The following is a 43553-nucleotide window of genomic DNA, read 5'->3' on the forward strand; positions in this document are numbered from 1 at the left end:
GGGATGGTCGGATGCTTACATTGCAAGTCGAAGCCTTTTTGATGATTATCCATTAATGTAGGCTGCGATGATTGCAGACGAGCAATAAATACATCGTTCTCTGAGTGTGGCATACAAGCCCAGACGGTTGGTTGTCTTGGACAAAAATAGGATGATAAAAATAGGTAGGCGATATAAAAAACGCACTTCATAATCCTTCTTTCATAAGTCAGCTAACTAGAAGTTCATTTAGTACGCACAACAAGTCGGTAAACATAGCGACATAAGGACCAAACAAACCAAACTAATACAGCAGCACACAAGCAGAACCCAATAACAATAGTACTGATTCGAATGGTTTTATCTAATCCGCCATTCCAGATATGAGGTGCAATGGGTGGTCCCATCGTGGCAGCAAAAGCCAGTAAATAGCCTAATATCATGGTAAAGCCTGCAATCATAAAACGTATCGCTGTTATTATTGCCGTATCAACCCAGGTATCACCCCTTTTATGTTTTAGAAACTTAAACATGATCATCCTTATAGTTAGCTACTTAACTCTCTACCTATTGCCTCCAACTAAGGCTTATTTACTTGCCCTAAAAACAATATCGCATCCGTTTTATTATTTTTAATCACAAACATAAACGGATGATCGGCTTTAAATTCCACAGGATAAGACATACCAACGTACATACCTACAGCACCCGCTGCTGCCGCCGCTTCCGTCCCTTTTTCATCGACGGTGACTACTGCTTGATGATAAACCTCATCGAGCTTTATCGGTGGGCCATCAGCATATAAGTTAAATTCAGCCCTATTATTAAACGCTCTTGGCATACCCATATCAGCGAGCAATGTTTTCATCTGATAACGCGCATCTAATTTAAACTTTGGCAGTTGAAGGTCCACCTCTTGTCTTACTAAGCCTGCATTCCATTGCTTAATCTTAGTTGCATTTAAACTCTTAGCTAATTGCTGCATAGCAAGTTTATGATTGAGTTTGGGTAATACTACGAGCATAGACAAGTAATCGCCTTTATAAGGCAATTGCACGACCTGTATATGTTTGTCCTCATAATAACTAAAATAAGACTGTTGCTGCATCATCTGGACGGTAGAGGCTCTGCCTATAGCATTATAAAAAGGCTGGGCACTGGTTCTTTCAGCTGTAAAAGGCATGGTCCAATCCCCCTTAAAATAGATGGCATTGGTTAGCACCACGGCAGTATCAGATTTAATACTACCCTTAGGTAGTAATTCAGGAATCATTTGCTTGGTTTTCTCAGCAATTCTTTTATTAATGGTCTGACGCGCAGGATCAGGACTGCCTTCAAAATCAAGGGCGGTCACTTGGCCGCTGTAATAACGTTGCACGGTGTCTATGTAAGATTTAGTGGGTGTTAACCCTTGTTGCATCCATAAGTCATTGACCGTAGCAAGCTTGTAGTCGGGATTGGGTTTATTAAATTGATTATAAAGCGCGGCGCTATTAGGGTTGAGGGTAGTCGGCGTCGGATAATGAAACGTCTTTTGGATTTGCGCTTTCGTTTCCCCTTCCGCTGCGGTATAGAGCATGGCCATCGCAGTAGATAAGCTGTACGGTGAGAAAAATACATTTTTATCTGCTTGGTCAGGTTGCCCATTTATCTGCTGGTACATATCAAAGGCGAATTGGTTATTGGCAGTGATGACTTCTTTTATACCTTCAGGCGTTGCGACAGTAGTCATTACCTCAATAGGAGGCGCTTGATGGTTAATAGCTGACTGATTAGGAGTAACCATGCCTGTAACAGCACCCGTTCTATTATTTTTTATGGCGTTGTCACAGCCACTAACACCCAACACTAAGCTGGTAATAGCTAAGGCACTGATAACACGATTATGGGCTGCATATCTAAAATAGCGAAGTGGGTCATTTTGCATATCAGGCTCAACAATAAATTATAATTATAAGAATATCCAAGGCTCAGTAGTGACTGTAATAGCCACACTTTCAGCTGCTGTATAGGGAGCCGCACATATATATTTGGCGGTTTTAGAATAACTGATTTACTCTGTATTCATCATCCCAGTTGTTTTGTATTAACGTTTTTAGCTCCTTTTTACTTTGTAATTTGCTGAAATCTTCCCCGTACCACTCTATTAGAGCGTCCTTTGTTATCTTGTATTCTTGATGATCAAAATTAAACGTTATCCATTCTACATTCTGAATCAACGCAAATAAGTAAGTGGCGTTGTATACCACTGTCTTTTTATGACTCTTTTCTGACTCTGACCCATTATAATTTAAGATAATCCCATAGGGTTTCTCTTTCGTTTTGAGCTCGAGGCCCTTGAAGTTATCTGATTGCATAGAGTGGTTGACAATATTTATGACTGCACTATTATCACCAACATAGGCATTCTTGTATTGAAACACATCTTCTTCATTGGTCTTCGTATTACATCCACTAGCGACTGAAATCACCAACAGTGAACACGATAATAATTTAAGCCTTTTTTTCATAATGTCTCATCAACAGTCAGTTAAGTCTTAGTGCCGTCATTCGCTATTTTAAGGTTTGTTCACTTGCCCTAAAAACAATATCGCATCGGTTTTATTGTCTTTAATTATAAACATAAACGGATGATCGGCTGTAAACTCAACTGGCTGATCTATAGGAGCAGAAGCTTCCCTTGCTACAATGGCTGTTGCTGCTGCCGCCTCTGTGCCTTTTTCATCGACGATGACCACTGCCTGATGATAGACATCATCAATTTCCATCTGTAAAGGTTCATCAAATAATTTAAAGGTAGCTTTGCTTTGAAAGGCGCTTGGCATACCCATATCTGAAAGCAAACCTTTCATATCATAACGCTCTGCAAGCTTAAACTTTGGTAAGGAAAGATTCACTTCTTGAGCGACTAAATCTTTATTCCACTTTTTAATCTTATCAGCGCTCAAATCACGCACCAGCTGCTGCATTGCAGCTTTGCCTTTTGATTTGGGTAATACCACTAACATGGATAAGTCATCGCCCTTGTAAGGCAATTGCACAACCTGCACTTGCTTGTCCTCGATATAACCGAAATCAGTCTGCATATTCATCATTTTGACATCAGAGGGTTCGCCTGTGAGGGGATAAAAAGGCTGCTCAGAGGTGCTATTTGCCTCAAAAGGCATTTTCCAGTCGCCCTTAAAGTAAACCGCGTTGGTTAATACTGCGACAACGCTAGATGGAATGCTTCCCTTTGGTAGTAACTCAAGAATCATCTGATTGGTATGCTGAGCAATTTTTTTATTAATAATGAGCCGCGAAGGCTCAGGACTGCCGTTAAAATCAAGATTGGTCACTTGACCACCATAATAACGTTGTACAGTATCTACGTATGCCTTGTTAGGCGTTAGTCCTTGTTGCATCCATAAGTCATTGACCGTGGCGAGCTTATAATCGGGATTGGGTTTGTTAAATTGATTATAGAGCGCGGCGCTATTGGGATTGAGAATATCCATTGAGGGATAGTAAAAAGTCTTCTGAATCTGCTGTTTTGTTTCCCCTTCCGCTGCGGCATACAGCATTGCCATTGCCGTAGACAGGCTATATGGCGAGAAAAATACGTTTTTATCTGCTTGGTCAGGTTGACCATTTATCTGCTGATACATAGCAACGGCAAATTGATTGTTGGCAGTAATGACTTTTTCGATGCCGTCTGAAGTAGAAGCGTCATCATCAGCAGCAATAAAATCAACCGGACTATCTGCTTGAGCGTCAGCGTTGCTTTTAGCTTTATCTGGTAAGGATAATTTGCCTGTAGTTGATGCGGTATTGGCTACACTGTCATTAGACTTAGAATCTTTCATAGTACTGTCACAGCCACTGACCACAAATAATAGACTACTGATAGCCAATGCACTTATGATACGGTTACCATGTGCTTTTTTAAGATAACAATACTGATTATTCTTCATATCTGCTTCACTAATAATGTAGAGTTAAGATGATGCCATTCTAGTATCATCTCTATACAATCGTTTAGTGTAGTTTGGTAAGCGCGCTGTACTGAACCTAAGAATGCCTAAAAATAATTAGCGAATAGCTACATTATTGATTTTGCATGATTTCTAATGAAGTAGCAGTGGTGTTAGTCAATCGTAAAAGCGAGAGAAATATGGTTTTTAATAAGAATGTTCTAATAGGATTGATGAGCATGCTTTTAATATCTTGCTCATATTTTGAGAAGGATAAAGGTAAAATTATCATAAATAACGAAAGCCCTTATCTCATATCTGACGTACGCGTCAAGTATACCAGCTCCAAGAGAATGGACTTAATCGGAGATTTGCCGCCTAACTCCTCCTATCGCTATGCTATCCAATACACAAGCTATGAAGATTCAATATCTATTGACTATACTGATCAGGATAAGAAGACCTATTCTAGAGATGCAGTGCCCTATGCCGCTTCATACGATAAAGAACGATATACATTTACTATAAGATAAAAATGGTCTATACAGCAGACAGTTAAATGGTTGTATAGCTGATAAATCATGATTTAATACAGATCATTAGAGATTGAGCACTCGCAAAGCTTAACGAGTACTTGCACTTGAATACACCCATTCTATTTCTTGTTTTTAGTATTTTTTCTTGTGTTAAACAAGGTTATAGCAAATAGAATAATTGCCAAGGTATTAACTACAGCATAATTGTATTGATTAATTTTTTGAATGAATAAAAGATACCAAAACAACGCCACACAAATTATAGTAAAAGCAGGTAAGATATATTTTTTCATTTTGAAACTCCTTTTTTCCTTAAAATAATAGATATCAGAGTGATTTCACCATCCTAATATCGATTATTTTGGTATCCTCGTATGGCTCTTCACTATGCTTACCGTCAGATTTAAAACCAATTTTTTCATAGAAGCTAATCGCAGTCAGATTGGTTTTTAGCACCCATAACGACAAGCTAATACATCTATTGTGCTGAGAAATATCATCTATTGCTGAATTCATTAGTGTGGTGCCAAGCCCCAGACTTTGATATTGAGGCAGAATGTATAGGGTCGTTATTTCACATTCACTGTCTGAACCGCCCCGACTATATCGGAGAGTGATTTACTTGAGTCAGGCAGCAATGCCTGACAGGGTTAAATTATCATAATACCGCTTTTCAAATTCAAAAGGTGACACATATCCAATCGTGCTATGTAGACGCTTCTTGTTGAACCAATCGACCCATTCTAGGGTTGCCAGTTCAACATCGTTCACGCCATGCCATTGTTCTTTTAGATATTCAATCACCTCAGACTTATAAAGCCCGTTAACTGTCTCAGCCAATGCGTTGTCATAAGAGTCGCCTGTTGTACCAACAGAAGCAATCACTCCAGAGTCCGTCATCTTATCGGTATAGCGAATAGATAAGTACTGAACCCCTCGATCACTGTGATGAATCACATCTTTGGGATAGTTTCTATCTGCTATTGCTTGATTTAACGCCGCCATCACCATATCGGTATTCATGCGATTAGATACTTTCCAGCCAACGATAGCGCGAGCAAACACATCAATAATAAAAGCGGTATACACCCAGCCGCTTGTCGTCTTGATATAGGTAAAATCTGCAACCCATAGTTGGTTAGGACGATGAGCATTAAAGTTACGATTGACTAAGTCATCAGCGCGCTTTTGGTCGTCACGGCTGTTGGTGGTAATCTTGCCTTTGCCACGCCAAACGCCTTGTAGGCCATACTGCTTCATTAATCGCTCTACGGTACACCGAGCAATACATAATCCTTCTGCTTTCATCTGCTGCCAGACTTTACGCGCACCGTAACGGCATTTGCTATCCTGCCAAATACGTTTAATCTCNNAGTGAACGCTTGTGTGGGTTGTCGCTTAAGTCTTGAGCACGATAATAAGTTGACGGGGCAATCGGTAGGACTCTACAGATCAGCTCGACCCCATAAAGGTGTTTATTGTCGTCGATGAAGTGAATCATGATTTTAGTCAGCGGTCGAGCTCCGCCTGGGCGAAAAAAGCAGCAGCCTTACGTATAATCTCATTGGCTTGCTTAAGCTCTTTATTCTCGCGTTCAAGCTCTTTAATACGTTGCTCTTGGCTTTGAGCTTGCACTGAAGCAGGAATGGTTTGATCGATGTGCTTTTTATGCCAAGACCGCAGAGTTTCAGGCGTGCAGCCAATCTTAGGGGCAATGGCTTGAATGGCTGACCATGTAGAGGGATAGTCGACTGCTGCTTCAATCAGCATGCGAACGGCGCGTTCTTTAATCTCAGGAGTGTAGTTTCGTGTTTTCATTGTCGTATTCTCTCAGAATGTTGAGTCTCCAACAATCCCGGGACGGTTCAGTCCTTCGTAAAGTAAGAAATAAACCCGACATTATTATTCTCAGCATCGTAGGCTATCCATGTGCTCACACCAGAGCTAAGGATTACTTTTCCCCACATCTCTACCTTTTGAGATAACTTATTCTCTTTATCATGATAGGTTTTGGGCAAAAGGTCTACATAGGTAGCATGCCAACTTGTGAAATGTATATGAGCAATATCTGAGACGTCATTTTGATTGGCCTTACGTATAAAAAACATGCTGCACTCCATAAGCTGGTTCTTTTGGTGATAACAATAAGTCTGACTCATTTATGGCTGATATTGAAAAAGCTCTAAAAGATAGCAAGAGTATTATATGTTAGCAGAGTTGATACCAGTAAGAAGGCGTTACTTGCTGGATAATTTTGTCTCGATTTTAAAGGATATTAAAAGTCTTGATCTATAAAATTATCTCAAACAAGCATTTGCGTATAGCATTAGTATTTTTACTGATTCAGCAAATTATTGTGGCGTCATCAACGTATTTTATTGCTCGCCTTGCACAAAGTCTGACCGAGGACACTATTTCAATTTTATATATGGTGCTATTTGCCGTCTCTTTAGTAGCGGTTTATGTGCCTGCATATTTTTGTGTTACCAATACAGAGCGCGCCAAGTATGACGCTCATAAACTGTATAACGATCGCTTTCATACTATATTTTTAGGCAAGACATATTTGTTATCCAGCGACGAGTTACAGAGTACAGCAACGACAACACTCGCTCAAGAAAGCAACTACACCCTTGAGACAGTCATTGATAGTATTTTTGATATTTCAGCTTTGGTACTCAATGTCTTATTTAACGTGTTGGTCATTGCTTGGTTATGCAGTAGGTATTATTTCTGCCTCCATGTTTGTGCATTTCAGACGACACACCCTAAAAATGGCTGCCAAAACAGACCAGCAATCACGGCTGAGTTTAACCACCAAACTTTTTGACAGTTGGGATAACGTCGTTATTTTTAATAAGCATAATTACACGCTCTATAATAATATTGTTCAAAAAAGCTTTGCAACAGCCAAGAATAATAGCGTTAAATCCACCTCGATCCAGCACATCAATTCAAGCTTAGGCATGATCATATTGATGCTGCCTGTCTTTGTGGTCACTGCTTTTATTTTTAATAAAAATTGGCATGATGCTGCGACGATGGCTGTGCTAATTGCCACGCTGCCAAGACAAATTCAGCTATTGCAAATGTGCTATGCCTTGATTGGCTACCATACCAGTATTGGCGTTATCAAAACGATGCTAGATGGTATTTTAGAGGTTTTACAACCTGCCACTGTGGATTTAGATACCTACATTCAGGCAGACCAAATACGTGTGAAGCAAACAGGGGATATTTTTGATTCAACACAATTACCCAAGCAAGGTAGAGTAACGTTGGTTGGTAATAATGGCGTTGGTAAATCTTGTATGTTGCTTAAGCTCAAAGACCACTACCAAGAACGGGCGTATTATTTACCTGCCAAGCACAATTTGTATTTCAATTACAAAACAGACAAAGCCCATAGAGGTTCAACAGGCCAACAACTGATCAAGCAAATTCAAGAAATTAGAGAGGATGACCGAAGTACAATTGTCATGCTTGATGAATGGGATGCACACTTGGATAAGGATAATACCCAAATCATAGATCAATATCTTGATGAGCTTGCTCAAACAAAAATTGTTATAGAGATTAGGCATTGAGTTAAAAAGCGCTTAGATAGGATTGATAGATACACTGCTGTTATCTCAATAATCTAAGACCCATCACCTTTAAAAACTAAACCCCTTATTTGGATAGTTTCTGCAAATAATCGCAACTCGCTTGGTAATCGTTATCGCAAGATACTTCTAACCACTCTCTTGCCATGGCTTTGTCTTTATTAACACCTAAGCCCTTATAATACATCAGTGCTATAAGATACTGAGCGCGCTCACTACCTTTGCTCCATGACCCATCAACCGTATTACGATATCTATTTCTGGCCGCTTGTTCATACCACCTAAAAGCTTGAGTATAATCCTGAGTGACGCCAATCCCGTTATAATACATATCACCCAACTGATATTGTGTCAGTAAATGCCCTTTACTCATCTCTCCACGACCCAAAAAATAGTGATTATTAGCCGCTTTTTTGAACCAGCTTAAGGCTGCATCATAGTCTTGTACAACATCTATTCCCTCAAAGTACATTTTCCCTAGACGGTATTCGGCATGAGTCTTTCCAAGACCAGTATAACTCTCCCGACTAGCCGCTATCTCAAACCATTCTTTTGCTTTGATCTTATCCTGAGTAACCCCTAAGCCGCGATCGTACATGACTCCCAAGTTATATTCAGCATCAGTATCACCTTGAGCAGCAAGCTTTTCAAAGATATGAAAGGCCTTTTTATAATCTTGGGCAACACCTAAACCGCTATAATACATAAGCCCCAAGCTATACTCAGCATACATTTTTGTGTATTGAGCCTCCATTTTTTCATTATCAGCGGCCTTCTGATAATAGGTAAAAGCCTGACTGTAGCTTTGAGGCGTACCTGCACCATGATAGTACATCTCTCCAAGTCGATACTGAGCCTGCATGTCATCAGTATCGGCTAAGGTCTTATATAATTTAAAAGCCTTGGCGTAATCCTGAGGTACGCCATACTTACCCGCATAATAGATATAGGCAAGATTGGCTATTGCAGAGGTATGCCCGTTATCAGCAGCTATCTGATACCATTTGATCTTGTTTATAGGATCATAAGCTTGGAGACCCAGCATGAATTGAGCAGGAGCATATCCTCGAATGGCAAACCATTCATACGGTTTCCTGCTATCTTCGGGCAAGTCTAAATTCTCTAAATATAGCTTGGCAAGCTGTTGCTGAGTATAGTTGCCTTCTAGCTGTTCAGTTGCTTCTTCTGCTATATAATCAGCTGCTATAGCGGATACAGACAGCCCGAACGATAATACCGAGATTGTTATATTCCTCATTAAATTCTGTTTGAATCTTTGCATATTAAATCGCTCCAAAATACACATTGCTATAGTTTATTCACCTGACCTAAGAACAATATGGCATCGGTTTTATTGTCTTTAATCATAAACATAAAGGGATGGTCGGCTGTAATTTCGGCTTTATGAGTCGCCATAACAAGTTGTACACCAATACCCGTTGCTGCTGCCGCCACCGTACCTTTTTCATCAACCTCAACCACCGCTTTATGGACAACAGAATCTACTTTTAACGGTAGCTTGTCATTGAACAAACTGTAGTTAGCACGACTACCAAAAGCGATGGGCATTCCCATATTGGCCAGTATCGGCTTCATCGAATAGCTTTCTTCTAACTTAAACTTAGGCATCACCAAAAAAATTTCTTGGTTTTCAAGCTGTTCAGTCCACTGACTGACTTGATTACTACTCAAATCAGCCACCAGCTTTTGCATAGCAGCAGCCTCTTTTGACTTAGGTAGGATGATTAGCATCGATAGATCATTGCTTTTATAAGGCAGCTCTACCACTTGTACGTGCTCATTTTCCATATAATCAAAATAAGCTGTTTTATACATCATTTCTTTTGAAGATGTGGTGCCGTCTAAATTATGAAAGGGTCGAGTGCCCCCTTGTAGCCCAAACGGCTTTGCCCATTCGCTTTTAAAATAAACCGCATTCGTTAGTACAGCAGCGGTAGATGACTTGATACTCCCTTCTGGCAGTAGTTCAGGAATCATCTGCTTGGTATGATTAGAAATAGTCTTATTGATAGCCTGGCGTGATGGCTCGGGACGGCTCGCAAAATCAAGATTGGTGACTTGACCACCATAGTAGCGCTGTACGGTATCTAGATAAGCTTGATTAGGACTCAAGCCTTGACGCATCCATAAGTCATTAACTGTGCTTAGGTCATAATTTGGATTGGGCTTATTGAATTGATTGTATAGTGCTGCACTATTGGGATTAAGGATAGCTGGCATTGGATAATGAAAAGTCTTTTGAATCTGCTGTTTGGTTTCTCCCTCTGCTGCGGCATAGAGCATGGCCATCGCCGTAGACAAGCTGTAAGGCGAGAAAAATACATTGTTCTCTGCTTGTTCTGGTTGCTTACTTATCTGCTGATATAGATCTATAGCGAATTGATTATTGGCGTTAACCACTTGTTTGACACCTTCAGGCGTTGAAGCAGAGTCGTCAGCAGCCGTATAACTCTTATCAGTCTTTGTGGTCGAAGGGGTGTCAGTCTTGCTGACTATAGGTTTTTCAGCTACCTGTTTTATCGGTTGAGTATCAACCAAACTATTATTACAACCAGCAATTGCCAGTAAACTGACTAAAGCAAGCGTACGGACGCTGAGCTTCATTATTGGCTTTTTATAAATGTATTGGTTACGATTTTTCACGGCGTTGTACCCTCTTATAATTCGAATGATGTCCTGATTATATACAAGGGTTTAGACTGATTTAGTAAACATATGCTAATAAATTGATGGCTCGGGTTAGATTAAACTCGCACATAGCAATAGCCGTTGCTTTGGACATGGTGGTTTAAGTGCAGGCTTATAAAACCAAACCATGGTGAAAAAATAGGCTTTACTAATAGCCTAGTTGGTTTTCTTGCTACACTCTTATAAAACCCTGTTACTAACAAATATTCCAAACAGTGGATAGACCTCATGAAAGAGACTGAGTTAATAAACCATTTATTTATTAGAACATATAACAGCCAGCTGGAAGGTCATACTCATGATTACCATCAAGTTCTCATGCCATTAATGGGTGACATTAGAATGGTCATTAGCAATCAAAGCATCAATGTTTCTTATGGAGAGGCTTTAGTTATTAGAAAAGGTATTTATCATCAATTTCAGGCAAAAGAAGACTTTCGTTTTTTAGTAGCAAATATAGAGGACATTGAATTTTTACACCTGCCACTGAGTGATACCCATTTTGCAATGGATGAAAAGACATTGTTATATATATCTTTTGTTGAAAAGCAATTGATCTCTGCTCACAACCAAAAGATAGAAGGGATGATGTTTGAGTTATTAAAAGAGCTTCTTGGAACCATTAAAATGAGTAAGCGACTGGATACTCGTTTAACTGCGGTCATTCATACTTTAAAAAGTAATATTGCCATCAACCACACCGTAAAATCACTAGCTGAGATCGCTTGTCTGAGCGAAAGTCAGTTCAAAGTCTTATTTAAAAAACATCTTGGTTGTACCCCTAATGCTTATATTACCGACCTTCGTATGCAAGCTGCTCTTGGTCTCATTCTAAATACTGATACACCGATTACGATAGTAGCTGAGAGGTGTGGTTACGATAACGTGTCCGCCTTTATACGTCGTTTTTCTAGCTTTTACCATCAGACCCCGCATAAACTTCGCTGTAATAATCAGAATATGAAGCAGCCAACAATCAGCTGATCAGCACATATTTTAATCTATTTTGGCAAACCTTTGAACGTCAACTTTATTATCATAGCCAGATGATATAAATATACGCTAGGTAAGGAATTGCCATTGAATATTCACACCCAGTCAAAGCAAGATATTGTAAATTTTGCTGCACCTATAGGATTCTTAGCAATATGGAGTGGCGGCGCCATTTTCGCAAAAGTTGGTTTGCAATATACAGATTCTTGGAGTTTCTTATTTTTAAGATCAGCAATCGCTTTATCACTACTTCTAGCCATATATCTAAAATCTACCCATAAAAAAACAGCTATCACTGAGATTAATAAAGATCAGCTCAAAGTCATTATATTTTCAGGTCTATTGCTGCAAGTCTTCTATTTAACGTTTTATTTTTCAGCTATTAACACAGGGCTATCCCTTGGCATCATTATACTTGTGCTTGGCTTACAGCCGATTATAACGTCACTATTAAGTGCAAACACGGTTAGCGTTAAAAACGTCATACTATTAGCGATTTGTTTTTCAGGCTTGGTATTGTCTACATTAGGCTATCATAGCGTCGATAAAATCAATGTATCAGGTATCGTCCTTTCTGTACTGGCGTTGCTATCCATCACGTTTGGTACTATAGCTCAAGCTAAGGTTGAAACGCCGCCTATTTTAACCCTATTGATCCAGACTATTTTTTCATTCTTGATATTCTCGGCTGTGATTGTTTATCAAGGATTGTTTTTTGAGGTCACTGCTTACTCTTTGCTGTCATTGGTATGGATGGGTGCAGTCGTTTCTGTAGGTGCTTATTTGCTATTAATGCTTATGCTCAAATATAGCTCCGCAGATAAAGTAAGCACGTTATTCTTTTTATTGCCTTTACTGACAATGATCTTGGAGAGTCTGATTTTTGATACTACTTTGAGTGTATTAACTATTTTTGGTGTCATATTGGTCTGTGCAAGTTTGTTCATTTATCAGACTCAAAAACCCACTGAAATTAGCAAGTTATAGTTTAATCTGATCAGGTATTGCAGCCTGATTCAAGCAAATCAGCCTTTGATAAAGTCGCGGTGGAGATTTGGTGTTGCTTTAGATATTTGGTTTAAAAAAGTAAAAGATATTTCCATATCAACAGCAAGTCCATCATATTTTAAACGTGATTTAGTACTCATCGGCATTAAATAAGTCAGATTAACACTTTTAATCGTTTTTGATTTTGTTATGATTATTTATAGTACCTCGAGTCTTATCGATAAGCATTGAAAAGTCTTTTTGACTCAAATAATTTATTGGCAACTCGTCTTCATTGCCAAATATTTCGTTCCAAACAGCGCTACTATATTCGCTTTTAGTGTGTGATAGCTCTCTAATTTCTGAATACATGAGACCGGGTTTTGAAAGTGAAAGAATAGAAATCGCCCTAATATAATCCATATATATAAAGTCTATTACGTCTTGGTCAAACTTATCTTGAATTCTTTTTTTTACTCTTTTTACCTGTTCATCAGTTTTATTCTTTGTATCATGGCCTTGAGATGTTGTATAACTTAGAATCACAGTATTCTCATTAGAAATGTCATTTAGATCAAATATAGGAGAAAAACAGCCCCCGATGATTTCATATGATCTGTCTTTAAATATGACAGAAATATTATGAATAGGTATCTCAACTATGTCACCGAAATAGTTATGTACGTTTTTGAGGTAAGTACCCTTATCGCTACTAATATAGGCTTTTATCAGTACTTGATGAAGCCTTCTGGCTAAAGGATGGAGTTTTACGGTTGAGTTGCTATTCAAACTAGGGCGTGTCCTCATTTTGAAAATGGTGATAAAAATGCGATAAATTGAAGCCAAACAAGGAAAATAACGCAGATAGTATCAGGATATTGGCCAGTTATTTGACGCCGTTTGGCAAAATTTAGCCACTTTTAATCCATTTAGATGCAATCGTTCAGATTGAGGACACGCCCTAGATTATTAGTTAATTATGAAGTTTTAAAAGCCCCAAACAAGCTAATGTTTGAGGCGAAAGAGCTTAACTTACTTTATCACTACTCTCTAAATTTAAATGCTTGTCTATGACCTCCAGCACATTGTCAGCCTTAAAATACTTACAGATTTTCTCATAGCCAACAGCTTGACCATCTCTACGATCTCTATATACCGTATTGATGATGTCATCTTTTGAGCCTTCAGTAGCGTTGTCTAGCATATGAGAGACCAGTTCAGCTTCATTTATCTCGCAGGCTAGTAAGAATGGAATGTACCCATCGATGCCACGTGACAGTGATCACAAATAAGTTTGAAATACCTCTGGAATGTTTTTGTTTATCAGAAAAATTGAGATTATGGGCTATACCATTTTGCATCGAGACTGACAAATTAATTACAGGTAAATGGACAGAAAGCTTTCCATCTTTATTTCGAGCTTAGTTTAAATTTTAAATTACTGAGCTTGTTAATAAATATAGAATGTAGTGTGCAGTTGCCACATCCCAATTTTAATAACCTTGGTCACTAAATGGTCACCGTTTGGTCACCGAGTACTTGGTCACCGATTTTCAAGAAGCAGAGTGCATGTATGTAGACTTATAGAAAATACATTATTAAAGAGTGGACTACTTCTTAAGGGTTGATAAAGAAAGAATAACCAACCCTTACAGATAAAGGCTTTAAGGGGATTTTCAGACACAAAAAAACCTCAAACAATCTAATGTTTGAGGCGAAACTTGCTTAAACTTTACAGTTCAAATTCGTTTTAAATATGGCGCAGCGGACGGGACTCGAACCCGCGACCCCCGGCGTGACAGGCCGGTATTCTAACCAACTGAACTACCGCTGCTTAGGTCGTCTTTAGCATGTCGTCTTCTAAAAGACCCACTCGCTAAATGAGTGGTGGGTGATGACGGATTCGAACCGCCGACATTCTGCGTGTAAGGCAGACGCTCTACCAACTGAGCTAATCACCCTGAGAAGCGTTAAAAAATTGCACTGCAATTTTAGCTTTGCAAGGGAAATCCTTTAAATAGGATTTCCTGAAAGCTTTAACAATCAAAGCTGTCACCCTTTGAATAACTTTCAACAGAAGAGAACTAACTAAAGCCTCGCTCTGTGGGTGTGTATTATATAGATTTACACATGGCTGTCAAACCCTATTTGCCTTTTTCTTGCGTATTTTTTCCTAATTTAGCGGCAATTTATGCAAACCTATGTTTTTATTGGCTTTATATTTTATATAAAACCAATAATTTCTCTAGCTTATTATTTATTTGGCCGCCAATGCTTGTTCGATATCTGCTTTTAAGGCATCAGGCTTGGTGGTTGGCGCATAACGGTCAATCACTTGCCCATCGGTGCCAATCAAAAACTTAGTAAAATTCCATTTGATACCATCTATCAGCAGCCCGCCTTTTTGGTCTTTAAGCCAATCAAAAATCGGATGGGCGTCTTTACCATTGACATCAATTTTTGCCATCATTGGAAAGCTGACGCCGTAATTTTTTTGGCAAAACGCGCCAATCTCCTCGTTAGTACCGGGGTCTTGCGCGCCAAACTGATTACAAGGAAAGCCAATCACCACCAATCCTTGCTCTTTATATTGTTGATACAGCGCCTCTAGGCCTTCAAACTGTGGCGTAAAGCCACATTTGCTGGCGGTATTGACGATTAATAATACTTTGCCTTTATAGTCAGCAAAGGCTTGCGAGGTGCCATCCATACATTCAGCGGTAAAATCGTAAATAGTGCTCATGATTCATCCTTAAATTGATTGTTTTATTATTTTTACTATTAACATGCGTACTGATAAGAAAAAAGGAAGCACTGCGTACTTCCCTTTTATCATGCCAACTTTGGCTAAAACATTAATTATATTAATACTTATTATTCAGCTTTATCCAAATCGATAGACACTGAGTTGATACAGTAGCGCATACCGGTGGTCTCACGTGGACCATCAGGGAATACGTGTCCCAAATGCGCGCCGCAATTGCTACACGTCACTTCGGTACGGCGCATGCCAAGTGAATTGTCTTCGTGCTCATCGATAGCGCTATTATCGATACTCTGATCGAAGCTTGGCCAGCCGCAACCGGCGTCAAACTTATTGTCCGACTCAAACAAGCTGGCACCGCAGCCTTTACAGCGGTAGATACCTTTATCATTGACGTCGTTATAAACGCCAGTAAATGGGCGCTCTGTGCCCTTCTCGCGCATGACGTGATACTCATCGGCAGTGAGGCGCGCTTTCCAATCTGCGTCGGTCAATTGGCTGATTTCTTCTTTGCTTAATTGATTGTCTTGCATCTTTTATCCTTATTAAATGATTGGTTATCTCATTTGCGGTGTGTCAGTTACTGACCAATTTATCGTACGTTTTTATAAAAACGCTAGGCTTTATCTGCTGCTGATTGTCTGACTATTCAAGGTAGTGACTATAAAAGTCCTCAATCTAGCAGTGTAAAGTTTCAGGTTTAAAGAAATAACATTAGAGATAGAAAGATAAAATATAGCAAATTACGCTGCCGCCTCAATCATTAAAGTTGTAATTTTATTAAACGAGCATTTGGCTCATTTTTTCATTGCTGAAAAATCACGATAGATTGCAAGTTATTCTTGCATCGAATATTAAATTTAAATAACTTTATAAAAAAGCTGCCTTTAGACTTGCATTAATAAAGTTTATGCAATAATATCTTGCATTAGGAATAGATTATCTTTAATAAAAGGCTTAAACAACAATGGCTGATAGCGAATTTTCCCAAACTTCTCAAAGCACGCAAGCCGAACGACTGGTACAACTGCGCCGCGATAAAGGCATGACCGCCGAGCAATTGGCGCAGGCGATGACGGCAGCAGGTGCCAAGGTGAGTCGTGGTGCGATTTCTAATTGGGAGCGCGGCACCAATGGCATCGTGTCATCGAAGCTGCCGACCCTAGCGCGTATCTTAGGCTGTAGTGAAGGCTATTTATTACGTGGCGATTTGCAAAACGACATGGATAGCGTTGCTAATTCAAATCAACCTATCAATTCTTATAATAAAACCAATAATCATAATAAAAACGAAACGCCTAGGCAGCAAAGCGTATCCCCTACTTCTACCGCAAATTTACAACCCAACCCGATAAGTGGTCACTCTATGAATCCAATTAAAAAATCCGATAAATTACAAAACGTTTGCTACGATATTCGTGGTCCACTTTTGCAAACAGCCAATAAAATGGAAGCTGAAGGTAAGCGTATTTTAAAGCTGAATATTGGCAACCCTGCGCCGTTTGGCCTTGAAGCACCGCACGAGATTTTGCGCGATGTAGCGATGAACCTGCCAGAAGCGACAGGATACTCGGACTCGCAAGGGATTTTTGCGGCACGTAAAGCGGTCTTGCAATATTATCAATCAAAAGGTCTGCTATCGGCTGTCGATGTGCGCGATGTATATTTGGGTAATGGTGTCTCTGAGCTGATTGTGATGACCATGCAAGCACTCATGAACGATGGCGATGAGGTGCTGGTTCCAATGCCCGACTACCCGCTTTGGACAGCAGCGGCCAATTTGGCAGGCGGTACAGCGGTACATTATCGCTGTAATGAAGACGACAATTGGCATCCAGATATCGAAGATATCAAGTCTAAAATTACGCCCAAAACCAAAGGTATTGTGGTGATCAACCCCAATAATCCAACGGGCGCGCTGTATAGTGATGAAGTATTATTGCAAATTATCGAAGTCGCCAAAGAGCATGATTTAATTATCATGGCCGATGAGATTTATGACCGTATTCTTTATGATGACATGACGCATACGCCGATGAGCACCTTGACCGATGATGTACTGGTGCTGTCTTATAACGGCTTATCAAAGTCGCACCGCATCGCCGGTTTCCGTGCTGGTTGGATGATGGTGTCGGGTAAAAAAGACCATGCTGCCGACTTTATCGAAGGCTTAGATATGCTGGCGTCTATGCGCCTATGTTCTAACGTTCAAGGTCAATATGCCATTCAAACAGCAATGGGCGGCTATCAAAGTATGAAAGAGCTCACTTCAAAATCAGGACGGCTATCAAAGCAGCGCGAACTGGCCGTTTCACGTCTTAACGCAATAAAAGGTATTTCTTGCACCATGCCGCAAGGGGCGTTTTATTGCTTTCCAAAGATGGACCCTGAGGTTTATCCTATCAAAGACGATATGCAGTTTATGATGGATTTATTGATAGAAGAAAACGTCTTAATGGTACAAGGGACCGGTTTTAATTGGGATGCACCTGACCACTTCCGCTTGGTGTTTTTGCCCAATCTGCATGATTTAGAAGATGCCATGGATAGATTGGACCGCTTCTTTGCCAAAAAACGTAAGCAGTTTGGTACCGAGTAATCATTCAAACTTGTATAAAAAAACGCTTATCAGCAGCTGCCGATAAGCGTTTTTTATTCTTTAATAAAACACTATAATAAAAAACAATAGAACTTTTATTTAAAAAATATTACTTAATAACAGATAGCTGATAGCCGACATCGAAGCCGCCGCAGGCAGGGTAATTACCCATGCCAAACCGATAGGCTTCATCAGCGCCCAATTGGTATCACGATTAACGATACCGATGCCAAGTACTGCACCAACCAGCGTATGCGTACTGGATACGGGCAGACCCATGGTCGATGCGCCCATGACGACGGCAGCCGCAGCCAATTCCGCTGAAAAGCCTGAAGCTGGATGCATTTTTGCTAGATTGGTACCAACAGTTTGAATGACTTCTTTACCGATAAACCAAAGGCCAACGATAAGCGCCACACCAAAGGTCAACATCACCGCCGGCGGCACGGCAGCCTCGGTCGCTATGCTATTGGTACGGATAACGTCCATAATCGCGGCAAAAGGACCGACGGCGTTGGCAATATCGTTTGAACCATGACTAAAAGCAAAGGCAGAAGCAGTAAAGACCTGCATCCAGCTAAACATAATAAACGTCGCTTTGGTCAAATCTTCTTTATGCTTGCCGCGGATACTTTTGGTATAAATAAAGGTCGCAAGCCACACCAGCGCCGCTATCATACCCATGATAAAAAAGCCTTGAATCGTTGTCATATTGCTGTTGACGTTCTTTAAGCCTTTGAACACCACCAACGAAGTCATGACCGCGCCGCCTGCGCCAGCGATGAGCGGTACCCATTGTTTAAGGGCTTTTAGGGTATCAAGGTTGCTACGTTCGTGCTCAATCTTATAAAGCTGTTTGTAATAATCGGTTTCTAAATCCTCGATGTCACAATCATCATCTTTATAGATTTCTTGATCGCGCAGCATCGCTGAGGTATACGCCAATTGCTCTGACTCGGTTAGACTTTCTAGATACTCTTTATGGTTTTGCTTGACGGTTTTTTTATCGTCTTTTAGCGTCGCAATATGCGCTTCGGTTCGATCATTATATTCAATGATTTTTTTCTTAATTTGACCATATAAAAGGTAAGAAAATACGCCGCCTAACACGGGTGAGATGACCCAAGAGATGGCAATTGTTCCAATCGTACCCCAATCGACGGTCGATAGTGCCATGTCGGTACCACCTAAAGAGATACCAAGCACTATGGAGCTACCAACGACGCCACCGATAATGGCATGGGTGGTCGAAACGGGCAGACCTTTTTTAGTGGCAAACAACAGCCAAAATGCTGCCGCGATAAGCGCTGAGAGCATGACATAAATAAACTGGTTGGGTGAAACCGATAAACCATCTAAGTCAACGATGCCGCTGCGAATGGTATCGGTGACTTCACCGCCTGCCAGTACCGCGCCCGACACTTCAAATATCGCGGCGATACCCAAAGCTTGCGGAATCGTCAACGTCCCTGCGCCCACCGAAGTACCGAAGGAGTTGGCGACGTCGTTACCGCCGATATTGAATGCCATAAACACACCAAAAGCCGTCGCTACGATAAATAGCGTCGTCTGCTGATGCATGGTGTAATCTAGACCCCACCATAAAAAGTAAGCGGTCATCGCAATCAGTAAAATGGCAAAAAATAGATTGATTCTCATAGAACCGACTGCTTTGGTTGGTCCTGTAGAACTGCTGCTAATACCCATACGTTGATACGTCCTGCGTAAGCTGATTGAAATTATAGGTGATTGATGCCATTGCGGCGCTATTGATGGTGTCGTTTTTACCACCCAACATCATGATAGCGTGTCCGCAACGTGGTTTTGTCATACTGTTTTGAATATGTTTCTCGAAATACTGTTTTGAATGTACGAATTTGAAAATAGGGTTATAAAAAGTTACTATCTACTGCGCTCTATATTGTCCTGATAGCTCTGCGTGCTTGTAAATATTTACGCGCAAGCTTGCCCACCTATCAGCGAAAAACCTAAGCCACAAAATGCCATAAAGCCGCAAGTAGTCTTGCCAAATCGTTCGATTACAGCAGCTTGCGGCTTAGGTTTTATAGTGATAGCGTTGGTTATAAAAAATCTGTTGTTAATAATTAAAATATTTATAGGATAAATACCATCTCTGACTGTGCAGCTATTTTGTGAGCAGGCAGAAGTTATTACGCGCCTATTATATTAAATATAGACACAGATTGCATGATGATATTACGAGATTTGTAACTTTGAATATATCACTCAAAAAAGCTGCTTATTTAGTAGAAAAATGTTGTTAATTTTTCCTAAGACTTCAAATAAAAAATAATATTAACTTTTAAACTCGTATAAAGCCTTTATCACTATTACTATTCAATACGAGCCATCACTTATCATCCATTTATTTAGTATCAGCAGTGATAGACAATGCCGCGGATAGCTGTTTAATAGCGTGGTCTAATACCTCTAGGCGCGCTTGACGCTTTTCATTAGTCGCGATGATTGCCCAAGGTGCATCCTTGGTATTGGTACGTGCCAACATATCAGCTGCCGATTGCACATAATCCACCCATTTATCACGATTACGCCAATCATCATCGGTCAGTTTAAACTGTTTATGCGGCGTCTCTTCGCGCGCCTCAAAGCGTTTGAGTTGCTCCCCTTTATCAATAGCGAGCCAATATTTGATAACTATCGTGCCAGCAGCGACCAAATCTGCTTCAAAACGATTGATTTCGTCATAAGCGCGCTGCCATTCTGCGTCAGTCGCAAAGCCCTCGATACGTTCGACCAATACGCGCCCATACCACGTACGGTCAAAGATGGCGATACGGCTGATACGATCGATTTGCTCATTGGGCAGTTTGGTCCAAAAACGCCATAAATAAGGATGCTGCAATTCATATAACATCGGTGCGCCAATATTATAAATCTGATATTCGCGCGGATCGAGTGGCGCAACCAGTCTTTTGATCGCGCCGCCTTTGCCAGCCGCGTCCATTCCTTCAAAGGCAAAGACCACATGCCGCCCCTGACGCGCCCGCAGCAATTTGGCAAGGTGTGCTTGCTTGTCAGCAAGCGCTTTATGATAGTCAGATTTCTCTATCTCGGTATCGTCAACATTTATCAAAGTTTTAGGGACTGCTACAGGCTCGAGTTTTGCTGCTTCTTTTATATTCTGACTTTCTACTTTACTGCTTACTAGCGCCTTTTGCATCGCCTGCAATACTTCATGACAAAAATGAGTGGCAGCCTCTGATTTATCATCACCATTGATAATAATCCAGTCATTCTGCTGGCGTAATAGCGCGGTTGCTACCTTATTAAAAGTATCGACGACCTGTTTACTTTTCCAATCGATTTGATATAAAAACTCTGGATCAGCTTCATCGTCATTTAGGCGCGCCTGCAAGGTTTCGATATCGACATGAAACCAACATTTAAGCAACTTGGTTTGATTAGCAGCAAGGTCTTGTTCAAAGGCTTGTAGTTTGGTGAGTTCTTTCTTTAAATAGTTTTGCCATTGGCCAATAGGCAAGGCGTTATTTTTCAGCGTCTTATTATTCTTATCTTCACTTTTTTTCACCTTATCGTCATCATCTTCATTGTCATCTAAGGTCGCCATGCGCATGACGTTATAGAGTAAGTCGGCATACCAGTTGCCAAAATACACCATCACATCGCCATGCCGCGGCAGCGCTTTGGTATGCGCTTGCCATATCGGCTGATGCTCTAAGGGACAATCTCCGATAGTCGCCTCAACCTTGAGTAAGCGCGGGTCAACCCATTGCCGCAGCTGGGTGACTGCGGTGCCCTTGCCCGCTTGCTCCATGCCGTTGACCAACACCAAGAGCCCAGTTGGTTTATTGGTAGTCGGCGGTGTTTGCTGCCGCGTGGCGCGTAGGGCAAACTGAGCGGTGACTAACGCCAAGCGCAATGTATCTTTGTCCATAGCAAAGATATTTAACGGATTGGGCGTCAAACGCTGCTCAACGACTTGCTTACTAAACTGGTCACTTACCGCTTCTGGCGCTTGGCTTTCAGTCGATTTATTTTTTTTGCTCATGTCCATACTCGCTTTATTGTTAGATAATTTTTATACATCTCTTATTTGTAGTTTTTATAAGCTGTCTTATTTATATAGTGAATCATAGCATTGCGTAAAACCAGTAAATAACCCTGCTATGTAACAGTTTGGCATTTGTATTCTGTGGTATTTTCTTTTAAGGTGAACAAAATCTTGCGCGCATGCTTTAATAGCTGCCCACAAAGATAAGAATTTAGTATCATTTCCACTCTTTTATTAGCAATTTTATTGCCATTTTTACTTTTTATAGGATTACCTGCCATGTCTGCGTTAGCCAATTTACAACAGCACTTAAACCGTTTTTGGGCGCTGCCACACCATAAAGATGCTGCCTTAAATACCAAGCTCAAAGAAGTGCAAGCATGGCAACAGGCACGTATTAAGCATACCCATAGCGCGCTGTTTGAACAACCAAAAAACAAACCGATGGCAGAGTATTTTTTAACCCAGCTATACGGTGGTGATGAATTTAAAGTATTGGCAGAGCAGTTAGATCGTATCTTACCCAAAGCCAAAAAACTTGAACGCCTTGCTAAAGAAGCTTCTTTAGAAGCGGGCAGCATGGGCATTCAAGCGTCTATCTTGGCCATTGAGCTGGATTTACATTTGGCCGAGTGGTTGGTTGCGCAAGATTTAGCAGTCAATGAAGAGAATATGCTCGCCGCTTACCGCGCAGTCGATGAGGCCAATGAGCGCCGCATGCAGATTAATAATCTAAAAGAGGTCTGCTACCGTACCGATAAAGATTTGAATTCATTCATGCTCAAAAAAGCCTTTGGTCTCGCAAAAGGAACGGCTTATCGCCATAACTTCCAGCCGCTTTACGACTTTATCGATTCAGGCTTTAAAGCGATGAAACCGCTAAAAAGTGTCAGCAGCTTTATTGAACCGTTTTGTGAGCGCGAGCTTGAGATTATTGACGAAGTTCATGACACCAATAATGGCGGTAAGGCAGTAGCGTTTGGTGTATGATAAGGTCAATAATGCCCGTGGCTAACTGACCGCTATAGTGCTTAAATAGGGTTTAAACCGTATGCAATCGGTGTTTAAACCCTATGCAAACAACGCTTAAATGCGCCATCATAAAAACAAATAATAGGATAATCGTATGACTGATAACTCAAATAACAACCCTAGCCAAGCCGATCAATCCCATACTGATAACCCTACTTCTCATGGTCATCTGCAAGATAAATTGGTTAAAGATAGTATTGCTCATAATCAAAGCATCACCGCGCAAGTAAAAGCGCGTCAAAACCAAAGCGCTAGTACGACGCTGAATGCCAATACTGCAGCTGATAGCAGCAATAATAATGACTTCACCCAAGTACAAGACTTACCAACCGGAACCCCACAAGGTCAACAAACGACTATGCCAAACACCATAAATAACAGCGCCAATCCTACTGCTACGCACGCACAAACGGCCAAACAAACGCTATTTAACCAACGTGATGACATCAATAATCCACATACGCCTGATACCGATGGTAATGAGCAAACGCATTTTGGCTATAAAACGGTCAATAAAGCAGAAAAACAAGCGCGCGTTGCCGATGTTTTCACCTCAGTTGCCAAAAAATACGACATCATGAATGACTTAATGTCGTTTGGTATTCATCGCTTATGGAAGCGTTATGCGATTAGCTTATCGGGTGTACGCGCCGGTCAGCAGGTGCTCGATATCGCTGGTGGTACGGGTGATTTGGCCAAAGTATTTAGCCGTGAAGTGGGTCGCAACGGCCATGTGGTATTATCAGATATCAATGCAGCGATGCTAGAAGTTGGCCGCGAACGCCTCATCAATGCCGGCTGTAATAACGTTGATTTCGTCTTAGCAAACGCTGAAACTTTGGCGCCATTTGATGATGAAAGCTTTGATTTGGTGACTATCAGCTTTGGTCTGCGTAACGTCACAGACAAAGATGCGGCGCTAAAATCTATGTATCGCGTCCTCAAGCCAGGCGGTCGTTTATTGATTTTAGAATTCTCAAAACCCGTGTTTGAGCCATTATCTAAAGCTTATGATTTGTATTCATTTACGGCGTTGCCGATTATGGGTAAGTTGGTTGCCAATGACTCTGAGAGCTATCAGTATCTGGCAGAATCAATTCGTATGCACCCTGATCAGCAAACACTTAAGCAGATGATGCAGCAAGCAGGCTTTGAGAATTGTGATTATCATAACTTGACCGCTGGTATCGTTGCAGTGCATCGCGGCTTTAAAGCTTAGTTTTAAAAAATCACAGTTTTAGAAAAGCACAGTTTTAGAAAAAGAATAGCTTTAGCGCTTTTCAAAAGCTGCTTAGATAAACACGCTTTTTATAATACAAAAACGTCTGTCGTTGAGCAGGCGTTTACATCGTTATAACAGCCAATATTGAAATATGCGCCGCGCTTATGGCGCTCAACCAAACATTGTGAGGGCCTTATGCTGACTGTGTTACTTTTGGCAGGTGCCGAAAAGTTTATTAATATCGCCATTGCCAGCGATGAGATTACCAAAGCTGGGCTAGCGCCGCTTGCGGGCAAAGTGCTGCGTCTCAATATGGGCATGCCTGAGATTAATCTAGACGTTTTATTTACCGAAGATCGTTTGCGCTTTGAGCCCGTCATGACAGAAGGCGTGTTTGAACCAAGCGGCAGTATGAATGAGCGCCAACAGGCCAGCCTAGAGCGTTCGCGACTTGGCCATAGTCGACCAGACTGTATCATTACCGTTGATAATCCTGCGCAGCTGCTGAATCTTATGCGCGGCACAGAAGGCAACTTACCGATTGCTGGTGATTACAAAGTGCTGATGCAACTTAAGCAGCTGGTTGCAGGGTTTGATCCTGATATCGCCGGCCAGCTTGAACCGTTTATTGGGAAACCGATGGCCAGTCAACTTCATTTGCTGATATCACAACTAAAAGGCAGCTGGCGTCATAATGCCAAACGCGCCTTTAACGATGTCAGCGACTGGGCCAATGACGTAGCGGGTAATGTTACTCCTGACCCGATGGAAGCCGCCGAAGTCAATGATCTAAAGCAGCAGTTATTAAAACTGCGTGCGGATATCGAACGTGAAGAAGCCAAGCTTGCCGCTATCAAAGATGAGCAAGCACGTTTAACCAATCATAGATAATAATAAATAGAGTCTATGACTGTCTAAACGTTCATCACACATAGGCATAGACTCTGCCCTATTTTCGACTTTTTAGAGTAACCCTATCTCATGCTACTATCCCATCGCGCCCGCTTGCTTGAACTTTGGCGTATTGCCGCCGCTTATCGCATTGATACCCATCTGTCTGTCGAAGAAGCGCCGCAGCTGCAACCGTTAGCGCGTTTAATCCGTTTACATCCGGCAGCTTGGGGTAAAAGACATCAGCCTAATGCCATTAAATACGCGCTTGAGGACATGGGGACATTATTTTTAAAACTGGGACAACTGCTCTCGACGCGCCGCGATTTGGTGCCGCCTGAGATTATCGAGCAATTAGTGCAGCTACAAGACAAGGTCAAGCCTTTTGACTCTGACGTTGCTATTGCCCAAATCCAAGACCCAAAACATGGTTTGGGTCAATCTATCGCTACGCTATTTGCACGCTTTGATGTTAAACCATTAGCAGCAGCCTCTATCGCTCAAGTACATACGGCGGCTCTGCACGATGGTCGTGAGGTAGTAGTGAAAGTGGTTCGCCCTGATATTCGCACCACTATCGTGGCAGACTTTGAGCTACTGCGTGAGCTTGCCAATTGGGCATCGGCGCGTATCGAAGCGGCGCGCGCGATTCACATTGTTGATATTGTCGAAGACTATCGCCAAGTGATGCTTAATGAATTAGATTTAACCTTGGAAGCGGACAATACCACGCAGATGCGCAATAACTTCTTAGGTTCAGCACTGATGTATGTGCCTGAAGTCTATGACGCTGCCAAAAACGTCATGGTCATGGAGCGTATTCAAGGCGTTCCTATCTCACAAGTTGAGGTGTTTGATAAGCTTGGTTATGACCGTGCGACACTAGCAGAAAAAGGCTTAACGATATTTTTTACCCAAGTATTTCGCGATAACTTTTTTCATGCCGATATGCATCCGGGTAATGTCTTTGTAGAAACGCCGCCGGTTAAAATACTCACGACAGATATGACAGCGGTCAATTTGGGTCATGAGCCACGCTATATCGGGCTTGATTGTGCCATTATGGGTACGCTATCAAAAGACGACCAGCTTATCGTCGCGCGCATGCTGTTGGCGGTAATGAACAATAACTTTACGGCGATGGTTGATATCGTCAGTAGAGCTGGCTGGATACCGCCCAATACCGATAAGCATGCACTCATGCGTGATATGAAACGCACTGTCGGTCCGATGCTACAAAAATCCATTAATGATATCGACTTTGCTGGTGTGTTGATGCAGATTTTAGATATCGCCCGTCGCCATCATATGAGTATCCCGCCACAACTCATGCTGCTACTGAAAACCTTGGTGCATGTCGAGGGACTTGGTCGCGACTTATACCCTGAGCTTGATATTTGGTCACTTGCTAAGCCCATTTTAAGTGGCTGGATTAAAGAGCAGCTCGATCCGATGCGTAATTTACAACATCTGCGTCAGCAGTTGCCAGAGATTTTATTATCCACGACGGATATTCCTAAGCTACTAGATCAAGGATTGCAAAGTCTTGCTTCCCAAGGCTCGCGCCAAGACAGTCAACTACGAGAAATCCAGCAAATTCGCGCCGATATGTTAAACGACCGTCGCCGCGATTGGTTAGCGCTATCAGGTTTTGCAGTATTTATTGCTATCGCCACCCAAGTCGGTTGGTTTGCGCCTATCTTTTATCTATTAGCCATTATCGTCGTTATTTGGCGGGTTTTAGCTTAGACTATTAATTTTTAACGAAAAAATATCCGTTAATTACTATCAAAAAATCGCACTTGAATAAGCTCTAATGCATTTTAATTGCCCTTTAACGACAATTAAAATGCATTAGAGCTTAACTTTTTATCTTATTTAGCATGTCGTTTACCCAGTAAATATACGTCTTATATGGAGAATTTACCTATGTCGACCATATCATCTATATCGCCTTCCAAATCTCATGATTTAATTAAATCAGACCATAGTGACGCTATTGCCGCTTTGCAAACACGCTTTGGCAAACAACTTAGCACCAATACCACTGTACGTGAACAGCATGGTCATACCATGACCTGGCTTGCTAACCAGCCACCCGACGCGGTATTGACCGTTCAGGATAAACACGAAGTCGCTGCAGCGGTTGAGATTTGCAATCAGTATCAGATGCCAGTCATTGCCTTTGGTATTGGCTCATCTTTAGAGGGCCAATTGAACGCTCCCTATGGCGGTTTATGTATCGATATGCATGCCATGAATGCGATATTACAGGTTAACAATGAAGACCTGACCGTTACCGTACAACCTGGGGTCACACGTGAGCAGCTCAATCATTATTTACGCGATACTGGCTTGTTTTTTCCAATAGACCCCGGTGCCAATGCCAGTATCGGCGGCATGGTCGCGACCCGTGCTTCAGGCACCAATGCCGTCCGTTATGGCACCATGAAAGATGTGGTACTTGCCCTTGAATTGGTGACCGCCAGCGGAGACATTGTGCGCACCGGCACACGTGCCAAAAAATCTGCCGCCGGTTATGACTTGACGCGCTTAATGGTAGGCTCAGAAGGTACGCTTGGTATTGTCACCGAGGTTACGCTTAAACTATTTGGTATTAGCGAGTGTATTGGTAGCGGTATCTGCCATTTCCCAACGATTGAGTATGCTTGTCAGGCAGTGATGTTGACTATTCAAATGTGCTTGCCAATTGCCCGTATCGAGCTGCTCGACGCCATGCAAATCAAAGCGTGTAACCAATATGCCAATTTGAATTTAACAGAAACGCCTACGCTATTTGTAGAATTTCATGGCACAGAAGCCAGCGTCGCCGAGCAAGCGCAAATCTTTACCGACATCATCGAAGAGTTCGGCGGTACAGATTTTGCTTGGGATACCAACGAAGCCGAGCGTAAACGTCTGTGGCAAGCGCGCCATAACGCCTATCACGCCAGCTCTGCCCTACGACCTGAAGCCAGCGCTCTATCGACTGATGCCTGCGTGCCCATTTCACGCTTGGCAGAATGTGTCAGCGCTACGGCAAAAGATATCAAAGCGTCAGGCATGATTGGACCTATCGTCGGTCACGTCGGCGATGGTAATTTTCATGTTTTATTATTGGTCGATACCAATAACCCTGAAGAAGTCGCTACCGCTGACGGTATTATCAGCCGCCTTGCCTCGCGTGCGATTGAGATGGATGGTACCTGTACCGGCGAGCACGGTATTGGACAAGGTAAGCAAAAATATATGCAGCAAGAGCATGGTAATGCCTTATTGCTGATGCAAGCGATTAAGTCAGCCCTTGACCCTAAAAACATTTTAAATCCAGGGAAGATATGGCCTGAAGCTTTACCTAAAGCTTAATTTAAAAAACTGCAGTATGAAAAAGCGTTTACCTTTAATCTCACAATTAAAGGTAAACGCTTTTATAGTTTTAATATGGTTCATTTATTTTGAAATAAATGCGTGGCTGCAGGTATGAGTTTTTCAAAGCCTCTGGAATGCAAAGCACATAGCAAGCGAAGAAAATTGATACCCGCACCATGCTATTAAAGACACGCTTCGTGCGTTTCGAACTGACTATCCTACAACATCTGGTCAATCGCCATCTGCGTCAATACCCGACCACGCGCCGTACGCAGCACATAACCTTGTTGTATTAAATATGGTTCAATCACATCCTCAAGCGTACCGCGATCTTCGGCCATTGCTGCTGCTATTGCTTCAACGCCTGCAGGACCACCATCAAAACGCTCGTGTAATATCTCTATATAGCGTCTGTCCAAATGGTCGAGACCTCGTCTATCTACGGCAAGCATATCAAGCGCACTACCCGCTATCGCGCCATTGATACTACCATCACCTTTAACTTGGGCATAATCACGCACACGGCGTAATAGCCGATTGGCAATCCTTGGCGTACCGCGCGAACGGCGCGCAATCTCTACTGCGCCATCTTCGCTCATCGGTACCCGCATCAAACGCGCCGCACGGCTAACAATCGTTGTCAGATCAGCGATATTATAAAACTCTAAGCGCTGCACGATGCCAAAACGATCTCGCAATGGCGAAGTCAGCAGCCCTGCGCGTGTGGTTGCTGCCACCAAAGTAAACGGCGGTAAATCAAGCTTGATAGAACGTGCCGCTGGACCTTCGCCAATCATAATATCAAGCTGAAAATCTTCCATTGCTGGATAAAGAATTTCTTCAATGACCGGACTTAGACGATGAATCTCATCGATAAAGAGCACATCGCCCGCTTCTAAATTGGTCAGCATGGCGGCCAAATCACCAGCACGCTCAAGTACAGGCCCTGAGGTAGAACGCAGATTGCCACCCATTTCACGGGCAATAATATTAGCAAGTGTGGTTTTACCAAGCCCCGGCGGACCAAAAATCAAAGTATGATCTAATGCCTCGTCGCGACCACGTGCCGCGCCAATAAACACTTCCATTTGCTCACGCACCACCGGCTGACCGATATATTCAGCCAATAATGCCGGTCGAATATTAGAGTCAGGCGCATCACCTGCCCCTTCTAACGGATTAATCAAACGATCTTGCATCATAGGTTTTATCATTTTATTAAAATCATTATTTTTAAAAGACTAAATCATAAACAGCATAACCAAACGCTGCGCATAAGTCATGCAAAACATCATAAAGCAGGTAGTCAATAAAACACAGCCTAAAACGAAAATAAGCGACAATCAATGTCGCTTATCTGTTTAAAATTAAGATGTACTGTTGCTACTCGTAGTTTAAATAATTAAAAACCAGAGAGCTGTTGCAGAGTGGCTTTTAACAAGCTTTGCGTATCGGCAAAGGTATCGCCGTTACTTTTCGCTGCTTTAATCGCTTGCTGCGCTTCTCGTTCTTTATAACCCAAGCTAATCAGCGCGCCCTCGACCTCAGCGATGATACTGCCTTCAGCAGACATAGGCGCAGGTTGAAGCGCAAATTCTAAACTGCTATTATCAACCTCGATATTTTTCAGCTTATCTTTTAGCTCAATCAATAAACGCTGTGCGGTCTTTTTACCGATACCGGGAATACGCGTTAATGCCGTCTCAGACTCTTGCTCGACGTGCATTTTTAGCTCAGCCGCTGACATCGCGGACAGCATCGCCAGCGCCATTTTTGCCCCAACGCCATTGATTTTAATCAATTGGCGAAAGACATCGCGCTCTTTACGATCGATAAAACCAAAAAGCAGCTGCGCATCTTCACGCACGTGAAAATGCGTCCAAATGCTCGCCTGCTCATTAAGACGCAACTGGCAAAATGACGGCAGCGGCAGCTCTATATCGTAGCCTACGCCAGAGGCAGTCATGACACAGGCAGTCGGCGCCATCAAATATTGCACCTGCCCCGTAATCAATCCAATCATTATCCACCACCTTTTATAAGATTTGACTATAAAAACTGCTTATAGCATTTGCGCTAAAAATAAGCGGCTGTTATGGCTCAATGAGCTTGCTTTGCTAACCACGCTTATTTATAAAAATCGACCATACCTTCGAGGCTGATTGGACGAACTTTATGCGCCTGACCCGCTGAACCAAAGGCTTCAAAACGATTGGTACAGATATCTGACATCGCAACCATAGAGGCTTTGAAATATTTACGTGGATCAAATTCGCTAGGGTTTTCTGCCAAGAATTTACGGATCGCGCCCGTTGATGCCAAACGTAAATCGGTATCAATATTGACTTTACGGACGCCGTGCTTAATCGCTTCAACGATTTGCTCAACCGGTACACCATAGGTTTCCCCGATATCGCCGCCATTTTCATTGATGACTTTTAGCCATTCTTGCGGTACTGACGACGAACCATGCATCACCAAGTGAGTATTCGGGATACGCGCATGAATCTCTTTGACGCGCTCAATCGATAAGATATCGCCTGTCGGTGGACGAGTAAATTTATACGCGCCATGACTGGTGCCAATAGCAATCGCTAGCGCATCGACATTAGTGTCTTTGACAAACTGCTCGGCTTCATCAGCGCTGGTCAATAGCTGCTCGTGATCCAATACGCCTTCTGCACCTGAGCCGTCTTCTTCACCTGCCATGCCGGTCTCAAGGCTACCTAAGCAACCAATTTCCCCTTCGACAGAAACGCCGCACGCGTGGGCCATTTTCACCACTTCGCGGGTCACGCTGGCATTATAATCATAATCCATTGGCGTTTTACCGTCTTCACCGAGCGAGCCGTCCATCATCACCGATGAGAAACCAAGCTGAATTGAGCGCTGGCAAATAGCAGGTGACATGCCATGGTCTTGATGCATCACCACCGGAATATGCGGCCATTCTTCAATCGCAGCAATAATCAGATGACGTAAAAATGCTGACCCTGCATAACTACGCGCGCCAGCACTGGCTTGCACGATGACAGGTGAATCACAAGCGTCGGCCGCCATCATGATGGCACGCATCTGCTCTAAGTTATTGACGTTAAAGGCAGGGACACCATAGCTGTGCTCAGCGGCATGATCCAAAAGTTGACGTAAAGATATTAAGGCCATAAAACGCTCTCTGATTAGATTTTAAAATAAATACTTGTAACGATTTGGTGATTACAAGTGTTCTATCCTCGCTGCAAGGTAGGTAAATCGACAAGCAGCACTATAGAACAGTTGGGAAAATGCAGGATTTTTACTAGCAATTATCACGCGCAGATTATAGCAAATTTTGCCCACGCTTCGTAGCGGTTGAGCGACTATTTATTAGGCTCACATTATTAAGCTCGATTAAGCTTGCGGTTTTATTGAGCATACCGATTGTATTGAGGTTACAGCTTTGGTTTAATTGATGAATGATGCTATTGCATACTTTACTTTTAGCAATGCATAAAACGCAAAAAGCCTTGGTCATCACCAAAGCTTTTTAGTATTTCGAGGCTTATAAGACCGCTATTGATTATAGCGCTATGCATGCAAGTCGATTATTAAAATTAAATAACTTGAATGAATCATAACTGATCAGCAATCAATTAGTACTGTTGTTCTGCTTCTACTGCGTTTTCACTGGCTTTCTCTTCAACAGCAGAGGCACCATCAGCAACCACGCCAGCAGTAGCAGAAACGGCTTCATTTGCGCCCACTACAACTGCTTCACCAGTATTTTCTATCGCGTCAGTCGCAGCAGCACCAGCTGTTTCAGCGCCTTCAGCAACTTCTGCGCCGGCGTTTTGGGCAGCAACTTCAGCGTCAGCAGCAGCGGCTTCGGTTTCAGCAATAGCAACTTCTGTGTTAGCAGCAGCGTCATCACCAGCAGACTCAGCAGCAGCTTCCGTTTTATCTTGTGTTTCTTGGCTACATGCAGTAATTGCAAAGGTACCAGCAAGGACACTAGCAAGTAACAAATGACGTTTTAACATAATAAACCTCTCGTAAATAAAGCATGCCAAATACATGATTTTCGCTATTTTATAGAGTACAAATTGGGCATGCAATCATAATTTTCAGTATGGAAACAAATAATTACTACTTAATAATAAGCTGTGACCTTTCACGCTCACCTTTATCCTGCAGCTCTCATACAGACAGGCCAAACAACAATAAAATCAAACACGGTGGTCACTTTATTATTTTTATAGCCTACCCCAGATGCTCATAATAAGTTGTACGTCTAATGTTACTTAATTGATAAATGACGATAGAACGATTACTCGCCGATTTGTAAAGCAGCGACTGCTGGCAACACTTTACCTTCTACAAATTCCAAAAAAGCGCCGCCGCCCGTTGACATATAGCTAACCCCATCAGCCACTTGATATTTATCAATTGCCGCTAACGTGTCACCGCCGCCCGCAATCGAGAACCCTTGGCTGTCTTTAACCGCGTTTGCCACAATTTGCGTACCTTGACCAAAAGCATCGACTTCAAATACGCCGACCGGTCCATTCCATAAAATGGTTTTTGCCTTAATGATAGCAGCCGCTAATTGCTTGGCGCTCTCTGGCGCGATGTCTAAAATCATGTCATTATCGCCAATGGCATCGACCGACTTAATAGTAGCGGTAGCTTTCTGTAATGAGCCGGTAAAGTCCGCAAAATCAATCTCATTTTTATCGGCCACGACCACATACTCTGGCAATAAAATCTCAGTCTTACTCATAATATCACGAGCGGTATCGACCAGTTCCGCCTCATATAATGATGCTCCAACGCTATGACCTTGCGCTGCCAAAAAAGTATTGGCAATACCGCCGCCAACGATAATTTGCGAGCAGACTTCAGCTAAGCTATGCAGTACTTCAAGCTTGGTCGAGACTTTTGAGCCACCAACGATTGCCAGCATCGGTTGGGCTGGCGTTTCAAGCGCAAGACTTAAGGCATCAAGCTCAGCGGCCAATAAAGGTCCAGCGCAAGCAACTTTGCCCGCTTGATGCATCGCTTGGGTCACGCCTTCGGTTGACGCTTGCGCGCGGTGCGCCGTGCCAAAAGCATCCATGACAAACACATCGCACAAATCCGCATATTTTTGCCCCAACGCTGTGTCATTTTTCTTCTCGCCGTTATTAAAGCGCACGTTTTCTAGCAGCACGACTTCGCCTGCCTTGATTGCCACGCCTTGAGTTAGATAGTCTTTATTTAAGCTGACTGGCGCAGCTAGCTTATCGCTTAAATAATCAGCAACTGGCGCAAGCGAATAGATGGCCTCAGGACTGCCTTCTGTCGGACGTCCAAGGTGTGAGCAAACAATCACCGCCGCGCCTTTTTCTAACGCCATTTTGATGGTAGGCAAACTGGCTTGCAGGCGCGCATCGCTTGCGACTTTGCCATCTTTGATAGGCACATTTAAGTCTTCACGAATCAATACCACCTTATCCGCTAAGCTCAGCTCACTCATACGCAAAAAATTCATTACCTGCTCCTATGCATCATCTATGGTTAATCTACAATATGGCTGTTTGCTAACTGCAAAACGTTTTCACGAAATAGTCATTTTAAGACGTATATTATGGGTCATTCTCGCACTTGGTGTTATAGAACTGTCCAAGCAAGAATTTCAGCGGTGTATTCTAGCAGTTTTTAGTCTTCTCTTATAAAGAACTGTGATAAATTTTGCGCTATAGATTATCAATCCATATAACTGCCAAATTTCAATAGTAATCACATGCACTAAAAACAGTAACATTTCGTGGTGGTACTTCATCATTAGGCTGTTTATGATAAAGGCGTGTTTGTGATAAGCACCGCTCATTATAAGAAAAGCAGCTTATTATAAAACCTATGATGATAATGAATAATAAACCTAACAATAAAAACAAGCTCTCAGGAGAAAATTATGAGTATTGATATTGAAACTGCCAAACAAGACCTGCTAAACCTAAAGGAAGAATATGAAACTCGCATTGATAAAATCGAAGACCATATTCAAAACCCGCAAGACGACCTCAATGAACATTGGGAAGATCAGGCCATCTCATACCGTCAAAACGACATGCGCGCAAGCTTGATGGATGAAGCGCGTCAAAGCCTTATCTACGTCGAAAACGCGCTAAGCCGTATTGAAAACGGTACTTACGGTGAATGTGAAGTGTGCGGCAAACAAATTGAAGCGCAACGCTTAAAAGCACTGCCATATGCTACGTTGTGTATGGAACATGCAGAATAATTTTTAATGGCTATTTTAAATAAATGTCACTTAAAATAATTTCATTTGAAATAAATGTTAGCTTTAAAGATTAAAAAATTGATATAACTTTCTAATCAAGCAGGCGTTTGCCATCTGCTAAGCGCCTGCTGCCATTGCTGACAACGCGCGGCAATTTTCTCTACAGGCAAATCCATAATATTGCCAACGACCGCCACATAGGTAATTGGCAAACCCGCCAGCTCGATTATATTTTCCGCCGTCACCCCCCCTATCACACAGATATCAATCCCCTGTTGACAACCTTCGATGAGCTGCTGGCGAGATATCACATGGGCATTAGGTTTGGTATTTGAAGCAAAAACTGCGCCCATCGCCGCATAGCTTGCGCCGTTTTCTTTTGCCTGTTTGACCAGCGCTACATCGCCGTGACAAGTTCGCCCAATAATTTGTTCGGCTGCAAGATAACGTTTGGCATCATCGATAGCGCCATCTTGTTGACCTAAATGCACCCCGATGCCAAGTTTTTTGGCAAGGGCAATGTCATCGTTCATCACAACATCGACATTATAGGCTCTAGCTAAGCTGACTATCTGCTGCGCTTCCTCATAGAGTTTTTCTTTGCCATTTGCTGATTGTAAGGTTTTTTTACGGCGAATTTGCAATAATGCTACCAGCCCTGTTGCTAATGCTGCTTCTAGTTTTGCATATAAAACCACAAATTCATCATCATTGGTAAGTAAATATAGTTTGGGCGCGGGCGTCATAGCCGATACTTGGAACATATGGTTTTTCCTTAAATGGGCTTAAATTTGACCCAATAAAAAGGCTGTTATATTACATAACAGCCTTGTACATCAATATTAAAATAGCACGCTTATACGGTACGGCGAGTCGCCAAACTGTTTAAGATATTTTTCGCATCACCCCAACGCGTCGCTGAACTGTTTGCGCCCAAAATCACGATAATCGCTGGACGGTTATTAACGCGGGTTTCCATCACCACGCAGCGCCCTGCTTCATTGATAAAGCCAGTTTTTGAGATACCGATTGGATAGCTGCCATCACGCACTAAGCTGCTGGTGTTGTTGGCTTTATAGGTACGGTTGCCGCTTGAGTAGTTAGAGACATAAAAGTCATAGCTTTTGGTGGTCGAAAAACGACGAATGACATCGTAGTTGCCAGCTGCACGTACCATTTTAACGAGATCATTTGATGAAGCGACGTTACGCTTATCAAGACCCGTTGGGTCACCGAAGAAAGCGGTGGTCATGCCCAAGTCTTGAGCTTTACGGTTCATAGCGCGCATAAAGGCACTATAACCACCTGGATAGTTACGCGCTAGGCTTTTTGCGGCTGGGTTTTCTGACTTCATCAATGTCATGAGTAGCATCTCAGCACGGTTCAAACGGTCACCTGACTTAAGGTTTGAGCTGGCGCGTTTTGGACCGACGAAATCTTCTGGATCAAGGGTAATCTCTTCACGCATGTCAAGACCGGCGTCTAGCACCACCATCGCTGTCATAATCTTAGTAATACTTGCCATCGGACGGGCAATATCAGCAGCTTTTTCGTAGATAGATTCGCCGGTTTCAGCATCGATGACCGCAACACTGCGCGAATCGGTACTGATTGGAATCATACTACCGCTGTTAAAACCGCCACGATAAGCGGTGTTATAGCTGTTGGTATTATTGAAGCTATTATTGCTGCTACCAAAACTGTGTGCATTAGTAATATTGGTGGCGCCGTAGCCATTGTCTACTTTTTTAATCGCCGAGCTATTACTGCTGTTGTACATGATTTTACGCGCTTCAGATAAGCTATCGGCACCGCCCCAGCTCACACGAGCACTAGACTCAGAGCCAGAACTACCATTAATGGTAAGCGCCGCTTGTGCAACACTGCCCAAACTCAATGAAATTAGAGCAGCGATTAATTGCTGTTTGGTTAATGGTAGTTGCTTCATTATGCCTCCTGCAGCCGCGCTGCCATTAGTTAGAAAATCGGTTACATACTAACTAATATCAACAACGTACGTAGCGTTTGTGGTTGTGTTTGTAGATACTCGCATAGAGTTTTTGTATTTTTAGTGTATCATGGTTTGCATTTAAGTTTAATCTACTAAATCAATTAGATGTCGTTTTTTGACCACATTCAAATTTTACTACATTTAGTTTATATTGTAGCAATATTAATTAACAATGGCGCAATATAGCATTACATTTAAGCTTATAAAGGCACAGTTGCAAAGTTCCTATAAAAGTATGCTGCTTAATATAAGGGAGTTTGTGAGTTTACATATTTTAATTAAAAAACTTATAGCAGCTGATATTTATAATAAGACAGTAAAATCATTTAGATAGTTTAAGTCTAACAGTGCACCCTTTATTCTGACCAATAGAAAAGAGTATAACTATGATTCGAGTACTAGTAGTAGATGATCATGATTTGGTGCGAATGGGCATTAGCCGCATGTTGGCAGATAGTGCCGATATAGAAGTCGTCGGTGAAGCGGATAGTGGCGATATGGCGATTAAATTGGCAAAACAGCTGCGTCCGGATGTGATATTGCTCGATGTCAATATGCCCAATATTGGCGGCCTCGAAGCCACCAAACGCCTCATCCAGCTTGATATGGGCTTTAAGATTTTGGCCGTGAGTAGCATGTCAGCGCAGCCTTATCCGTCAATGCTTATTAAAGCGGGTGTCAATGGTTATATTACCAAAGGGACGCCGCTTGACGAGATGATACGCGCGGTGAAAAAAGTCTATCAGGGCGGGCGTTACTTTAGCCAAGACGTCGCTGAGCAATTGGCGGATGTTTTGTTATCTGATAATGCCAGCTCACCTTTTGACTTATTAAGTGACCGAGAAAAACAGGTCGCCATGATGGTGGTGAATTGCCAAAGCCCGCAGCAAATCGCCGACCAGTTATTTGTCAGTGTCAAAACCATCAATACTTATCGTTACCGCATTTATGAAAAAGTCGGTGTCGATAGCGATGTAAAGCTGACCCATTTGGCCATTCGCCATGGGCTTATCCAACCGTAAGTCGCTATGCGCATGCATTTTAGGCGTCTTTTCTTTTATGACGATTAATTTTTAAAGCCTATAGAAATACCGAAACCCTTAACGCCTATGAAATCTTTAAAGTCTGCGCCGTCGAAACCTATGAATTCTATTAGTAGAGTTATAGCCGCTATTACGGATTATTTTCAGCGCGATGACACCTTACCTTTGCCGCAGCTGCGCAGGTTGGGTTTGATTTATAGCAGCTATCGCTTTGTCGTCAGCCTATTTTCTATGCTGATGGTGTATATCACAGCGCGCGCTAGCGATGGTTCATCATTACCAAGTTTTTTGCAGCAAACCGCGCTCAGTTTTTATGTCCTTTTAAGCTTAATTTTATTGGGTTTATTTTATGTGGTGACCAAGCATCCACGGCAACAGCTGGCGTTTGGTTTAGCGGTAGACGTCATTATTTTAAGCTTACTGCTCTATACCGCTGGCGCGCCTGATTTGCAGTTGACCATGCTGTATATGGTGGTAGTTGCCGCCAGCTTTATGCTGCTTCATAGCTCGCAAGCGCTGATTATTACTTTACTGGCGATTATTTTCGTTATCTATCAGCAGTTTTTTTATGCGATTGCCAATAGCATGAATTTGGCAAATTTAGGCGATGCGCTCCTGATGTCAGCCAGCTTTTTGGCAGTCGGCGGTTTGAGTTGGTCAATCTCGCAGCGCTTGGTACAAGTTGAGAAAGTAGCGGCCCGCCACGCCAAAGAAGTCGAACGCTTAAACGTTATCAATCAAGAAGTCATCACCCAAATGGCCAACGGTGTCATCGTCATCGATTGTGAACAAGTGGTTTTAGCCAACCTTTCGGCTTATCAATTACTGAGTATTCCAAATGCTACGGCAATGGATGCAGAGTATGTTGAGACAAATGCTGCGCTAAGTAGCTCACAAAATGATTCGTTAAACAATTTTTTAAACAGCACTTCTCCAAAAAATCATACAAAAAACACTTCAAATCATCTTGCAGATAACACCCTCTCTGACTTTCAGCAGCAGCTTCGCGCGCAACATCTACAGTTATTTGAAGCTTGCTTATCGATAGAGACGGGACAATCTCGCAGTTTTATTTATGAGTTGCCAGCTACTGCCAATGCGTCTGTCTTTGGTAAGCTGCGCGTCGAAATCATCCCACTAAAAAATGACAGTAAGCTTGTCATATTGGAAGACTTACGCCGCGAACAAGCCAGCGCCCAACAATTAAAACTGGCCTCTTTGGGGCAGCTGACCGCCAGTATTGCTCATGAAATAAGAAACCCTTTAGCCGCTATCTCGCAAGCCAGTCAACTACTAATAGAAGATGTTGAAGAAAATCAGACAGTAGAGGATGTAAGCGCAAACGATGCCTTGGCTGGTAATCATGAGCTTTATAAAATGATATTCACGCAAACAAAGCGCGTTAATCGTATTATTGAAGATGTTTTAAAACTGTCACGCCAGCAAATCGCCAATCAGCAATTGATTGCCCTTGCCGATTGGATGCCAGAATTTTTGGCAAACTACTTTCAAGGTCACGATGTTTTTTTACACAGCCATGCGCAGCCGACCATCTCATTTGACCCGCATCAGTTAGAACAAATTTTTATCAATTTGATTAACAATGGCTTACGTCATAGCAGTTATGCTCACCCTCATGCCGTTGTGGAAATCGAGATTTATTGTGCCGATAACGATGTTATAATTGATGTATTGGACGATGGCACAGGTGTAAGCACGGCAGACTTAACCCACCTGTTCAATCCATTTTTTACCACTGATAAGGCGGGTACGGGTTTAGGCTTGTATTTATCGCAAGCATTTTGTGAAGCCAACCATGCGCGCCTACTTTATATTCCAGAACACAAAAAGACTTGTTTTCGTTTGATTGCGCCTGCTATTGACAACGCGGCCATTGATAATGAAGCCGTTGAAAACTTAGATAAAACCTATTTTTAATGCCTTGCAATATTTTAAGACAATGAGATGATGTATGACCACAACCGCGCTAGTCGTTGATGATGAAGTAGATTTATGCCGCTTGATGCAAATTACCTTAACCAAGATGGGCATCAAAAGCGATGTGGCTTATACCTTATCGCAAGCCAAAACCTATTGGCAAGCAAACGACTATGACTTTTGTCTAACCGATTTAAAACTCCCTGATGGGTCAGGCTTAGAGTTGGTTAAGCATATTAGCAGCAGTTCAAGTACGCCCATTGCCGTGATTACCGCGCATGGCAGCATGGATTTGGCGATTGAAGCGTTAAAGCTGGGCGCTTTTGATTTTGTTAATAAGCCGCTTGAGCTGCCGCGCCTGCGACAATTGGTCGAAAATGCACTCAAGGTTATTCATCAAGATAACGCCGCAAAGTCAACGCCTGAGCGCTCACCTGAGCAGCAAATGCTCGATAGCCGTCTCATTGGCGACTCAGCTGTCATGCACCCGCTAAAAAGTACCATTTTAAAGTTAGCGCGCTCACAAGCGCCAGTTTTTTTATCGGGGGCATCGGGCACTGGTAAAGAAGTGGTTGCGCGCTTGATCCATGATTTAAGCCCGCGCCGCGATGGCAGCTTCGTGCCAGTCAACTGCGGCGCGATTCCGTCAGAGCTGATGGAGTCAGAATTTTTTGGTCATAAAAAAGGCAGCTTTACTGGCGCTGTGGCTGATAAACAAGGACTGTTTCAACAGGCTAATGGCGGTACGCTATTTTTAGATGAGGTCGCCGACTTACCACTAGCGATGCAGGTCAAATTACTGCGCGCCATTCAAGAAAAAACCGTGCGCGCAATCGGCGATACCAAAGAAGTGCCAGTTGATATTCGTATCCTATCAGCGACGCATAAGGATTTAAATCAGCTGGTACAAGCAGGTAGCTTTCGCCAAGATTTATACTACCGCATCAATGTCATTGAGCTTAAACTGCCGACGCTTAACGCAAGACGTGATGATATACCGGTATTGGCCAAGCACTTTTTGACCCTGATTGCCGATGAATGGCAATTGGAGTCGCCGCCAACACTGACCCATGCTGCGTGCGCGCGTCTACAACATCACGACTTTGCTGGGAACGTACGCGAATTACGTAATATCCTTGAACGCGCGATAACCTTAGCGGAGACATCCACTATTGATGCCAGTCATTTGGGCTTGGCTGATTTCGACAACCAACAACTAGAGAACGCGCAAGAAGCTATTGCAGAAGTAGAGCAAAATAACAACGCTGACAAAGCGACCCTTTCGAGCAATGCTATTTTAGATAAAAGTGAAAGCTTAGAAGCGCAATCTATAAAAGATAATGCGGAAAAAAATAACGTAGAAGGTGCAGAAAAAGACAGCGCACAACAAGCAAAAGCTACTATATCTCCTTATCGCACCATTACGCAGCACTATCCTTCAATGAATGCGCACGCTGCAGCCAGTCCTACAGCACAACCTGATAAAACAGCAGCCAGCGCTATGTCAGAACCATTAAGCAATGAAGCAGAAAATTCAGAAAATTTAAGACCACCCGTAAATCAAGAAAATATTAGCACCGGTCAATTACCTGCCCAAGGCTTAGAGCATTATTTGCAAGAGCAGGAAAGGCAGCTGATTATTACCGCCCTTAAACAGACAAACTGGAATAAGACCCAAGCTGCTGAATTGTTGGGCACCACTTTCCGCTCGTTACGCTATCGTATGTCAAAGCTTGGAATTGCTGAAAACCAGTCTGAATAATATATAAGCGCTAACCATAAGACGATAATTAAATCAGTTCGAAAAGTCTCAGTTTAAATGCTAACGAAATTAGGGCTTGGCTTTAACAGTCGGCTTTTCAGTCGGCTTTTCAGTCACATGGTCGATAAGCCTGTTGTTTTGAGTCACTTTGTTTTTAACAACTTTATTATTAGTATCATCTTGACTAGGATTATTCGCTGCTTGAGGCTTGCGTACAAAGCGAACACCCGACGGCAGGGCTTTTTGTCTGAGTAAATCAAGCGCCTGTTGCTCCCATATGCTTTCACTTCCTGTTAAAGTCACATCAGGCGCTACCCCAACCCCATCTATTTTTTTACCTGAAGCGGTCATGTAATGGGCAACCGTCAGCTTCACCGCCTGCTCGTCATTCAGCGGTATCACGGACTGCACTGAACCTTTACCATAACTGACTTCGCCTAAAATAGTCGCGCGTTTTTGCGCTTGCAAACTACTGGCTAAGACCTCAGCCGCTGAAGCAGAATAACGATTTTGCAACACCACAACTGGCATGGTATCTAATAACGCTGCACCTTGCGTCGATAGTGTGCGGGATTCGCTTTGACGACCTTTGACTTGTACCACATCGGTATTGGTCATAAATAAACTGGCAACGCTTACCGCTGACGCCAATACACCGCCTGGGTTGTCACGCATGTCTAATAAAATTCCCTTAACAGGCGCATCCAAATCAATTAACCCTTGTAACAGCTTTTCACGGCTATTGTTTTGAAAGGCGGGTAATCTAACAATAGCCATTCCATCTACCAGCCGCGTTTCAATAATTTGTGGATGGTTGTGATTACGCTGTAAAGTCGTGGTATGTTTACGCCGGCCTGCTTTTGATGTCACGACATCCACTTGGGTACCTGCAATGCCTGTTAACAATTGCTCAATGTCATTACTTTCTTCGTCTTCACCAAGTTTAAACTCGTCTACTTGGTGCAAATAATCACCAACGGCAATGCCTTTTTTATCAGCAGGCGAGCCATCAACCACCTCAGTAATCACCCAATAGCCTACTTTAGGCTGATACTGCACCTTGATACCGATATCGCCGACGTCGCCTTCAGTAAAAGCGCGCAGATTCTCATAAGCTTCTGCATCCAAAAACTCAGCATGGCTATCAAGCTTGGTCAACATCCCGCTCATGGCGTTGCTAAATAACTCTTCGTCATTGACTGTATCCACATATTCGCGTCGTACCAAATCAACGACGGCCACAAAAGTTTTGAGCGTTTCAGGCGAAATGGCCTTTAACGATACTTGCGCAACTTCAGCGGGAATATCGGTATTTATCACGTCTGACTCGTCATTTAGCGCGCTTTCATCAGCGACAGCATCTATCGAGTCATCGACTTGATCGGCAGATTCGAGCATATCAGCGATATCTGATAAATCGTCGGCGCTATTAGCTTCCTCGTTATTATTTAAGGATACATCGTCGTCGTTAAGTCCAATCAATTGCAAGCTTGCCGTGGGATTTTCGCCAGTATTATTGATTTTACCGTTATTGTTGGTAGCAGCTTGTGCTGGCATATTGACCACACCTAGCCCTACTACACTGCTTATAAGAGCGGGTTTTAATAGCTGAGAGCCGATTAATTTGACATTAAAAGACTTCATTTTAAAAGATTTAGAAGCAATAGATTTAGAAGTAGTAGATTTAGAATCAACAGGCAATGGCATGATGATATTTCTCAAGCTTTTAGACCGCAATAAGAATAAATGGCGAATTGGACGCATAATAAATTACTCAAAAAAAGGATTTGGTTATTATTTTTATAACTTTCAGATTATATAGATATACCCCACTCTCAACTTCG

The 43553-nt window shown here is 42.4% G+C and carries 36 protein-coding genes, 2 tRNA genes, 1 pseudogene and 1 other annotated feature; of the genes and pseudogenes, 15 read left to right on the top strand and 24 right to left on the bottom strand.

The annotated features are described in order from the left end of the window. Positions 1 to 224: 224 nt before the first annotated feature. From B3R91_RS12775 to B3R91_RS12790, 4 genes are all read right to left on the bottom strand, one after another. Entirely contained in the window at positions 225 to 512 is a 288-nt protein-coding gene (locus B3R91_RS12775; RefSeq protein WP_286797988.1) for a hypothetical protein, read from the bottom strand. A 47-nt stretch (positions 513 to 559) separates the two neighbouring features. Then, a complete protein-coding gene (locus B3R91_RS12780; RefSeq protein WP_286797989.1) occupies positions 560 to 1906 on the bottom strand; it encodes a serpin family protein in 1347 nt (448 codons plus the stop codon). 112 nt (positions 1907 to 2018) lie between these two features. After that, positions 2019 to 2489, bottom strand: a complete 471-nt coding sequence (locus B3R91_RS12785) for a DUF4825 domain-containing protein (protein WP_286797991.1) — start codon at positions 2487 to 2489, stop codon at positions 2019 to 2021. A gap of 48 nt (positions 2490 to 2537) precedes the next feature. Beyond that, positions 2538 to 3932: a serpin family protein gene (locus B3R91_RS12790; protein ID WP_286797993.1), complete on the bottom strand. Its 1395-nt coding sequence runs from the start codon at positions 3930 to 3932 to the stop codon at positions 2538 to 2540. Between the two features lie 146 nt (positions 3933 to 4078). Between B3R91_RS12790 and B3R91_RS12795 the strand changes: the two genes are divergently transcribed. After that, complete coding sequence (locus tag B3R91_RS12795; RefSeq protein ID WP_226928955.1) at positions 4079 to 4465, top strand: hypothetical protein; 387 nt, start codon at positions 4079 to 4081, stop codon at positions 4463 to 4465. Between the two features lie 330 nt (positions 4466 to 4795). On the opposite strand, the gene B3R91_RS12800 is transcribed toward B3R91_RS12795, so the two are convergent. Together B3R91_RS12800 and B3R91_RS12805 are read right to left on the bottom strand one after the other, a co-directional pair. Then, positions 4796 to 5086 carry a GNAT family N-acetyltransferase gene (locus B3R91_RS12800; protein ID WP_349681548.1) on the bottom strand — a complete coding sequence of 97 codons (291 nt, stop codon included), beginning with the start codon at positions 5084 to 5086 and terminating at the stop codon, positions 4796 to 4798. A 9-nt stretch (positions 5087 to 5095) separates the two neighbouring features. Then, positions 5096 to 6286, bottom strand: a pseudogene (locus B3R91_RS12805) (IS3 family transposase). After that, positions 5895 to 6011 (bottom strand) — a sequence feature (AL1L pseudoknot). It overlaps the preceding pseudogene by 117 nt. Positions 6287 to 6752: 466 nt before the next feature. Here B3R91_RS12805 and B3R91_RS12810 point away from each other — a divergent pair. After that, positions 6753 to 7298, top strand: coding sequence for a hypothetical protein (locus B3R91_RS12810; protein ID WP_286797995.1), 546 nt, complete (start codon positions 6753 to 6755; stop codon positions 7296 to 7298). Beyond that, positions 7243 to 8055 (top strand): ATP-binding protein, encoded by an 813-nt coding sequence (locus tag B3R91_RS12815; protein WP_286797996.1) that lies wholly within the window; start codon positions 7243 to 7245, stop codon positions 8053 to 8055. The genes B3R91_RS12810 and B3R91_RS12815 overlap by 56 nt, the downstream gene beginning before the upstream one ends. Before the next feature lie 85 nt (positions 8056 to 8140). Here the strand turns inward: B3R91_RS12815 and B3R91_RS12820 are convergent, their stop codons facing one another. Next, on the bottom strand, positions 8141 to 9355 hold the full coding sequence (locus B3R91_RS12820; RefSeq protein WP_286797997.1) for an SEL1-like repeat protein: 1215 nt from the start codon (positions 9353 to 9355) through the stop codon (positions 8141 to 8143). Between the two features lie 26 nt (positions 9356 to 9381). After that, positions 9382 to 10737 carry a serpin family protein gene (locus B3R91_RS12825; RefSeq protein ID WP_286797999.1) on the bottom strand — a complete coding sequence of 452 codons (1356 nt, stop codon included), beginning with the start codon at positions 10735 to 10737 and terminating at the stop codon, positions 9382 to 9384. A 273-nt stretch (positions 10738 to 11010) separates the two neighbouring features. Here B3R91_RS12825 and B3R91_RS12830 point away from each other — a divergent pair, with 273 nt between their 5' ends. Together B3R91_RS12830 and B3R91_RS12835 are read left to right on the top strand one after the other, a co-directional pair. Continuing rightward, entirely contained in the window at positions 11011 to 11766 is a 756-nt protein-coding gene (locus tag B3R91_RS12830; RefSeq protein WP_286798000.1) for a helix-turn-helix transcriptional regulator, read from the top strand. A gap of 96 nt (positions 11767 to 11862) precedes the next feature. Beyond that, complete coding sequence (locus B3R91_RS12835) at positions 11863 to 12762, top strand: DMT family transporter (protein ID WP_286798002.1); 900 nt, start codon at positions 11863 to 11865, stop codon at positions 12760 to 12762. Between the two features lie 189 nt (positions 12763 to 12951). On the opposite strand, the gene B3R91_RS12840 is transcribed toward B3R91_RS12835, so the two are convergent. The 6 genes from B3R91_RS12840 to msrB form a co-directional block, all read right to left on the bottom strand. Continuing rightward, positions 12952 to 13551: a hypothetical protein gene (locus tag B3R91_RS12840; RefSeq protein ID WP_286798003.1), complete on the bottom strand. Its 600-nt coding sequence runs from the start codon at positions 13549 to 13551 to the stop codon at positions 12952 to 12954. A gap of 238 nt (positions 13552 to 13789) precedes the next feature. Continuing rightward, positions 13790 to 13966 (bottom strand): hypothetical protein, encoded by a 177-nt coding sequence (locus B3R91_RS12845; RefSeq protein WP_286798005.1) that lies wholly within the window; start codon positions 13964 to 13966, stop codon positions 13790 to 13792. 553 nt (positions 13967 to 14519) lie between these two features. Beyond that, positions 14520 to 14596: transfer RNA gene (locus tag B3R91_RS12850), tRNA-Asp, on the bottom strand. A 51-nt stretch (positions 14597 to 14647) separates the two neighbouring features. Then, positions 14648 to 14723, bottom strand: a tRNA-Val gene (locus tag B3R91_RS12855). A 296-nt stretch (positions 14724 to 15019) separates the two neighbouring features. Next, on the bottom strand, positions 15020 to 15505 hold the full coding sequence (locus tag B3R91_RS12860; protein ID WP_286798007.1) for a glutathione peroxidase: 486 nt from the start codon (positions 15503 to 15505) through the stop codon (positions 15020 to 15022). Positions 15506 to 15636: 131 nt separating this feature from the next. Further along, the gene (gene msrB / locus B3R91_RS12865; RefSeq protein ID WP_144297195.1) at positions 15637 to 16059 is read right to left on the bottom strand and encodes a peptide-methionine (R)-S-oxide reductase MsrB; all 423 of its coding nucleotides are present in this window, start codon (positions 16057 to 16059) and stop codon (positions 15637 to 15639) included. A gap of 434 nt (positions 16060 to 16493) precedes the next feature. Here msrB and B3R91_RS12870 point away from each other — a divergent pair, with 434 nt between their 5' ends. Continuing rightward, positions 16494 to 18125, top strand: a complete 1632-nt coding sequence (locus B3R91_RS12870; protein WP_144297196.1) for an aminotransferase class I/II-fold pyridoxal phosphate-dependent enzyme — start codon at positions 16494 to 16496, stop codon at positions 18123 to 18125. A 99-nt stretch (positions 18126 to 18224) separates the two neighbouring features. Here the strand turns inward: B3R91_RS12870 and B3R91_RS12875 are convergent, their stop codons facing one another. Both B3R91_RS12875 and B3R91_RS12880 read right to left on the bottom strand, forming a co-directional pair. After that, a complete protein-coding gene (locus B3R91_RS12875) occupies positions 18225 to 19832 on the bottom strand; it encodes an inorganic phosphate transporter (RefSeq protein WP_191692189.1) in 1608 nt (535 codons plus the stop codon). Between the two features lie 679 nt (positions 19833 to 20511). Continuing rightward, complete coding sequence (locus B3R91_RS12880; RefSeq protein WP_286798011.1) at positions 20512 to 22176, bottom strand: ATPase; 1665 nt, start codon at positions 22174 to 22176, stop codon at positions 20512 to 20514. 282 nt (positions 22177 to 22458) lie between these two features. Here B3R91_RS12880 and B3R91_RS12885 point away from each other — a divergent pair, with 282 nt between their 5' ends. From B3R91_RS12885 to B3R91_RS12905, 5 genes are all read left to right on the top strand, one after another. Continuing rightward, on the top strand, positions 22459 to 23169 hold the full coding sequence (locus tag B3R91_RS12885; RefSeq protein WP_286798012.1) for an FFLEELY motif protein: 711 nt from the start codon (positions 22459 to 22461) through the stop codon (positions 23167 to 23169). A gap of 412 nt (positions 23170 to 23581) precedes the next feature. Then, positions 23582 to 24430: a bifunctional demethylmenaquinone methyltransferase/2-methoxy-6-polyprenyl-1,4-benzoquinol methylase UbiE gene (gene ubiE, locus B3R91_RS12890; protein WP_369811322.1), complete on the top strand. Its 849-nt coding sequence runs from the start codon at positions 23582 to 23584 to the stop codon at positions 24428 to 24430. A gap of 198 nt (positions 24431 to 24628) precedes the next feature. Next, positions 24629 to 25324, top strand: coding sequence for a ubiquinone biosynthesis accessory factor UbiJ (locus B3R91_RS12895; RefSeq protein ID WP_286798014.1), 696 nt, complete (start codon positions 24629 to 24631; stop codon positions 25322 to 25324). A gap of 90 nt (positions 25325 to 25414) precedes the next feature. Then, positions 25415 to 27073, top strand: a complete 1659-nt coding sequence (locus tag B3R91_RS12900) for an ABC1 kinase family protein (RefSeq protein WP_286798016.1) — start codon at positions 25415 to 25417, stop codon at positions 27071 to 27073. 180 nt (positions 27074 to 27253) lie between these two features. Then, complete coding sequence (locus B3R91_RS12905; protein WP_286798017.1) at positions 27254 to 28690, top strand: FAD-binding oxidoreductase; 1437 nt, start codon at positions 27254 to 27256, stop codon at positions 28688 to 28690. A gap of 221 nt (positions 28691 to 28911) precedes the next feature. Here the strand turns inward: B3R91_RS12905 and ruvB are convergent, their stop codons facing one another. The 5 genes from ruvB to B3R91_RS12930 form a co-directional block, all read right to left on the bottom strand. Continuing rightward, complete coding sequence (ruvB, locus tag B3R91_RS12910) at positions 28912 to 29892, bottom strand: Holliday junction branch migration DNA helicase RuvB (protein WP_201589625.1); 981 nt, start codon at positions 29890 to 29892, stop codon at positions 28912 to 28914. Positions 29893 to 30095: 203 nt separating this feature from the next. Then, a complete protein-coding gene (gene ruvA / locus B3R91_RS12915) occupies positions 30096 to 30716 on the bottom strand; it encodes a Holliday junction branch migration protein RuvA (protein WP_068404947.1) in 621 nt (206 codons plus the stop codon). 104 nt (positions 30717 to 30820) lie between these two features. Continuing rightward, on the bottom strand, positions 30821 to 31858 hold the full coding sequence (gene fba, locus B3R91_RS12920) for a class II fructose-bisphosphate aldolase (protein ID WP_286798018.1): 1038 nt from the start codon (positions 31856 to 31858) through the stop codon (positions 30821 to 30823). 467 nt (positions 31859 to 32325) lie between these two features. Beyond that, the gene (locus B3R91_RS12925; RefSeq protein ID WP_144297719.1) at positions 32326 to 32712 is read right to left on the bottom strand and encodes a hypothetical protein; all 387 of its coding nucleotides are present in this window, start codon (positions 32710 to 32712) and stop codon (positions 32326 to 32328) included. Between the two features lie 287 nt (positions 32713 to 32999). Beyond that, positions 33000 to 34202, bottom strand: a complete 1203-nt coding sequence (locus B3R91_RS12930) for a phosphoglycerate kinase (RefSeq protein ID WP_286798020.1) — start codon at positions 34200 to 34202, stop codon at positions 33000 to 33002. A gap of 423 nt (positions 34203 to 34625) precedes the next feature. Here B3R91_RS12930 and B3R91_RS12935 point away from each other — a divergent pair, with 423 nt between their 5' ends. Beyond that, positions 34626 to 34955: a TraR/DksA family transcriptional regulator gene (locus tag B3R91_RS12935; protein WP_144297721.1), complete on the top strand. Its 330-nt coding sequence runs from the start codon at positions 34626 to 34628 to the stop codon at positions 34953 to 34955. A gap of 95 nt (positions 34956 to 35050) precedes the next feature. Here the strand turns inward: B3R91_RS12935 and B3R91_RS12940 are convergent, their stop codons facing one another. After that, a complete protein-coding gene (locus tag B3R91_RS12940; RefSeq protein ID WP_286798021.1) occupies positions 35051 to 35719 on the bottom strand; it encodes a thiamine phosphate synthase in 669 nt (222 codons plus the stop codon). A 92-nt stretch (positions 35720 to 35811) separates the two neighbouring features. Next, positions 35812 to 36903 carry a serine hydrolase gene (locus B3R91_RS12945; RefSeq protein ID WP_286798022.1) on the bottom strand — a complete coding sequence of 364 codons (1092 nt, stop codon included), beginning with the start codon at positions 36901 to 36903 and terminating at the stop codon, positions 35812 to 35814. Positions 36904 to 37352: 449 nt separating this feature from the next. Between B3R91_RS12945 and B3R91_RS12950 the strand changes: the two genes are divergently transcribed. The 3 genes from B3R91_RS12950 to B3R91_RS12960 all read left to right on the top strand — a co-directional run bounded on the left by B3R91_RS12950 (position 37353) and on the right by B3R91_RS12960 (position 41709). Further along, positions 37353 to 37988 (top strand): response regulator, encoded by a 636-nt coding sequence (locus B3R91_RS12950; protein ID WP_102076814.1) that lies wholly within the window; start codon positions 37353 to 37355, stop codon positions 37986 to 37988. Positions 37989 to 38108: 120 nt separating this feature from the next. Beyond that, positions 38109 to 39947 carry a sensor histidine kinase gene (locus B3R91_RS12955; protein ID WP_286798023.1) on the top strand — a complete coding sequence of 613 codons (1839 nt, stop codon included), beginning with the start codon at positions 38109 to 38111 and terminating at the stop codon, positions 39945 to 39947. A 34-nt stretch (positions 39948 to 39981) separates the two neighbouring features. After that, the gene (locus tag B3R91_RS12960) at positions 39982 to 41709 is read left to right on the top strand and encodes a sigma-54-dependent transcriptional regulator (protein WP_286798025.1); all 1728 of its coding nucleotides are present in this window, start codon (positions 39982 to 39984) and stop codon (positions 41707 to 41709) included. 69 nt (positions 41710 to 41778) lie between these two features. Here B3R91_RS12960 and B3R91_RS12965 read toward each other — a convergent pair whose 3' ends face one another. After that, positions 41779 to 43416, bottom strand: coding sequence for a S41 family peptidase (locus tag B3R91_RS12965; RefSeq protein ID WP_286798027.1), 1638 nt, complete (start codon positions 43414 to 43416; stop codon positions 41779 to 41781). Positions 43417 to 43553 lie beyond the last annotated feature (137 nt).

The sequence above is a fragment of the Psychrobacter sp. UBA6291 genome (assembly GCF_002439405.1).
In the GTDB taxonomy this organism is placed as follows: Bacteria; Pseudomonadota; Gammaproteobacteria; order Pseudomonadales; family Moraxellaceae; genus Psychrobacter; species Psychrobacter faecalis.

Bases quoted from the DNA above. Each gene is read 5' to 3' on its own strand.
- B3R91_RS12775 (WP_286797988.1), bottom strand. From the start codon at position 512: ATGTTTAAGTTTCTAAAACATAAAAGGGGTGATACCTGGGTTGATACG.
- B3R91_RS12780 (WP_286797989.1), bottom strand. From the start codon at position 1,906: ATGCAAAATGACCCACTTCGCTATTTTAGATATGCAGCCCATAATCGT.
- B3R91_RS12785 (WP_286797991.1), bottom strand. From the start codon at position 2,489: ATGAAAAAAAGGCTTAAATTATTATCGTGTTCACTGTTGGTGATTTCA.
- B3R91_RS12790 (WP_286797993.1), bottom strand. From the start codon at position 3,932: ATGAAGAATAATCAGTATTGTTATCTTAAAAAAGCACATGGTAACCGT.
- B3R91_RS12795 (WP_226928955.1), top strand. From the start codon at position 4,079: ATGATTTCTAATGAAGTAGCAGTGGTGTTAGTCAATCGTAAAAGCGAG.
- B3R91_RS12815 (WP_286797996.1), top strand. From the start codon at position 7,243: ATGGCTGCCAAAACAGACCAGCAATCACGGCTGAGTTTAACCACCAAA.
- B3R91_RS12820 (WP_286797997.1), bottom strand. From the start codon at position 9,355: ATGCAAAGATTCAAACAGAATTTAATGAGGAATATAACAATCTCGGTA.
- B3R91_RS12830 (WP_286798000.1), top strand. From the start codon at position 11,011: ATGAAAGAGACTGAGTTAATAAACCATTTATTTATTAGAACATATAAC.
- B3R91_RS12845 (WP_286798005.1), bottom strand. From the start codon at position 13,966: ATGCTAGACAACGCTACTGAAGGCTCAAAAGATGACATCATCAATACG.
- B3R91_RS12860 (WP_286798007.1), bottom strand. From the start codon at position 15,505: ATGAGCACTATTTACGATTTTACCGCTGAATGTATGGATGGCACCTCG.
- msrB (WP_144297195.1), bottom strand. From the start codon at position 16,059: ATGCAAGACAATCAATTAAGCAAAGAAGAAATCAGCCAATTGACCGAC.
- B3R91_RS12870 (WP_144297196.1), top strand. From the start codon at position 16,494: ATGGCTGATAGCGAATTTTCCCAAACTTCTCAAAGCACGCAAGCCGAA.
- B3R91_RS12875 (WP_191692189.1), bottom strand. From the start codon at position 19,832: ATGGGTATTAGCAGCAGTTCTACAGGACCAACCAAAGCAGTCGGTTCT.
- B3R91_RS12880 (WP_286798011.1), bottom strand. From the start codon at position 22,176: ATGAGCAAAAAAAATAAATCGACTGAAAGCCAAGCGCCAGAAGCGGTA.
- B3R91_RS12885 (WP_286798012.1), top strand. From the start codon at position 22,459: ATGTCTGCGTTAGCCAATTTACAACAGCACTTAAACCGTTTTTGGGCG.
- B3R91_RS12895 (WP_286798014.1), top strand. From the start codon at position 24,629: ATGCTGACTGTGTTACTTTTGGCAGGTGCCGAAAAGTTTATTAATATC.
- B3R91_RS12900 (WP_286798016.1), top strand. From the start codon at position 25,415: ATGCTACTATCCCATCGCGCCCGCTTGCTTGAACTTTGGCGTATTGCC.
- B3R91_RS12905 (WP_286798017.1), top strand. From the start codon at position 27,254: ATGTCGACCATATCATCTATATCGCCTTCCAAATCTCATGATTTAATT.
- ruvB (WP_201589625.1), bottom strand. From the start codon at position 29,892: ATGCAAGATCGTTTGATTAATCCGTTAGAAGGGGCAGGTGATGCGCCT.
- ruvA (WP_068404947.1), bottom strand. From the start codon at position 30,716: ATGATTGGATTGATTACGGGGCAGGTGCAATATTTGATGGCGCCGACT.
- fba (WP_286798018.1), bottom strand. From the start codon at position 31,858: ATGGCCTTAATATCTTTACGTCAACTTTTGGATCATGCCGCTGAGCAC.
- B3R91_RS12925 (WP_144297719.1), bottom strand. From the start codon at position 32,712: ATGTTAAAACGTCATTTGTTACTTGCTAGTGTCCTTGCTGGTACCTTT.
- B3R91_RS12930 (WP_286798020.1), bottom strand. From the start codon at position 34,202: ATGAATTTTTTGCGTATGAGTGAGCTGAGCTTAGCGGATAAGGTGGTA.
- B3R91_RS12935 (WP_144297721.1), top strand. From the start codon at position 34,626: ATGAGTATTGATATTGAAACTGCCAAACAAGACCTGCTAAACCTAAAG.
- B3R91_RS12940 (WP_286798021.1), bottom strand. From the start codon at position 35,719: ATGTTCCAAGTATCGGCTATGACGCCCGCGCCCAAACTATATTTACTT.
- B3R91_RS12945 (WP_286798022.1), bottom strand. From the start codon at position 36,903: ATGAAGCAACTACCATTAACCAAACAGCAATTAATCGCTGCTCTAATT.
- B3R91_RS12950 (WP_102076814.1), top strand. From the start codon at position 37,353: ATGATTCGAGTACTAGTAGTAGATGATCATGATTTGGTGCGAATGGGC.
- B3R91_RS12955 (WP_286798023.1), top strand. From the start codon at position 38,109: ATGAATTCTATTAGTAGAGTTATAGCCGCTATTACGGATTATTTTCAG.
- B3R91_RS12960 (WP_286798025.1), top strand. From the start codon at position 39,982: ATGACCACAACCGCGCTAGTCGTTGATGATGAAGTAGATTTATGCCGC.
- B3R91_RS12965 (WP_286798027.1), bottom strand. From the start codon at position 43,416: ATGCCATTGCCTGTTGATTCTAAATCTACTACTTCTAAATCTATTGCT.